We start from the raw sequence: 55,967 nt of genomic DNA, 5'->3' as shown, positions 1-55,967 counted from the left end.
CGGAGGGATCGACCGGCGGCGGGGCCGGATGGTGCGGAATCTGATGATCGACCGGCGGGGGCGGCGGAGGCGGCGGCGCGCTGGGCGCTTGCTGGGCGGTTGCGGCGCCGGCCAGCAGCATCGAGGCGGCCAGGGCGGTCAGTGCGATCTTCATCGGGACATGTCCTTCGGTTGAAACGCTATCCGGAAAAACTTCCGGACGTCATCGTGAATGGCGACGAAGACCAGCGTCGGAGCGCATCGCGGCCGATTTTCGTCCGGCGGGTCTCAAGTCGTTTCAAGCGCTGATTGCTGAAGCTGATCTCGGCTGAACGGCGTTTGTGGCGCAGCTGAGGGCTTCGAATACCTGGCGATCCAATGACGCATGACAAGATGTCGCACCGGAACAAGGTCACGGGAAGGTCACCGTTCGCAATCCTTTAGCGAAGCGGAGCAATAAAAAAGCCCGACGGCGCGGGGCCGTCGGGCGGAAGTGCAAAATCGTCAGGCTGTTACCAGCGCCAGGCGTCACGGATGACGTCGATAATATAGCCGTCGTATTCGTCGATCAGATACAGGGTGTTATCGACCGAGACCCAGCGTGTGCCCTCGGGCGGATAGCCCAGACCGTAGGTGCGCCAGTCGTTCAACTGATAGCGCCAGAAGACGTCCGGCAGATACTGACCGACCGACCACGACCGACCCCAATAGGAGCGCGGCACACTGTAGTAGCCCCAGCCCGGCGCGAAGTAGAAGCCGACGCGAACGCCGTTGTAACCCCTGAAGCGCCGATCATTGCGCCACCAGTCCGAGCGGTGGTTGCGATAGAAATCCCGCCGCCATTGATCGCCGTTGAAGCGCTGGCGGAACTCGCGGTGCTGACGGTCGCGGTCACGACCGTTGTTCCACCCCGAGCCTGGACGGTCGGGACGGTTCCAGCCGTTTCCAGGACGGTCGGGGCGTTGACCGCCAGCATTTGGGCGGTCGGGCCGATCGGGTCGGTTCCAGCCGCCTTCGGGGCGGTCGGGACGATGGTCGCCAGTGTTCGGACGATCGGGTCGGTTCCAGCCGCCTTCGGGCCGGTTTGGACGCTGGCCGCCAGTGTTCGGACGATCAGGTCGGTTCCAACCGCCTTCGGGGCGGTCGGGACGCTGGCCGCCGGTATTCGGACGATCGGGTCGGTTCCAGCCGCCTTCGGGCCGGTCCGGACGCTGGCCGCCGGTGTTCGGGCGATCAGGCCGGTTCCAGCCGCTTTCGGGACGATCCGGACGTTGGCCGCCTGCATTGGGGCGTTCGCCACCCGACGGGCGCTCGGGGCGGGGCGTATCGTTTGCGGGTCGGCTGGGACGTTCGGGGCGAGGCTCGCGCGGTCCGTCTTCACGACCCATCTGCGGACGCTCGGGCCGGTTCATGCCGCGGGCGCGGCCTTCGCGCTGCGACCGTTCCTGCCGAGCCTGGTCCTGTTCCTGGGCGAGGGCTTGCATCGGAACTGCAAGCGGGCCGGCGACGGCGGCGATGGCGGTGAAAGCCATCAGGAGGCGTTTCATGGTCTTTGGTTCCTGCACGCCGGGTCTCCGGCAGCTTGAGGCGATCATCGATCCGTGGCGATGAACCCAGGCTGAACACTGTTCGCAATCAAGGGGCTGTCGAAAAAAGCAGAACCCCGCAGGCAACACCTGCGGGGTTCGATCGTCCGGTTATGACGGGGCTTAATAGACGCCCGAGAGGACGCTGGCGATCAGGCCGCTGGCCACGGCGATCAACAGGATGTCGTTGCCGGCGTGGACGTAGCGATAGCCGCGCGGTGCTTCGCGAAGACCGTAAACATAGGGGTCGCGGACGTAGTAGCTGCGATACTGCGCTGGCAGATAGCCGCCAGTGCGCCAGCGATAGCCGCTGTAGCGCGGCTCGACCCGGTAATAGCCGTAGCTGGGCGCATACCAGTAACCCGAGCGCGGACCGTTGTAGCCCCGGAAGTCCGAACGGCCGCGCCACCAGTTGCTGTTGTTGCGGTCCCAGCGGTCGTTGCGCCAATCGCGACGGTCGTCCCGGCGTTCGTCGCGATAGTCGCGGCGGTCGTCGCGGCGATCACGACGATAGTCTTGGCGGCTGTCATAACGACCGTCGCGCCAGTCGCGGCGATCTTCACGGCGTTCCTGGCGGAAGTCGCGGCGGTCGTCACGGCGATCCTGACGATACTCGCGGCGGTCGCGGTCCTGGGCCTGAACGAGCATCGGCACGGCCGTGGTCGACAGGGCGAGGGCGACGACGGCGGCCTTGGTGAGGCGGTTCATCTTCGTGCTCCATTCTGGGCCGCCGACGGATGTGCCGATCCGACCCGTTAATGATGAGCAAGGTCGGATTTCGCGCCTGAATGCCCGCTGAACGATCCCGTCAGGTTTGGAGAGCGCGCGTGGGCCGCGCCGGTGAGGCGTGAACGAGAGATTTATCAGAGATTTCCTAGGTCTGAATCGCGTCGGAAGTATTCATTTCTGCTTTACTGAAAAGTCCGCGCGAGGCCTTTCGCTGTTAACTTTAACTTCAAACCACCGGTATTTGATGGCGTCTCAGAGGCGGGCCCAGAAGGGCGCCCGTTGAGGAGATACGGTGATGAACGCGCAAGAAATGGCGCACGACCTGCAGGCCAACGACGACGGTCTGCCCCTGCCGACCCCGGACATGTCCGGCGACGACCTGTTCAAACTGGGCATGATGTATTCGGCCGGATCGGGCGGTTGCCCGATGGACCGGGTGTCGGCCCACATGATCTTCAACCTGGCGGCCATGAAGGGTTCGATCGAGGCGCGCGTCTATCGCCGCGAGATGAGCCTGGAGATGGAACGCGAGGAGATCGCCGAGGCCCAGAAGGCCGCGCGTCGCTACATCGACCAAGGCGTCGTTCAGCTGGTCGCCTAAACGACCATCTAGAACTGGGCGTAGCCGTTGCCGTTTGATCCATTAATCGAATAGCTGAAGCCGATGGGCAGGGCGGCGCGCACCTGGGTGAAGAAGGCCGCCAGTTCGCCCAGCGTCGAACGCGGCACGAAGACGATGTCGCCACGCCGCAACGGCACGACCTCGCCGCGACGCGGACGCAGGTCCACCACGCGCATCATGCGCGATCCACCCGGACCGCGACGGATCAGGGCCACGCTGTCCTGACGCGACGTCGGGGCGAACCCGCCGGCCTGGATCACCGCCTGATAGGCGTCCAGATCGCCGATCATTTCGAAGACGCCCGGGTTGCGCACCTCGCCGTCGACCCAGACCCGGATCGGCCCGGCCTGGCGAAGGGTGACCTCGACGACAGGGCGCACCAGTTGGGACGCATAGGCCGCCGAGACGACCTGCTGAAGCTGGGGCAGGGTGCGATCCGCCGCCATGACCGATCCGATCAGGGGCAGGGCGATGCGACCATCGGGACCGACCTTGAGCGTGCGCGTCAGCTCCGAGGCCGTCGGCGTCGCCACCTCGATCTCGTCGCCGGGGTACAGCAGATATTCCGGCTCCTGGTCCGTCCAGGGGGCGAAGGGCAGGCCGGCGAGCTCGTCGTAAGGCGACCGGTCGGCGCGCCGTGGATCGCCAACGCCGCCGGCCGCGCCGCAGGCCGCCAGCGACGCGGCGATGGAGGCTGAACCCAGGGTCAGCAGAAACAGGCGGCGATCGGTCAGCATGGGAATCGGTCGGCCTCGACGAGGGATGTCAGCCAACCTCGCCGGTTATGGGTAATCATCGGTTAACGCCGGTGGGCGAAGGGTGAGGACCACACGCCTTTCAAGGGATTCGGCCCGCCCGATGCGCTCCACCGCCCACGTCACCACAAGGCCGCGCTACGGCGTTCTGGACGTGATCGGCCTGTTGTTCCGCGAACTGCTGCTGATGATCGTCGTCTTCGTGGTGATCCTGGGGCTGGGGTTCGCCGCCGCCATGACCTTGAAGAAGAGCTACACCGCCACCGGCTCAGTGTTCGCAGGCGTGGGGCAGGAATACGTCTATCAGCCGCGCGTCGGCACGGCTGAGCGGGGCCAGGCGCCGCAGGGCGACGAGGTCGCCAACTCCGAAGCCGCCATCCTGGGCTCCAGCGCCGTGCGCCAGAAGGTGGTCGAGGCCCTGGGTCCCGCCGCCATCCTGGGCGAGCAGCCCAAGGGCAGTCCGCAGGCTGCGCGGTCCGCCGCGCTGAAGGCCGTCGGCGGCGGCTTGGGCGTCGCCACGGCGCCGGGCAGCGCGGTCATCCACCTGACCTACAAGGCCGACGATCCCGAACGGGCGGCTCGGGTCCTGAACACGATCATCGAGCAATATCTGATCTATCGCCGCGAAGTCTTCCAGGACAAGACGCCGGCCATCGCCAGCCAGCGTATCGCCTTCGAGGATGAACTCGGCAATGCCGACCGGGCTTATGAGGCCTTCCTCGCGTCCAACGACATCGGCGACTTTACGGCGGCCAAGGCGACGCTGGCGGCGACCTATCAGACGGTCTTCACCGATCGGATGTCGACGCAAAGCCAGCTGAACCAGACCGCCCAGCGCCTGAACACCCTGGTGGCGCAGCAGGCGAGAACACCGGCGGAGGTGGCGCTGCAACAGGATCTGAACATCTCGGCCCAGGACCAGGTGCTGCAACTGCGCACCGAACGCGAGCAGCTGTTGTCGCGCTACCAGCCCGACGCCCAGCCGGTGAAGGACATCGAGGCGCGGATCAATCAACTGCAAGCCTATGTCGCGACCGGCACGGCCGTCGGGGCCAAGGAGGTCCGCACCGGGCCGAACCCTGTCTGGACCGAGCTGGAAACCACGCGGATCAACACTAGGGCCGAGCGCGACTCGCTGGCGGCGCGTCTGGCGGTCCTGGACCGGCAGTTGGCCGATATCCGTTCGCGGCAGGCGCGGCTGACGGCGCTGGAATCCGAGAACACGACTTTGGCCGGCAATCGCGAAGTGCTGAGCGCCTCGATCCGAGAGTTCCAGCAGCGCGAGACGCAGAGCCGCGCCGATAACGCCCTGGTCGCCGCCGGCGCCGACAACGTCACCGTCATCGAACGCGCCCAGCCGCCGGCGACGGGCAAGAGCCTGAAGATCCCGCTGCTGGCGGCGGTCTTCCTGTTCGCGGGTTTCACCGCCCTGTGCGTCGGCCTGTTGCGGGTGTTCACACGGCGCGGCTTCACAACGCCGGCCTCGGTCAGCCGCACCCTGGACATGCCGGTCCTGGCCGTCGCGCCGGCCAAGGCGGCCTAGCGAAACTCGTGCTAGGCTGAGGGCTTAGGGAGCGCCTTGGCGATTCGATGGTCGACCTGACTTCAGAAATGGCGGGCCTTTGGGCGGCGCTGGGACCGGCGCCGGCGCACCGCGCGCGCGTTATCCAGTTCGCTTCCGCTGCGACCGGCGAGGGCGTCTCGACCGTGGCGCGCGAGTTCGCGCGTCTGGCGGCGGTGCGGGCGCGCAAGCCCGTCTGGCTGATCGACGGCGATCTGGCGCAACAGGGACAGTTGGAGACGGTGTCGGCTGAGCCGGATCGTTTCGGTCAGGTCGGCAAGGCCGCGCAAGGCTCGCCCGACGGCTCAAGCTTCTACGCCGTGACGCCGCGCGTGACCGGGCGCGATGGCAAGCCGGTGCCGGATTCGCGACTGCTGACGGCGCGGTCGTGCCTGGGCGGTCGGCTGTGGGTCACGCATTTCCACATGGAGGCGCTGCGGTCCGCGCACCGGGTCGAGGCGGTCGGAGAGCCCCGCTACTGGGAGGCGCTGCGGCCCCACGCCGACACGATCGTGATCGACGCGCCCGCCGCCGATCGCAACGACATGGCGATTATCCTGGCGCCCTTCGTGGACATGACGGTCTTGGTGATCGCGGCCGAAAGCACGGCCGCCCATGCCCCGGTCATCCTGCGCGACGAGATCGAGGCGGTGGGCGGCAAGATCGCCGGCGTGGTCATGAACCGTTCGACCTACAAGGCGCCGGGGTTCCTGCGGCGACTGATGGGCTAACGACGATCCGCTTACTATCTCGCCGCCGCGTGAGAATGACGCTATCGGCGACGTTGGGTCGGAGCGCCCTTTTTTCGATGGAGATCGGCGTTGTCTGACGGCTCAATCATAAATCGCATCGTCATCGTCGGCGGTGGGACTGCTGGGTGGATGGCGGCGGCGGCGCTGGCGCAGGCGTTCGAGGGCGCGGGCAAGACCGTGACCCTGGTCGAATCCGAGGCCATCGGCATAATCGGCGTCGGCGAGGCGACGATCCCTGAAATCCTGAAGTTCAACGCGCGCCTGGGGATCGACGAGGCGGACTTCCTGCGTGAGACCAAGGCCACCTTCAAGTTGGGGATCGAGTTCGATGGCTGGCGACGCGAGGGCGAGGGCTATTTCCATCCCTTCGGCGCCTTTGGGCTGGATATGGAAGGCATCGCCTTTCATCATTTCTGGCTGAAGGCCTGCGCCGAAGGCGGGTCGGAGCCGTTGGAAACCTATTCTATGGCCTGGCAGGCCGCGCGCCGTGGCCGTTTCGTGCATCCGCAGGGCGGGCCGCAGTCGCCGCTGGCCAGCCTAGGCTACGCCTATCATTTCGATGCGGCGCTCTATGCGGGCTTCCTGCGCCGCTTTGCGGAGGGGCTGGGGGTCGTCAGGCGCGAAGGGCGGGTGGTCGAGGTCCAGCAGGGGGCGGATGGCGATATCGCTGGCGTCAGGCTGGACGACGGCCGGATCATGGAAGGCGACTTCTTCATCGATTGCACCGGCTTCATCGGCCTTCTGGTCGAGCAGGCGTTGAAGTCAGGCTACGAGGACTGGAGCAACTGGCTTCCATGTGACAGCGCTGTCGCCGTCCCGTGTGTGCGGGAGGGGGCGTTGTCCCCTTACACACGATCGACGGCGCGCGAAGCCGGATGGCAGTGGCGCATCCCTCTGCAACATCGGGTGGGCAACGGCTACGTCTATTCCTCGGCGCACATCTCGCATCAGGAGGCCGAGGACGCGCTGATGTCGCGGTTGGAGGGCGCGGCGCTGGCCGAGCCGCGTCGCCTGCGGTTCGCCACGGGCAGGCGCAAAGACTGCTGGAAGCGCAACTGCGTGGCGGTCGGACTGTCGAGCGGATTTCTCGAGCCGCTTGAATCGACCAGCATTCACCTGATCCAAAGCGCCATCACCAAGCTGATCACCCTGTTTCCGTCGCACAAAAACAGCGAGGGCCTTCGCCGTGAGTTCAACGCGCTGATGGAGGAGGAATTCGTCACGGTCCGCGACTTCCTGATACTACATTATAAGGTCAATCAGCGAGCGGGACCGTTCTGGAGCCAGGCGCGCGACATGCCGATCCCGGACCGGCTGGCGGCTAAAATCGCCCTGTTCGAGGAGACGGGTCGGATCGTCAGGCGTGACCATGACATCTTTTCCGAATCGAGCTGGCTGGCGGTCGCGGTGGGGCAGGGACTGACGCCGCACGGGCGTCACCCGATTTCCGACGTCATCAATCATGACGCCAATCTGGGCCGGCTGTCGGCGATCCGAGACAGCATCTGGCGCACGGCCGACGCCCTGCCGACGCACGAAGGCATCCTGACGACGACGATGAATCGTAAGGCGTTTTGAGGCCGGGCCTGCCGTCTGCAAGCCGTGTCAGCAGACTGGCGTCCGTCGCAATGGTGCGCGCGCACCGCTTCTGAACCCGCCCATCGAAACGCGGCAAGTTTGGCGAGAGGCGTTGACATCGCTGTCAATCGGTAGTCCAACACGCTCGTGGACGGTCGATCAAGGCTGCCGAAACGATTGCGACGGGCTGAACCGTCCTCGGGGGGATCAGAAGTGAAGTCAGAGATGTTCCAAGCCGGCTATGCGCCCGCCGCTCGCGGGCTGCGCCGTTCCGTGTCCGCCCTGGCGTTGACGGTCGCCGTAGTCGGCGCAACCGCCGCCCACGCCCAATCGACGCCAGCGCCCCAGACCACGACCCCCGCCACGGACGATGCGGCGCAGGTCGACGACGTCGTCGTCACCGGCATCCGCGCGCGGATCGCATCCTCGCAGGCGATCAAGCGCGACTCCGACACCTTCGTCGATGCCGTGACCGCCGACGACATCGGCGCCCTGCCGGACAAGTCGGTCAACGAAGTGCTGCAACGCATCCCCGGCGTGAACATCAACCGCTTCCAGGGCCCGACCGATCCCGACCATTTCTCGGTCGAAGGCTCCAACGTCATCATTCGCGGCCTGAGCTACGTCCGCTCGGAGTTCAACGGCCGCGACGCCTTCAGCGTGAACACGGGTCGCGCCCTGGGCTTCAACGACGTGTCGCCGGAACTGCTGTCGAGCGTGCAGGTGTTCAAGAATGCGACGGCCGACAGGATCGAAGGCGGCATCGCCGGGGTCGTCGATCTGCGCACCCGCAAGGCGTTCGACAGCCGCAAGTTCGTCTTCGGCGCTACGGCCGAAGGGTCGTACGGCGACCTGCGCAAAAAGCCGGGCCTGGGCTTCTCGTCCCTGATCAGCAACGTCTGGGACACCCAGTACGGTTCGTTCGGCGCCCTGCTGAGCTATGGCGAATCCGACCTCTATTCCGAAGCCTACGGCAGCCACCTCACCGACTTCACCTACCGATCCGATCTGTCGAACGGCGAGGATCGCCGATACGTCCCGCGCGGTGGTGCGGTGCGGACCCAGCAGTTCGACCGTTCGCGTTCGACCCTGGATGGTTCGCTGCAGTGGGAATCCACCGACGGCCGCGCCAAGCTGACTGGCGAATACATCCGTGCCGATTCGACCTCGGCCTGGGGCGAGCGCGTGGTCGAGGTCGATCTGGGCAGCGGCGGCAATCCGACTCCCTTGCCGGGCCAGTCGTTCACCTATGATTCCAACGGCGTCTTCACGAGCGGGCTGCTGGTCAGCAATGCGCCGAACCTGCAGGTTCTGCCCAAGCGTCAGCGCGATCTGCAAACCCTGACCGAAGACTTCTCTCTGGCCGCCGAGTTCCATCCGACCGATCGCCTGTCGATCTGGCTGGATGCGCAATACAGCAAGGCCAGCGCCGACGATCTGGACATGAGCGTCTATGGCGCCATCACACCGCTCTACACCTTGATCGGCGAAGGGCGTCACGGCGTACCGGACATCCAGTTCGTGGACGCGTCGGGCCAGCCTTCGGCCAGCACAAACGACCCGTCGAACTTCTACTATCGTTCGGCGATGGACCACATCGAGCAGTCCGACGGCGATCAGACCGCGTTCAAGGCGGACATCAAATACGACTTCGACAACTCGCCGCTGCGCGCCATTCGCATGGGCGCGCGCTATTCGGACCGCGAACAGACGCGTCGCTATACCGCCTATAACTGGGGTGCGATTTCAGAGAGCTGGGCCGGCGGCGTCACGCCGTTCCAGACCACAGGTCCGCTCGCCGTCGAAGCGTATGATTTCCCCAACTTCCAGCGCGGTCACAATCCGACGCCGATGAACGGCTTCTATCCGACAGCCGATCTGATCGCGGCCTATCGGGACGGCACGCTGCAGGCGGCCTTGGCTGCGGCGAGCAGCTCGGGCTCGACCTGGCGTCCGCTTGATCAGCGTCCCGGAGCCATCGCCGGCACGCCCTTCCTGCCGGGCGACATCAACAACTCAGCGGAACAGACCACCTCGGCCTATGTCCGGTTCGACTTCGGTCGGGATGACATCTTCGGCCCGGACACCGCCATCACCGGCAACCTTGGTGTCCGCTACGCCAAGACCGACTTCCAGACGCGCGGCTTCATCTCCAGCCCCAACATCGCGCAGAACTTCGGTGATGCGAACGGCAACGATCCGCGCTTCCCGGGTCAGAACATTCCGGTGACCCAGGCCAATGCGGCGGCGATTGCGCAGTTCCGTTGCTCGACCATCCAGCCGGGGCAGTCGGCGCCGGGCTATTGCCTGCTGTCGAACGACCGTCTGAACCAGTTGGTCGCCTTCAGCGACGGCAGCTTCCAAGAGGTCGAGCGCGGCAACAGCTATGACGACTGGCTGCCCAGCCTGAACGTCAATCTGAAGTACAAGGAATGGGTGTTCCGCGGGGCCGTGTCGCGCGCCATGACGCGGCCGGACTTCGGCGTGACGGCCTTCGCCGCTACCCTGTTCTACACCGACATGAACCAAGTCCGTGACAACGGCGGCGACGTCAACACCGCCCCGTTGCTGACCACCTACACCGGTGGATCGCAGCTGACGGGCGTCCGCGCGTGGAACTACGACCTAGGCGTGGAATGGTATTTCAAGCCGGGAAGCTCGCTGACCCTCAACGCCTTCTACAAGGACCTGTCGGACATCCTGGCCAGCGGCTCTACGGTCCAGCAATTCAGCAACGCGCAGGGCGTCTCGACCGACGTTCAGGTCAACCAGCAGGTCAATATCGGCTCCGGCTGGATCAAGGGCTTCGAGGTCGGCTACCAGCAGACCTACAGCTTCCTGCCAGGCCTGTGGAGCGGGCTGGGTATCGAGGCGAACTACACCTACGTCGAGCCTTCGACCTTCCCCAACGCCGTGACCGAGCCGCGCTATGTGGGTCTGGAACTGCCGTTGCAGCAGCTTTCGAAGCACACCTACAACTTCTCGGTCTTCTACGAGCGGGATCGTCTTTCGGCGCGTCTGGCCTACAACTGGCGCAACGGCTTCCTGCTGACGCCGCGCGACGACGTGAATCCGTTCTCGCCGATCTTCAACGACTCGACGGGTCAGCTTGACGGTTCGATCTTCTACACTCTGAACGACAACTGGAAGATCGGTCTGTATGGCGCCAACCTGCTGGACGAGGTCACCGTCACGCAGCAGCAGACGTCCTATAACCTGAACGGCGCGAACCAGGCAGGCCCGCTAGCCCCGCGGTCCTACTTCCGCAGTGACCGTCGCGTGACGTTCAGCCTGCGCTACACCTTCTAAAACTTCTTCTCTGAGCGAAGACTTGGGGCGTCGATCTGATCGACGCCCCTTTTTTTCTTTCTGGATCAGCCGCCTTCGCGCAGCCGTTCGATGAACTGAGAATGGGCGGGCAGGGCGGCCAAGGTCTGGTCGAAAGCTATGACCATTCGCCCCAATGAAGCCGTTGCGCTCTTGATGTCCAGACGGTCGGCCTGGATGTCGTAACGGCGCGGCGTCAGGCCAAGGCCGGCCATCAGCATGGTCCAGTGCTGTGCGTCGTAGGGATCGCCATCCAGGCCGACACCGGCGTTGCGAGACGTGAACTGAGCGATGCGACGCGCCAGGTCGTCGCCAGCCGAGGCTAGTCGTTGGCCTTGCGATCCGCACAGAAGGATCAAATGGAGTCGGTCCGCGCGGTGCGTGATGTCGCGAACGACGGCATCATTATAAGCCTCGGCGCAGGCTGGAATCTGCGCGGACGCGCCCGGCAGCGATAAGACCAGTTGTGTCAGCTGTCGCTCCAGCGCGGCGCTATCTAGGCCCAAGGCGTCGCCAAAGCGCGCCGCCGCCGGACCAAGAGCAAGACGACGGCCGCTCCAGGGATGCGTATCCAGGCCGGGGGCGAGGGCGACGTCCGACAGGGCGGCGACATCAACGCCGCCCAACCAGGCCGCCAGCGCCGCCTTCGCTACGTCAGCGGTCGCGCGATCTGCGGCGTAGGCCAGACTAGCGAAGCCGCCGCCGGGCAGGGGGCTACGGCTGGCCAGCCCTTCTTCCAGATTGGCCATATCCAGACGCGGCGCGTGATCTCCACCCGCGAAGCGCACGGTCAGACAGCGGTCGTAGCCCAGGCGCGCGGTCCAGTCGCCGTCGCCGCTGAAAACTCCGTTCGCTCGCGTTTCCAAGGTCATGAAAGCCTTGACCTCACCGACGTCGTCAGACGCCTCCCGCACGCCGGCGCGCAGGGCGATGTCCCGCAGTCGCGCCGTCAGAACGCGCGCGTCCAGCATCAGTCTGGGACGAAGAAGAGAGCGGGGCGATTGCCGATCCGGGCTGGGATGGGCGTAACGACCGGCCGCCATCACGCGCGCCTGAAACTGCAGCGGCGCCAGAAGAGTGGCATAGTCGGGGGCGTCAGGAGATTGACGGGCGGCGCGCAGCACCACATCCGCCAACGCGACCCCATCGATCCCAGGCAGCGGCTCCTGCTCGACGACGGCGATGTCTCGCCCGTCGCGCCAGTTTCGCAGCAGCGAGCCGAGGAAGAAACCGCCGTGGCCCCGAGCCAACAGGTCGGCGCCGTCAGACAACTGGACGAGCACACCGTCTGGATCGGCGATCACGACCTCGGGCTCTTCACCAAGCGCGGGAGGAGCGGCGTCTTCGATCAGGACCGAATGACCGGACGGCAGCGTCTTGGCCAACAGGGCGGCCGCCGCCCAGGCCGCCAGTCCGCCGCCTCGAATGACCCAAGCCTTGTCTGACCCGCTCATCGGACGCCCCCAGCGCGCTGGCCCGCCTGGCGGATGAAGGTCATGTGATCGGGCGTTCGATCGACGGTCGATCGGACGTCGTCGCTCAGGCACCCCAGCTTGGCGGATAGGGCTTGCGGTTCCAGCCGATCGACACGCGGATCCCAGGCGTTCGGGACGATGTTCTGCCCCACCAGCACGGCGAGCCAGCTGGGCGGCAGGAAGACGCCGATGTCGTAGTCGGGCAGCAGGCCGCGCGACTTGAAGGCCTCGACCTTGGCCGACAGACTGTCGGGCCAGGCCATGGTTCGCATCTCGCGCCAGAACGGCTCGTCACGCTGGTTGGCGACATAGTGCAGGACGAGGAAGTCACGAATCCGGTCGAACTCCAGCGCCATGATCCGATTGTATTCTTGGGCGTCCGCCGCCATCCCGACCCTGTCGGGAAACAGATCCAGCAAGGTCGTGATGCCCAACTGGATCAGGTAGATGCTGGTGGACTCCAGCGGCTCAAGGAAGCCGCCGGACAGACCGATCGCGACAACGTTTCGGCTCCACAGTTTGTGCCGTCGCCCGGTCTTGAAGCTCAACCGACGCGGCTCGGCCAGCGCCGGACCTTCCAGATTGGACATCAGGGTCTCCACGGCGTCCTCGTCCGAAATGTGAGCCGATGAGAAGACGTGGCCGTTCCCGGCGCGATGTTGCAGCGGAATGCGCCATTGCCACCCCGCCGCACGGGCCGTTGCGCGGGTATAGGGACCAACCGGCGCCGTCGTCTGGCACGGCACGGCGAAGGCGCTGTCGCAGGGCAGCCAATGGCTCCAGTCCTCGAACGTCGTCTCCAGCGCCTGATTGATCAGCCGACCGCGAAAGCCCGAGCAGTCGACGAACAGATCGCCCGTGACGCGTCGCCCGTCCGACAGGACGATGGCGTCGACATCGCCGGTCGCGCCATTCAGGACATGATCGACGACCTTCCCTTCGGTGCGGACCACGCCGCGCCCGCACGACACTTGGCGCAGGAAGGCGGCGTAGAGACTCGCGTCGAACTGAAAGGCGTAACTAAAGGTGGACAGCATGGAGCCGGGGTCGGAAACCGGCCGCTGGAAGCGGTTCGCCTCGGCCGCCCTGACTGGATAGCTGTAGTCGCTGATGTCGGTGGCGTCGCCCATGGCGCGGCGTGCGGCCCAGACATGGTGGAAATCGATCCCCTCGATCGGCTCGCCATAGGCGCCGAAGGGATGGATATAGCTGTCGCCGGGTCGCCCCCAGTCCACGAACTGGATGCCCAGTTTGAAGGTCGCCTGCGTCAGGTCAATCAACGTCTGTTCGTCGATGCCCATGGCCGTGTTGAAGGCGCGGATGTGGGGCAGGGTGGCCTCGCCCACGCCAACGATGCCGATCTCGTCGGACTCGACCAGTGCAATCGACACGGGGCTGCCCGCCAAACGATGAGAGAGGGCGGCGGCCGTCATCCAGCCGGCGGTTCCTCCGCCCAGAATGACGATTTTTCGGATCGGTCCGGCATCGTTTTGGATCATCATGCCGTCTGTCTAGCAGACCATTTTTCGGCATGACAGCGATGGACAAGCCTGACCATAAGCTGTGTCGGCATCGCCTTTTCGAACGGGGATGTTAGAAGCGATCTGAGCGACGTTCAGGGGGACGGATTTTGGCGACGGTGACGATCTATGACGTGGCCGCGAAGGCGGGCGTGTCCATCAAGTCCGTGTCGCGCGTGCTCAACAACGAGCCGAACGTCAGCCCCACGCTGCGAACCAAGGTGGAGGAGGCGGCTGCGTCTCTGGGTTATCGGCGCAGCCTGTCGGCGCGTAGTCTGGCGGGGGCGTCGTCGTCGTTGATCGCGGTCTTGGTGGACGCGGATCTGACCATCGAACACTGGAAGAGCGGGCGCGGCAGCGACTATCTGGGGCGTCTGGAGTTCGGCGCCCTGATGGAGGCGCGCCAGGTCGATTACCATCTGATGATCGAGTTGGTGGATCACAACTCGGCCGATCTTGAACGCGATCTGATGGCGCTCTTGAACTCCATCCGGCCCGAGGGCGTCATTCTGACCCCGCCGAACTCGGACAATACGGCGGTGATGGACGCCCTCGACGCGGCGGGCACGCCCTATGCCCGCATCGGACCGGAAGCGGCGTTTGATCGGGGCTTCTGCATCGAGATGGACGAACGGCGCGCCGCATTGGAGATGACACGTCATCTTATCGACCTAGGGCACACGCGGATCGCCTTCGTCACCGGGCCTGTCGCCTATGGCGCCAGCCGGCGCCGTCTGGCCGGTTACAGTGACGCCATGGCCGAGGCTGGCCTGGATGTGGCGCCAGCTTGGGTGGTGGAGGGCGACTTCACCTTCAACTCCGGGGCGCTGGCGATGGAGAAACTGCACGAGACCTCGCCCGACATCACTGCGATCTTCGCCAGTAACGACGATACGGCCCTTGGCGTCCTGCAATGTGCGGCGAGGCTGGGGCTGTCGGTGCCCGGCGACCTGTCGGTGGCCGGTTTCGACGATTCGCCCGGCGCGGGTTTCAGCACGCCGGACTTAAGCACCATCCGTCAGCCGGTAGCGGAGATGGCTGCCGCCGCCGCGCAACGCCTCATTCCGCCTCTTCGTCGTCTCTTGGACGGCGACGCCGCCGCGCGTGTCATCGTTCCGCATGATCTGATCGCGCGCCAGTCCACGGCTCGCATCGAGCATTGAAAGGGCAAGCTCAGGCAGCTGTTGACAGCGCTGTCAGACGTTTGGCACAGTGGATTTTGTCCGGGGCTGTTTCGGACATCCATATCGGCCTGAAGGCGCGTCTCCGGGGTTGGCTTGGGCGGCGTGGCGGCCGCAACGATCAGGTCTCCCTCCATGCGCATGGCCGCCACCGCCCTGGTGATCACCCTCATGTCGAGCGCCTGCGCCATCGACCCCGGCATGGCTCGGGCCGTTCCCGTTCAGGCCGTGACGCCCCAAGCCTCCATCGTCACTGACGCCACGCGCGCCCATTCGACGCTTTGGCCTCGCGCGGCCTCACCGGCGGCGATGACGGATGCGGCGACGGAAGCCTTCGTCACCGAACTGATGAGCCGGATGACGCTGGAGGAGAAGGTCGGTCAGACGATCCAGGCCGACATCGGCTCGATCAAGCCTGAGGACCTGCTGACCTATCCGCTGGGCTCAATCCTGGCGGGTGGCAACTCCTCGCCGGGCGGCGACGAGCGCGCCGCGGCCGACAAGTGGGTGGAACTGGCCCAGGCCTTCCGCGCAGCGGCGGCCCAGCGGCCAGGCGCCAAGGTGCCGCTGATCTACGGCATTGACGCGGTGCACGGGCACAACAACATCGTCGGCGCCACTATCTTTCCGCACAACATCGGCCTGGGCACCGCGCGCGATCCCGACCTGATCCGCCGCATCGGCGAAGCGACGGCGCTGGAAGTCGCGGTGACCGGCGCCGACTGGACCTTCGGCCCGACCCTGGCCGTGCCCCAGGACGACCGCTGGGGCCGGACGTATGAAGGCTATGCCGAGAACCCCGAGGTCGCCAAAAGCTACGCCGGTCCGATGACGCTCGGCCTGCAAGGCGCGCTGTCGGCCGATCGTCCGTTGGCGGCGGGCCACATCGCCGGCTCTGCGAAACACTTCCTGGCCGACGGCGGCACCACGCGCGGCAAGGACCAAGGCGACTTCGCCGGGTCCGAACAGGAGATGATCCGCACCCATCTGTCCGGCTATCCCCAGGCCATCGACGCCGGCGTGCTGTCGATCATGGCCAGCTTCTCCAGCTGGAACGGCGTCAAACATTCGGGCAACGAGACCATTCTGACCGACGTGCTGCGCGGCCCGCTGGGCTTCCACGGCTTCGTGGTGTCGGATTGGAACGCCCATGGCCAACTGCCGGGCTGTTCGAACGAAAGCTGCGCCCTGGCCTTCAACGCCGGCATCGACATGTTCATGGCGCCCGACAGCTGGAAGCCGCTCTACGCCTCGACCCTGGCCCAAGTGAAGTCGGGCGAAATCCGGATGGCGCGCCTGGACGAGGCGGTGCGCCGCATCTTGCGCGTCAAGGTCAAGACCGGCCTGTTCAACGACAGCCGCCCGGTCGAGGGGCGTCTGAACGAACTGGGCTCGCCCGCTCACCGCGCCCTGGCGCGTGAGGCGGTGCGCAAGTCGCTGGTGCTGCTGAAGAACGAGGGCTCGGTCCTGCCGATCCGCTCGGGCGCGCGGGTGCTGGTCGCCGGTCACGCTGACGACATCGGCCAGGCCTCGGGCGGCTGGACCCTGACATGGCAGGGCACGGGCAATTCGAACGCCGACTTCCCCAACGGTCAGTCGATCTGGAGCGGCATCAAGGAGGCGGTCGCCGCCGGCGGCGGTCAGGCGACTCTCAGCGCCGACGGGTCCTTCACCCAGAAGCCCGACGTGGCCATCGTCGTCTTCGGCGAAACCCCGTACGCCGAGTTCCAGGGCGATGTGGACACGCTGGACTTCGTGCCCACCGGCCCGTTTGAGACGTTGAAGCGGCTGAAGGCGGCGGGCATTCCGACGGTGTCGGTCTTCCTGTCGGGCCGTCCGATGTGGACCAATCCCGAGATCAACCAATCCGACGCCTTCGTCGCCGCCTGGCTGCCGGGTACGGAAGGCGGCGGGATCGCCGATGTGCTGATCGGCGATGCGGCGGGCAAGCCGCGCAACGACTTCACAGGAACCCTGTCCTTCAGCTGGCCCAAGACCGCCAAGGGCGAACCCCTGAACGTCGGCCAGCCCGGCTATGACCCGCAGTTCGCCTATGGCTACGGCCTGACCTATGCGCGCAACGCCCGCGTCGGCCTGCTGTCGGAAGACAGCGGCGTCGCCCACGCGGGCGGCAGCCTGGATCGCTATTTCGTCGACGGTCGCTTCGTCGCCCCGTGGTCGCTGATGCTGCGCGATGCGGGAGGAGACTTCCGCCTCGGCGCTGAAAAGAGCGGCGCCAGCCCGCGCGGCGGCGTGTCGGCACGCGCCACCGACGGCGCAGGCCAGGAGTCGGCCCGCGCCCTGATCTTCTCGCAAGGCGGCGGCCAGGCGATGATCGTGGCGCAGCCAGTCGATCTGACTCGCCAGTCGAACGGCGAGATGGCCATCGCCTTCCGCTACCGCGTGGACGCCCGCGCCAAGGGGCCCGTCTTCCTGACGCTCGGCGCCGGTTCGGTCGATATCTCCAGCCTGATCGCCACAGCGCCCGTCGGCGAATGGCGCACGCTGAAGGTGCGGCTGTCGTGCCTGCGCGACCGCGGCGCCGACATCGCCGCCGTCGATCAACCCTGGGGCCTGCGCACCAACGCCGACTTTGCGGTCACGGTCGAGGATATCCGGTTGGCGTCGAACGAGGGCGACGCCGTCTGTCCGACGCAGTAGGCTGGCGCTCGCCAAGGGAGGGGAACCGGCCGCATGACCAATGCTGAACTGAGCGTGGCCTTCTTCCTGCAGATGGCGATCATCATCGCCGCCTGCCGCATCGTAGGCTGGCTGGCCAAGCGCTACCTCGGCCAGCCGCAGGTGGTGGGCGAGATGATCGCTGGGGTGATCCTGGGCCCATCGCTGTTCGGCCTGTTCGCGCCCGATCTGCAGGCGGCCCTGTTCCCCAAGGAGTCGCGGTCGATCCTGTTCGTCGGCGCCCAGTTGGGCGTCGGCCTCTACATGTTTCTGGTCGGGCTGGGCTTCCGTCGCGATCACTTCAGGGCCAATGCGAAAAGCGCGGCCGCCGTGTCGCTAGCGGGCATGGCGGCGCCCTTCCTGGTCGCCGTCGCCATTGCGCCCTGGCTGGTCGCTGAGGGTTTGTTCGGGCAGGGCATCCAGACCTGGCAGGCCATGCTGTTCATGGGCGCGGCCATCTCGATCACCGCCTTTCCCATGCTGGCGCGCATCATCCATGAGCGGGGGCTCAGCGGCACGCGGCTGGGTTCGCTGTCGCTGGCGGCCGGCGCCATCGACGACGCCGGCGCCTGGTGCGTCCTGGCCATCGTTTTGGCCAGCTTCGGCGCCGGGCCGATGGTGGCGGTGACCGCCATCGCTGGAGGCGGCGCCTTCGCCCTGTTCATGCTGACACTGGGACCGAAGCTGCTGGCGCCGCTGGGCCGGATCGTCGAGCGGGAAGGGCGGCTGAGCCCGACCGTGCTGGGGATCGTGCTGATCCTGTTCATGCTCAGCGCCTGGGCCATGGACGCAGTCGGCATCCATGCCGTCTTCGGCGGCTTCATCCTGGGCGTCGCCATGCCGCGCGGTCTCTTGAGCGACGAGGTCAAGCGTCAGCTGGAGCCGTTCGCCGTGCTGGTGCTGCTGCCGATGTTCTTCACCTTCTCGGGGCTGAACACACAGCTCACCATGGTCAACAGCCTGGGGCTGCTGGCCGTGACCGTCGTCATCCTGCTGGGCTCCATCCTGGCCAAGGGCGGCGCCTGCTGGGCCGCCGCCCGCCTGACGGGGCAAGACAACGCCACGGCCATGGGCATCGGCGCCCTGATGAACGCGCGCGGTCTGATGGAGCTGATCATCATCAACATCGGCCTGCAAAATGGCGTCATCGGCCCGGCCCTGTTCTCCATCCTGGTGCTGATGGCCATCATCACCACCCTAATGGCCTCACCCCTATTCGAGTGGGTTTACGGCAGGAAAGCGAGGGCGCGGGGCGAGCTGGGGCAGGTCAACGAGGCCGATCACGATCTGGCCAAGACGTCCTTTTTGGCGCCCAAGGCCTGAAGACCGCACGCCCGCCACGGAATCGCGGCGGGCGGCTCGGCGCCTCGATCTAGGCCATCGATCCCGTCAGTGATCGTCGATGAAGGCGGCGACCCAGACTAGGGGCGCGTTCCAGTTGATGGCCACTTCGTTCAGGGCATAGGCGTTGATGTCGTCGGCCCAGCAGGTCTGGGCAGCACATTTGCCGACCAGGGTCTTGGCCACGTCGTCGATCATGGCCTGATTGTTCGGCCCGCCCGACAGGGCGCCCGCCGGGGGTAGGGGATAGGCCGGGTCGGCCTGATGCGCCCAAAAGCGATGGTGCGGGTTCTGGACCGGACGATCACCGTAGCCGGTCACATAGGACCGATCCATCGGATTGCGGCCGAGAACATAGTCCAGTGACCAGATCACCGCGTTGCGGAAATTCCAGTCGCCGGTGTAGTCGAACGCAGAGCCTAGGATCACCGCCCGGCTCATCAAGGCGCCGTTCGAACCCCACTCGTATTTCTCGCCCGCGACCGGCAGGCCGTAGCCCTGACCATAGCCGGCGTCGACATAGGCGCGTGCCGCCGCCACGATGTTGGCGCGCACGGTGACCAGATCCTCCGGCGGCAGAACGTCCGGCACAGTCGCCAGCGTCAGCGATCCTAGCGACGCCGTCCAGGAAAAGCCCGGATCGCCAGTCGCGCTTTTGCCCGACAGCGGTCCGCCCAGATAATAGGGCGAAGTCTTCAGCGCGGTCAGATAGGCCGGATTGCGCGTCGTGGCCAAAAGCTCGGCCGTGGCCCAATAGAATTCGTCCGAGAAGTCGTTGTCGCCATAGGCGCCGCCGCCGGCGAAATTCTCTCCGGCCCGAACGTCGCGATTGCGCAGCGCCGCGCGGAAGGCGCGCTGCGACGCCGTCAGACATTGGCGCGCGAAGGCCGGATCGATGTCACGCCAGATCCGCGCGCATTGGGCGCCGACTGCGGCGAGATTGAGCGTCGCGGCTGTGCTGGGTGGATACAGAAGGCGCGGCTGGGTATCGTCCGCCGGGGCCATCGGCAGGCCCGTCCACTGCGCATCATGCACCTTGTGATGGACCATGCCGCCGGCGTCGATCTCGGTCAGGGTCAGCGGCTGACCCGGCGCCTGGGCGCCGACCGGGACCTTCAGCTTCACGCCGTCGGCAATCTGCATCTTCAGCAGGAACTCGATCTCGTAACGCGCCTCGTCCAGCAGATCATTGACGCCGTTTCCGGCCTCGGGAATGTCGACCTTGCCGTCCGCGAAGGCGCTTGCGCCGGGGCCGCTCTTGGTCATGGTGCGTTCATAGGCGTTTAGCAGCATCCAGACCGAGATGCCGCCGTTGACGACGTATTTGCCGTGGTCGCCGGCGTCATACCAACCGCCGGTGACGTCCAGCGTATAGTCGCATCCGGGCCAGACCACGCCGGCCATGTCCGCGCCCGAGAAACAGGCGGCGACCTCGTGCGGGTGCCCGGCCGCACGCGCCAGATCCGGCCGCGCGACATAATCCGCCAGGATCGGCACGCCCGCTCGATTCTGATAAAAATAGGCCAGGGCGTCGTACTTCAGTCGCGCGTGCGGATGCTGCTGGATCGAGAAGGGGCGGCTCTCGTGCGATCCCACGATCAGCCGATAGCCTTCGCCAACGGTCTGCAGAGATTGGAAGTCAACCGTATGCACGGCTTGGCCCGAGGCGGCGTCTTGGCCGAAGACCTTGGACGTGCCCTGGGCGACGACGGCGCCGGAGCGATCGACGATCCGCCAGGGCAGGCGCCGCGCAGCGTGATCTTCAACCGTCGCCGTCTTTGGGCCTTGCGTCTCGAACCCGACCTGGCTCATGCGGACCGCAACGGTCGCAGGCTCCGCGTGGGCGGCGCCGAATGCGGCCGTTAGGGCCAAGACTGCTACGGTCGTCACCAATCTCTTGTTCACCCTAACCTCCCTCACGGCTTCGTTGGTTCTTAGACGGCGCAGTTTGCGAACACGTGCGCTTCGCTCTAGAACAGAAGTATCTGACAGCGTTGTCAAGAATGGCTTTGGACGCTTTCGTCTATCCCTACTCAGGCCGAAGGATTGCGCTGGAACGCACTTCGGTGGTCGTGTCATAGAGGCGGGGGTCGTTCGATGGAGGAGGGCGAAGTTTCAAGTTTTTCCCATCCCCGCCGTACACGACCGATCGTTGCGGCGTACTTGGTGCTGTTTCTGGCCGCCTTCATTGGCTTGGCGCCCCTTTTCCAGATCATCGCCCCGCTTCATGCGGCTGGGCTGGATACGGATTCCAAAACGGAAATCCTGAGCCGTGCGATGTTCTGGGGCGCCGTTACGGCTGCTGGCGCCAACGTCGTCATGGGGACCATCAGCGATCGAACCACATCACGGTTCGGGCGTCGAAGGCCTTGGATCGCGTTGGGCGCGCTCCTGACGGTTCTGAGCTATGTGGGCATATGGCGGTCGTCGACGCCGGTTGAGTTCGTCTGGGCCTTGATCGGCTTTCAGCTGGCTTTCAACGTTCTGGTGGCGCCGCTTTCAGCGGTGTTCGCAGATCGCGTGCCGATCGCCTTGAGAAGCACCGTTTCTGCGATGCTGGGACTGTCTTATCCGCTCGCCGTGGCGTTGGGGTCCAGCCTGATGGCGCTCGGTCCTCAATATGAGCCCGGACGATTAGCGCTCCTTGCCGGCATTCTTCTTGCCGCAGCCCTTATCTTCTTGATCGTTTACGACGAGCCGCGCTCCTTTGAGCGATCAGAGACGGCGCCGTCTTCTGTTCCCAGCGGGACAGGCGCGTTCCTCGCGCCATTCAGATCACGAAACTTCGTCGTGGTCTGGACCGGCCGCCTTTTCATCGCAACAGGTTATGCCCTGGTCAGCATGTATCTGCTGTACTTCCTCACGGATGCGGTCGGATGGCCCGGCCGCTCTCCCGAAAGAGCGCATGCCTTTCTGACGGGGATCGCATTTGTGGGCGTCATGGTCGTCGCCGGGGCCGTTGCCCTGTTCGGGCGGCGCATGATTTGGCGACAGCCCCTTGCGCTGACGGGAGCGCTGTTGCTTTGTGCAGCGACCTCCATTTTGGCGATCGCACCATCCTGGACAACGGCGGTGTTCGCCCTCGCGGTCTATGGCTTGGGCCAGGGCGCCTATGGGGCCGTGGAGATGGGGTTGATGGCGGATGCTCTACCCACCCAGCACAATCGCGGGAGAGACATGGGCTTGAACAATCTGGCTGTCGCCTTGCCTCAGGCGATGGCACCGGTCGCCGCTTTCATTCTCCAGCGTTCGGGCGCCGATGTGCGAGGCCTCTATGTCGCAGCGGCGGCGTGTTTTGCGGTTTCCTTTGTTGTGATGAGCCTATTTCGAACAGGTCGAGCGTCGCAGAGCACAAACTAGCGCTTTGACATCTATTCCAAGGCCGATCTGTCGCGCGGCCTTTTCAAGATGAAGTCAGACGTCCGACCGCGACAGCATCGCCGCACCGTAGAGTTTCGGCTCGAACCTCTTGGTCCAGAAGAGCTTGCCGAGACCTCGGGCGCAGCGGTCGTAGGTCTGGGCGCGGTCGGGGCGGCGCAGGATGGCGGATAGAACAGACGCGGCGCCCCAAACGCCAGTCTGGATCAGGCCGACTAACATCCATTTGACGACGCCGGGCCAGTCGCGGCGGTCGGCGGCCATCTGGGTCGGGCTCTGCCCATAGGCGAAGGCGCGGGTCAGGGCGTAGGTCAGCGTGGCGCGGTGGGGCGGGGCGAACTCATCCACCCAAGCCTCGGCGGCCCAGCCGAAGCGGCCGCCGCGCGCCGACAGGGCGGTGAACAGCCGATCGTCCTCTCCGCCCGTCTCGTTCATGGCGACGTCGAACGGGGCCTCGCCGGGCAGGGCGGTCGCGCGCACCATAAGACTGTTGCCGCAGCCGTGGATGTCGTCGGTCAGACACGTGTCGTGCGGGCCGTCGCGACCAAAGAAGCGCTCCAGATACGCGGTCGTCCAGCCGGTGTTTTCCGGTACCCGCCCGCGAATGGGGCCGAAGACGACATCGGCGCCGGTCTGGACTTGGGCGTTCAGCAGGGCGGCGAGCCAGCCGGGAGAGGCGGCTTCGTCGTCGTCCAAGAAGGCGATCAGGGGCGCGTCGGTGGCGGCAAGGCCCACGTTCCGCGCCGTCGCCACGCCGGGGACGGGGGCGTGGGCATAGGTCAGGGGCACGGGCGCTTCGGTGCGCAGTTGCTCGATCAAGGCGGCGGCGGAGCCTTGCGGGTCATTGTCGGCGACGACGATGGCGGCGACGCGATGCAGCGATCCGGTCTGGGCGAAGACGGAGCGCATAGCTCGCTCCAGACTGTCTGGGCGGCGCAGGGTCGGGATGATGACGGCGACGTCGCGCATGGTCAGACGGCGTCCGCATAGACGGCGGCGCGGTAGAGCCTGAGCGCGAAGGCGCGGGCCTTGACCGGCAGGGCCGCCGTCAGGGCGGCCTGTTTCATCAGGCGACGCGCCAGGGGCAGGGCGGGCAGGCGTTTCAACGCGCGCGCGGCCTTGTAGCTGGGATAGGTCTGGACGATGGAGGGATGCAGGGCGACCACGCGGGCGAAGTTGCCGGCGCCTTGATCGAACTTGCGCGCCAAATCCTCGACCGTGTCCAGGCCCATATGGGTGGCGGGATTGTCGATATGGACGACGGGAAAGCGGCGGGAAACGCGCATGGCCCACTCCACGTCCTCCCAGCCCCAGCCGCTGAAACCGGGATCGAAGGATTCGGCGGCGAATACGTCGCGGCGCACCAGCAGATTGGAGGTGTAGACGTATTTCTCGGGCGTCAGGGCGCGCTGGGACGCGGACAGGCATTCCGAGGCGCCGGACAGGGCGCGGTGAACGGCGAACCGCGCGTCGGTCGGCGCTTGATCCAGCGAGAAGCCGCCGAAGGCTACGGCGGGCGCGTTGTCAGTGGCCAGTCGCAGCCAGTTTTGTAGGAAGGCCGCCGTATCTGGCCGCATGTCGCTGTCGAGGAACAGATAGGCCTCGCCACGGGCGGCGGTGGTCAGGCGGTTACGTCCCCTGGCGCGGCCCTCGTTGGCGGCCAGGGTGATCAGGCGCACGGGCAGGTCGAGGGCGTCGAGGGTCGCCTGAAGCCGGGCCGTCAGATCGGCGTCGCCGGTGCCGTCGTCCAGCAGGATCAGCTCCACCGCGTCGGACAGGGCGGCGGCCTCGGCATCCAATTGGCGCACCAGTTCTTGCGGATCGTCGCGCAGGAAGGGGATCAGGACCGAGATCGTTGGGGTCTCCCGAGACCAGGCGACGTTATCGTGGATATGGGCGCTCATGCCGGCACACTCCGGCGCGCGCGGATCAGGCGCAGCAGCACGTCACGCACCCCTGCGGCGTTCAGCGTCAGGGCCACAACGGCATAGACGAGACCACCCACGCTGGCGTCCAAGATCAGCTCCAAGAAACCGCCCAGCGGCGGCAGCATCCAGACGACCCCCGCCATGACGGCGGAGGCGATCCCGCAACGGATCAGCGCCTCCCACGGCATCGGCAGGGCAATGGCGCGGCGGCTGAGCAGGATGCAGGCGATCAGGCCGATAGCGAAGCTGGCGGCGGTCGAGACGGCCGCGCCCGTCACGCCCATGCGGGGGATCAGCACAAGGTTCAGCGCAACGTTGCAAAGGGCCGGAATCGCCATCGTCACCAGCAACAGTCCGGTCTTCTTTCCAAGGGTGAAGCCGAAGCCGAAGTAATAGGCGATCATTCCAGACAGGAAGGATGAGGCGGCGATCCACGGCGTCACCAGCGCAGCGGCGGCGCGCAGATCCTGGCCGATCATCAACTCCGCCAGCGGTCGCGCGACCAGCGACAGGCCGACGGCGGCGGGCAGGCCGATCAGGATCAGGGTAGAACCCTGCTCGATGGCCGTCTGACGCAGCGCCTCGCGCCCGCCGCGCTCCAGCGCCATCACCATGGCCGGCGCCCCGGCCGCGCCCAGCCAGATGAAGATGACGTCCAGCGTCCGGTTCGCCAGGCTGTAGCTGGCGTGATAGGCACCGACCGCCGCCGCATCCATGAAGGCCGCCAGCAGAAACCGGTCCGTCGACGCCAGCACCAAGGCCAAGGTCAGCGACGCCGCAATGGGATAGCCGTAGAGGGCATAGGCCTTCAGCCGCGTGCGATCCACGGTCCCGCCCGTCGACTGACGCAACTCGCCCGGCAGGATGAAGGGCAGGGCGAACAGGGGCGCGATGGCCAGGCCCAGCAGGGGCGAGGCTGCGCCGGCGCCGGCCAGCGCGAACCCGGCACCGACCAGAAAGCCTAGGATGGCGACGCCGATGTCCACGGCGGCGGATTTCGACACCTCGCCCGCCGCGCGATACCGCTCCTGAGCCAGCTTGGCGAGGTTGCGCATCGGCGCGCCGGCCAGGCCGAAGGCGACGGCTATTTTGAACGCGGGCGTCAGCGGCGCCAGCCACACGATCAGGGCTGCGATCGGGGTGAACACGGCGATGATGGTGAAGGACGTGCGGTACAGACTGGCGAAATGGGTCGCCATTCCCTCGGGTGTGCGCTCGGCCGCCCAGAAGCGCGCCATCGACGCTTCGAGCCAGGTGAAGGTCACGGTGTGGGCCAGGGTCGTCACCGAAAACGCCAGGGCGTAATGGCCGAAGTCGTCGGCGCTGAGCAGGCGCGTAAAGACGAAGATCGTCAGAAATCCGACGACCCCCTGGACGATCTGGGCCGGCAGATAGCCCCAGACGCCGCGCCAGAACATGCGCTTCTCGCTCAACGCACGGCCGCCCGGTCGCCCAGCAGGACGGGGATGGTGACGGCGATGACCCATAGGTCCAGCCAGAAGGACTGGCGCTCGATATATTCGATGTCCAGCTGGACGCGCTCGCGCACCTGGGCCTCGGTGTCCACCGGTCCGCGCGAGCCCTTGATGGCGGCCCAGCCGGTCATGCCGGGCTTGATGCGGTGGCGATGGGCGTATTCGGCGACCAGCAGGGCGGATTCGGTCTCGCCGGTCTTCATGCCGATGGCGTGCGGGCGGGGGCCGACCAAGGACATCTCGCCCGACAGGACGTTGAAGATTTGGGGCAGTTCGTCCAGGCTGGTGGCGCGGATAAAGCGACCGACGCGGGTGACGCGGTCATCGTCGGCGCAGACCTGGCGGCTGGCGGTCGCGTCGGCGGCGGCGTGGCGCATGGAGCGGAACTTCCACACGACAATGGTCTCGTGATTGAAACCATGACGACGCTGGCGGAAGAAGACAGGGCCGGGGCTGTCCAGCTTCACCGCCAGTGCGACCAGGGCCATGATGGGAGCAGCGACGACCAGGGCGACGGCGCCGATCACCAGGTCCTGGATCCGCTTGTTGAAGGCGCGGCGGTCCGGGTTGGCAGGACCATCCAGAGGCGCGAGCGGCGCATTCGCCAGCCTGTTCAGCAGCCCGTCGCGGCCCAACTCCGAATCGACCAGGACCGTCAGCGGATTGGGCAGGGCGTTCAACGTCTGCGTCAGGTCGCGCACGCGCTGGCCGGCCTCGGGATCTATGGCCAGCACGATCCGGTCGACATAGGGCGTCAGCCGGTGGGTCAACAGAGCCTTGGCCGTCCCCAGCACCGGCACGCCGGCGACGCTGTCGGGCGATCGGGCCAGCCGGTCGTCGAACACGCCCAGCACATTCATGTCACGCCGCTCAAGCGCCTGTTCGATCAGACGTCGCGCGTTTCGGGTCGCGCCGACGATGACGATGTTGGGCGACAGCACGCCCAGCCGACGCCACCGCGCAATGACGACCAGCCACAGGCCGTGCAACAGCGTCAGGGCGGCCGTCGTGGTCAGCGCCCAGGGCGCAATGACGTCCAGCGCCGGCCGGTCCAGCGCCCAACCCAGGACGAGCGCAATACCGGCCGAGACGACGCCCACGCCTACAACGCCAGCCATATGCAGAGGCCAGGGCGTGTCGCGTCCGAATCGATAAAGCTGAAGCGCGCGCATCAGCGCGAGCACCAGAACGGCGCCGACGACCACGGGCGCGGCGTCGCCGACCGTGATCGAGGCCAAGCCCGTCGGCTGTATCGCCAGGACCGCGCTGAACGCCAGCCCGCAGACCATCAACACGTCGATCAGCCGAAAATAATGCGCCGACAGCCGCACGGACGATCGCTCGCGCGCATTCAGCCAGATCTCCGGCCGGAACGGCCCGCGCGAAGGCCGGCTCTTCAGCGGCGTATCGGCGGCGAGATTGGCGGGACGGTCGAGCAACAGGCGATCCAGCAGCGATCCGGGGGGCGAATGATGGCCGCGATACTGCCGCTTCGGCCTCTATGTCGCGTTAACGTGGACGCTTTCTCTCGAACCGGATTGCGCGACGCATCAGCCTCCGCTATCGACGCCCTCGCAGGAGACGTGGCCGAGTGGCTGAAGGCAACGGTTTGCTAAATCGTCGTACCCCGTAAGGGGTACCGAGGGTTCGAATCCCTCCGTCTCCGCCATTCCTCTCAGAATATGGGCCGATCAGCAGACGCTCACGGTGCGGCGGGGCAGAGGCTTCGTGCGTTATGTCGCCGTTGAAAACGACCGCTGTGCACGCCTAGCTGAACAAACTCCACCAGGGTTTCCAAGGGGTCAGGTGGTGTTCGTGGTGGCGGCCGAAGTGGAAGCAGGTGAGCAACGACAGGACCGGGCCGAAGGGGCTGGTGCGGGCGTTGTGATGGTCGGGGAAGGCTTCGTCGGTGTGCCTGTGGGGCAGCCAGGTGCCGAAGGTGAACAACTGAAGCGCCGAGAGCAGGGCGGGCGCGGCCCAGAAGACGAGAAGGTTGGGCATCCGGGCGCCCAGGACCAGCACCGCGACAGCCACAAGGATGGTCAGAACGGCCAGTTCTCGCCAGCCGAAATAGGTGCGGAAAAAGTTGTAGAACCAGGGCAGGAAGGCGCGTGGGGCGTCGGCGTGAAAGTCAGGATCGTCCGCCGTGCCGGGCGCCGCGTGATGGGCGTGGTGGGCCGTCTTCAACGGCGCGAACCGAAAACCGGCGTAGAGGGCCAGCGCCAGGCTGCCGATCGCCGTGTTCAGCCGGGGGCGGCCCGGGGCCAGGGAGCCGTGCATGGCGTCGTGGGCGACGATGAACAGGCCGACGGACAGCCAGGTCTGGACGGCGACGATCAGCGGAACGGTCAGGACGCTCCACATCGTCCAGCGATGAAAATAGACGCCATAGATATGCAGGCTCAGCCAGGCCGCCGCGATCAGGCCAGCCAGCGTCAGGCCGATCAGGGCCTGGTTCGGGACGACCCGTGACATTGGCGTGACGGCGGACATGGCGCGACACTTAGCGCATCGCGGCCCGGTAAGCATCCTGTTCGCTTGCCGCATGCGTCGTCGCGTGCCACCTGTCTGGAATGCAGGTCGACGCCTCTGACACTTCCGCGCCAGACCTTTTGCTGGTCGGCGGCGGCCTGGCCAATGGCCTGCTGGCGCTGCGGCTGTCACAAGTCCGTCCTGATCTGGACGTGCGAATCGTCGAGGCGGCGCAGACCCTGGGCGGGATCCACACCTGGTCTTTCTTCGACAGCGACCTGACGCAGGCGCAGCGCGACTGGATCGCGCCCTTGGTGGTGCATCGCTGGCCGGGATACAGCGTCCGTTTTCCCCAGTTCGAACGGGCGCTGTCGACCCCCTATTGCAGCGTCACGGCCGAACGGTTCGCGGCGGTGGTCGAGGCGGCCTTGCCCGGAAAGGTCATGCTGGGCGCTTCGGTCGCCTCGGTGTCGCCGACCGAAGCGGTGCTGGCTGATGGACGGCGTCTGAGCGCCAAGGCGGTGATCGATGGGCGCGGGCCGACCGCGACGCCGGATCTGGCGCTGGGTTTTCAGAAGTTCGTCGGGCTGGAAGTGCGGCTGGCGGCGCCGCACGGCCTGACCACGCCCATCGTCATGGACGCCTGCGTCGATCAGGCCGGGGGCTACCGGTTTCTCTACACCCTGCCGTTCGATGATCGCACGCTGCTGATCGAGGATACGCGCTACACTGACGGGGATGCGCTGGATCGCGCGGCGTTCCGGCAGGGCGTGCTGGATTACGCCCGCGCGCAGGGCTGGGAGATCGAGACGGTGCTGCGCGAAGAGGACGGCGTCCTGCCCGTGGCGCTCGATGGGGACATCGGCGCGCATTTGTCGCGAATGGGGCCGACGGCGCTCAGCGGCCTGCGCGCCGGGCTGTTTCACCCGACCACCGGCTATTCCCTGCCGGACGCGGTGCGCCTGGCCGACCGGTTGGCGCGGGATTTCGAGCCGACGACGGTCGCCGAGGACATCCGCCGCCATGCGCATGACGTATGGGCCGGACGAGGTTTTTATCGGTTGCTGAACCGGATGCTATTCCGTGCGGCGCGACCCGATGAGCGATACAAGGTGCTGGAGCGGTTCTATCGTCTGCCCCAGCCTTTGGTCGAACGCTTCTACGCCGCTGGATCCACCCTCGCCGACAAGGCGCGGATCCTGAGCGGAAAACCCCCGGTGCCGATCGGCGCCGCACTGACCTGTCTGGTCGAAAGAGGACGTGCGTGATGCGGGCTGCAGTAATCGGATCGGGCTTCGGAGGCTTGTCGCTGGCCATACGGCTGCAGTCGGCGGGCATTCAGACCACGGTGTTCGAGGCCCGCGATCTGGAGGGCGGCCGGGCCTATGTGTTCAAGGACAAGGGCTACACCTTCGACGCCGGTCCCACCGTCATCACCGACCCGTCGGCGCTTGAGGAATTGTTCGAGGCCAGCGGCCGCAAGCTGTCGGACTATGTCGAACTGCTGCCGGTCGCGCCCTTCTATCGGCTGTGCTGGGAAGACGGCGACGTCTTCGACTACGTCAACGATCAGGACGAGCTGGACCGCCAGATCGTGGCGCGCAATCCGGCCGACAAGGAAGGCTATCGCAAGTTCCTGGCCTATTCGCAGGACCTGTTGAAGGAAGGCTATCTGAAGCTGGGGGCCGTGCCGTTCCTGGACTTCGCCAGCATGGTAAAGGCGGCGCCGGAGCTGATGCGGCTTCAGGCCTGGCGATCGGTCTATGACAAGGTCGCCAGCTATATTCAGGACGAGCATCTGCGTCAGGCGTTCAGCTTCCACTCCCTGCTGGTCGGCGGCAATCCGTTCGCGACCTCGTCGATCTATGCGCTGATCCATGCGCTGGAGCGGCGCTGGGGCGTGTGGTTCCCGCGCGGCGGCACCGGGGCCCTGATCCAGGCCATGGTGCGTCTGCTCAAGGATCTGGGCGGGGAAGTCCGGCTGAACAGCCCGGTCGAGCGCATCACCATGGCGAACGGTCGCGCAACCGGCGTGGTGGTGAACGGCGAGACGCTGGCCTTCGACATGGTCGCCTCCAACGCCGACGTGGTTCACACCTATCAGCGCCTGCTGGGTCAGGAACCGCGCGGTCAGAAGGAGGGTGCCAAGCTGGCGTCGCGGCGTCACTCCATGTCGCTGTTTGTCATCTATTTCGGCCTGAAACGCGTCCACCCGGAGGTGCGACACCACACGGTGCTGTTCGGGCCGCGCTATCGCGAGCTGATCGCCGAAATCTTCAAGGGGCCGGACCTGCCTGATGACTTCTCGCTGTATCTGCATGCGCCGACGCGGACCGATCCGTCATTGGCCCCGGAAGGCTGCGACGCCTTCTATGTCCTGGCGCCCGTGCCGCACCTGGCCTCGGCTGACATCGACTGGGAGGTCGAGGGGCCACGCTATCGCGACCGGATCCTGGCCTATCTGGAAGAACGCTACATCCCCGGTTTGACGGCGGATCTGGATACCTGCCGCATCTTCACGCCGGTCGATTTCCGCGACCAGCTGAACGCTCACCAGGGTTCGGCCTTCTCGCTGGAGCCGATCCTGACCCAAAGCGCCTGGTTCCGGGTGCATAACCGCGACGACCGGATCCCCAACCTCTATTTCGTGGGCGCCGGCACCCATCCCGGCGCGGGCGTGCCGGGCGTGGTCGGATCGGCCAAGGCCACCGCCGCCCTGATGATCGAGGACGCGAGGCAGCCGGCATGACCGACGCCGTCCTGGATCACAGCCGCCAGTCGATGGAGCAGGGGTCCAAGAGCTTCGCCGCCGCCGCGCGCCTGTTCCCCGCGGCGATCAGGGACGACGCCTGGATGCTGTATTCCTGGTGCCGGCACTGCGACGACGAGATCGACGGCCAGGTGCTGGGCCACGGTGCGGTCGGCATCGATCCGGTTTTGGCCGGCGAGAAGCTGGACGAACTGCGTCTGCGCACCGCCGCCGCCCTGGCCGGAGAGCCGCAGACGGACCCGGTCTTCACCGCCTTCCAGCGCGTGGCCATGCGTCATGGCATTCCTGCTGACGAGGCGATGGACCTGTTGCAGGGGTTCGAGATGGACGTGGTCGGCCGGCGTTACGACACGCTGGAGGACACGCTGGACTATGCCTATCACGTCGCCGGCGTCGTCGGGGTGATGATGGCGCGGATCATGGGGGTGGACGATGCGCCGACCTTGCGACGCGCTCAGGACCTAGGGCTGGCGTTCCAGCTGACGAACATCGCTCGCGACGTGGTCGAGGATGCGAAGGGCGGGCGCGTCTATCTGCCCGGCGCCTGGCTGGATGAGGCGGGCGTGCCGCGCGATCAGGTCGATCAGCCCCAGCACCGCGCCGCCGTGGCCAAGACGGCCCAGCGTCTGGTGGCGGCGGCCGAGCCCTTCTACGCCTCGGCGCGGTGGGGGTTGCGCGATCTGAACCCGCGCTCGGCCTGGGCCATCGCCACGGCGCGCGGCGTCTATCGTTCGATCGGCCGCCATGTGTCGCGCGCGGGGGTGAGCGCCTGGGATGGGCGGACGTCCGTCGACAAGGCGGGCAAGCTGATGCTGCTGGGGCGGGGTGGTCTGATCGCCCTGTGGTGCAAGACGCTGGACGCCTGGCGCGAGCCGCCGCCGCGCCCGGCGTTGTGGACCCACGTCTGACGATCAGCGGGCGGCGCGCCGCCTCTCCAACATCAGGGCGATCGCAAGGCCGCCTGCGCCCAGGCCGGCCATGACCGCCCAGGCGGCGATGACGGTCGACGTGAACTCGCCGCGCCAGATCACGGCCTGATAGGCCTCGATCGCCCAGGCGTGGGGCGTGATCCAGCCGAGGTCACGGAAGGCCTCCGGCATCAAAAAGCGCGGCGCCATCGATCCGCCCAAAGCAGCCAGAAGCAAGACCACGAAGGTCGTGAGCGGCTGGGCCTGTTCGCGCGATCGACACGCCGCCGTCAGGGCCAGGGCCAGCCCTGCGGCGCAGAAACCAACCGCCAAGGCGGTCATCGCAGCCGCCGCCATCTGCCAGAGCTCCAGGGCGGGCAGCTTGACCCAGGCGGCGACGAACACAGCCGCCGACTGCATCACGCCGACCGCCGTCAGCCAGACGGCCCGCCCGCCAAGGATGGGCGCAAGGCCGCCGCGGGCCAGGGCCAGGCGTGATTGGAGGCCGGACCGCCGCTCGTCCAGCCCGCCCATGGCCCCGTGCATGGCGGCGAAGAAGACGAACATGACGCTGACCGCGCCCGCATAATAGGTCGCCTGCACATCACCCTGGGGCCCGATCTGGAGGGTCTGAACGCGCGACGCGGGTCGTGCGACCTGACCCGACAGGGCGGTGGCCATCGGCTCCAGCCGCGCCTGAAGCGCCGACGCCGCCACGTCCCGGCCGGCGGCGGAAACGATCACCAGCTTCGGCGGTCCCTGCGGCGAGGGACGGATCAGTATGCCCGCGTCGGCGCGACCGTCGATGACGGCGCGATCGAAGGCCTCGCGATCATCGATGATGCGAAGACGCGCGCCCATGTCCGTCGACACCGCCTCGCGGATCGCCGCCGTCGCGGGCGTGCGCGACGCGTCGTGCAGCACGACGGTGGTGTCGATGTCGCCGCGCGCGCCCGCGCCGAAGATCGCTGCGAACAGCAGATAGACCAGGGGTGGCAACAGCAGGGTCAGGATCACGCCGGCGCGGTCGCGCCAAAACCCTGTCGCCCAGGCGCCCGCCACCGCCATCATGACGGCGTCTGCGACAGCTGTGCGACCAGATCGTCCAGGCCGGGGCGGCGCACGGCGACCTCGCCATCCTCGCCATCGACGACGGCGGCCAGCATCTGGGCGATGGCTAGCGCGTCATCGCAGAGCCGCCGCCACTCCAGCCCGTCCTCGGACGCGGTCAGCCCCGCCTGGGCGAACCATTGGGCGGCGGGGTCCGACGCGGGTCGGGTCAGGCGAATGCTGAGCAGCCGGGCTGAGCCGAACGCGCGATGAAGCAGGGCGTTCGGGGCGCCTTCCGCCAGAAGTCGCCCTTGGGCCAGGACACCGATCCGGTCAGCCGTATCGGCGACGAAGATGGCGTCATGGCTGATCAGCAGACAGCCGGCGCCCGCCTTTGCGGTTTCGCGCAGGGCGACGGACAGGACGCTTCGGGTCGCCGCATCCACCCCTTCCGTCGGTTCGTCGGCGATCAGCAGGCGCGGTTGTCCGACCAGGGCGGCGCTGAGGTTGGCGCGCCGCTTCCAGCCGCCGGACAAGGTGCGCACCGGCTGGTCCGAGCGCGGGCCGCAGCCGGTCAGATCGAGCGCGCGGTTCACGGCCGCGCCGCGATCACGTTTGGGCACGCCGCACAGCCGCGCCGTTACATCGACGTTCTCGCGCGGCGACAGGGCTGGGAACAGGGCGCTGTCCTGCGGCGCCAGCCCGATGCGCCCGCGTGGTCCGCCGCCTTTGCCCAGGACAACATGCCCGCGGCGAGCGGGCAGCAGGCCCGAGGCGACACGCGCCACCGTGGACTTGCCCGCACCATTCGCCCCGAGCAGGGCATAGACCTCGCCCGCAGCGATGCTGAGGCTGAAGTCACGCAGCACGGGTCGGCCGTCGTAGCCCGCATCGATCCCGCTCAGCGACAAGGCCGGCGTGACCTCAGACCCCAAGTTCGGCCTGCTGGAAAAGGTCCAGGACATAGAGGGCCAGGGGGCTGTCATGGCCGACCGCCTCGACCGCCTTGGCCAACGATTGCCGCACCGCCGCGCGGGTCCGGCATTCACCCCACAGATCGACAAACGTGGTAGTGTCGTCGTCTTGGCCCACATCCTTGCCGACCTCATCTACGGTCGAACAGACATCCAGCAGATCGTCGCAGAGTTGGAAGGCGAAGCCGATCGCTTCGCCGAAGTCCGACAGCCGCGCCAGATCCTGTGCATCGCCGCCGCCGAGCAGACCGCCGCCGCGCACGGTGGCGACGAACAGGGCGCCGGTTTTCAAATCGTTGATCTGGCGCAGGGCGGTTTCGTCGCGATCCCTCGCGTCGTCGCGCAGGTCGCGCATCTGACCCTCGGACAGACCATCGAAGCCGATCGCCTGCGTCAAAAGGTCCAGGGTCGCGAGACGCGTTTCCGCCGGCGCCGAGGTCTGCAGCACCAGACGCGTGGCCTGGTTCAACAGAGCCACGGCCGCCAGAACCGCCGTATCCTCGCCGTGGCGACGGTGCAGCGTCGGCTGGCCCCGACGCAGCGAAGCGTCGTCCATGCACGGCAGATCGTCCAGAACCAGCGACGCGGCATGGACCATTTCCAGCGCGCAGGCGTAGTCCAAGGCATCTTCCGGCTCGCCCCCGACATGCGCCGCCGCCAGCATGGCCAGCACCGGCCGAACGCGTTTCCCCTGGCCCAGCAAGGCCTCGCGGGCCGCTGTGGACAGCAGGCCGCCATGCGCGGGCGCGACCTCGGCCAGGCGCGCCTGAACCTGCAGGCGCAGATCGTCGGGGTCGCAGGATGCGTCCGCCAGGGGCGGTTTGCGCCGGATGCCGACGATCGCCATACAGATCTCCCGTACTCGCCGGCGTCGCGTTGCGACCACGCGCCGAACCTTTATGATGCCATACGGCATCACGACCGCGTCGGATGCAACCCGCTAGGAGCCGTTTGCGATGTCCACCGACGCCGATGCCTTGATCCGGCGCAAGGACGAGCACATCGACCACGTGCGGGCTGGGCGAGGCGTCAGCCAGACGACCTCGGGTCTGGACGCCGTCCGTTTTGTTCACGACGCCCTGCCGGATATCGATCATGACGCCATCGATCTGGCGACGCGCTTTCTGGGGCGACGGGTCGTCTTGCCGTTCCTGATCAGTTCGATGACCGGCGGGCCGTCGCGGGCCGAGGCGATCAATGCACGGCTGGCCGAGGCCGCCCAGGCTTTGGGCGTCGTTCTGGCGGTCGGCTCGCAGCGTGTGGCGCTGGAGACGGAAGGTGGTTTGGGTTTGGGGCTGGATCTGCGACGCCGCGCCCCCGATGCGATGATCCTGGCCAACCTGGGCGCCGTGCAGTTCGCCCTGGGCTATGGCGTCGACGAGGCGCGCCGGGCCATGGAGATGATCGGCGCCGACGCCCTGATCCTGCATCTAAACCCTTTGCAGGAAGGCATTCAGCCCGAGGGTGATCGAGACTGGCGCGGCGTGGCGCACGGTATCGAACGGGTTGCGGCGGCTTTCCCGGGCCGTCTGATCGTCAAGGAGACGGGCGCCGGCCTGTCGGGTGCGGTGGCGCGCCGTTTGGCGGACATGGGCGTCGCCGCGCTGGACGTGGCCGGGGCGGGGGGCACCAACTGGGGCCTGATCGAGGGCGCACGAGCGACGGGCGGTCGGGCGGAAGCGCTGGCCGCGCCCTTCGCCGGCTGGGGCGTACCGACGGCGCGCAGCCTGGTAGACTGCGCCCAGGCCGCGCCGGAACTGGATCTGATCGGGTCGGGCGGCATCCGCGACGGGCTGGATGCGGCGCGCGCGATCCGGCTGGGCGCCTGTCTGGTCGGCCAGGCGGCCGGGGTGCTGGAGGCGGCGCTGACTTCGACCGAGGCGGTGGTCGATCATCTGGATCTGATGGCGGCTCAGCTGAGACTGGCCTGTTTCTGCACCGGGTCGTCGGACCTCGCCGCCCTGGCTCAGGCGCCGTTGCTGGAAGCGCCGCGCTTCTGAGACAGTTCGGCCTTCAGCGCGCGCGCCGACCGCACCCACAAAAAGCCGAACGACACGCAGCCCTCGCGCGTCCGCACGGCGTGATGCAGCCGGTGGGCCTGAATGCGCCGCGTCCAGAACCCTGAGCGGCCAGCGATTCCCGTCGGGAACCGGCGATGCACCAGCCCGTCGTGGAAGAAGAAATAGACCAGTCCATAGGCCGTGACGCCCAGGCCGATCGGCAGCGCCCAAGGCCACAGATGCAGACCCAAGGCGACGAAGACGATGGCCGGGGCGGCGAACACCACGGCGAACAGGTCGTTCTTTTCCAGCACGTGGTCGTGCGGCTCATGGTGGCTGCGGTGCCAGGTCCACAGAAGGCCGTGCATGACATAGCGATGCATCGCCCAGGCGAAGACCTCCATCCCCATGGAGGTGGCGAGGAACAGCAGGATCATCGTCGGCCAGGACATGACCCCATCTTAGGCGCTTTAGGGACCGCGCGTCACGACTTGACCCGGCGCGACGTTTCGCCGTCTGTGCGCCCATGTTGAAGGACCTGTTCGTCACCACCCTCGCGCTCAGCCTGATCATCGGCTTGCGCTATCTGCTGGTCGGCGTTGTGACTCATGGCTTGCTGTGGGGCGGAGCGGGACGGGGGCGTCAACTGAACCACAGGCCGCCGGCGGCGAAACGCATCCGCGCCGAAATCATCGCGTCTCTGATCGCCTGCCCGATCTACGCTCTGCCTGCCGCACTCGTCATCGAGCTCTGGAAGCGCGGCGGGACGGCGATTTACGACGATATCAATGCCTGGCCGCTGTGGTGGCTGCCCGTCAGCTTCATCGTCTACATGCTGGCCCACGACGCCTTCTACTATTGGGTCCACCGCGGGCTGCACCACCCGCGCATCTTCCCCTGGGCCCACGCCGAACACCACCGGTCGCGCGATCCCAGCGCCTTCGCCTCCTTCGCTTTCGATCCGGCCGAAGCCATAGCCACGGCCTGGTTCCTGCCGGCCCTGACCCTCTTCATCCCCATTCATTGGGGCGTGGCGTTGGCGCTGCTGACCCTGATGACCGCAACCGCCGTGTTAAACCACGCCGGCCGAGAGGTCTGGCCCGCGTCTTGGCTGAAACACGCGCCCCTGCGCTGGATGATCACCGCCACCCACCACGACGCGCACCACAAACGCTTCAACGGCAACTACGGCCTGTATTTCCAGATGTGGGACCGATGGGCAGGTAGCGAGCTTTCTTCCGCTCGGAGGAGAAAGGCTTAGACGCCACCGCTTTGAACCAGGATTGTCGGGCGTTCTCAGCGGAAGTCAGCGGGCTTCAGGCCATGCCGCTGCAGCTTGTCGTACAGCGTCTTTCTCGGAACCTGCATTTCGGCCAGCACTGCGGAAATGTCCCCACGATGGGACTGTAGCGCGTCGCGCAGCAGTTCGCCTTCGAATCTGTTGACCCGGTCGGGAAGGCTCAGGCCTTCATCGGGCGGGCGGATCGTGTCGTCGAGTGACAAGGCGACCCGTTCGGCGAAATGCGCCAGTTCGCGGATATTGCCGGGCCAGTCGGCCTCGACCAACAGGCGTCTTACGCTGTCGCTTATAGAGGGGGTGTCGACGCCGTGGCGGTCCGCAGCGCGACGCAGGAAGTGGGCGAACAGCAGGGGAATGTCTTCTCGCCGTTCGCGCAGAGGCGGTACGCGGAGCCGCACGACGTTCAGACGGTAATAGAGGTCTTCGCGAAAGGCGCCCGCGCGCGCGGCTTCGCCCAGATCGATCTTTGACGACGCCAGGACACGCAAATCTAAGGCGCGGGGTTCGTTGGCTCCGATCGGATGGACTTCGCGTTCTTCCAGGACACGCAGAATCTTGACCTGAACGGCCAGAGGCATGCTCTCGACCTCGTCCAGAAACAGTGAGCCGTTGTGCGCCCGTTCGACGTGCCCGACCCGGCGGCGCAAGGCTCCGGCGAAGGCGCCGAGTTCGTGGCCAAACAGTTCGCTCTCGATCAGCCCGTCGGGCAGGGCGCCGCAGTTGACAGCGACGAACGGCGCCAATCGTCGCCGGCCGCCGTTGTGCAGGGCGCGCGCAACAGCCTCCTTTCCCGTCCCAGTTTCGCCTTCGATCAACACGTCCATCCGGGCGTCGGCGATCTGAGCTATGGTGGCGCGAAGTGCGGTGATGGCGCGAGACGATCCCGCCAAAGGCAGTTCCTGTCCGCTTTCGGAGGCCATCGCCAGCAAACGACGGTTTTCCAGCACCAGGCCGCGTTTTTCCAGCGCGCGGTTCAAGCTGTCCTGAAGGCGCTCAAACGGAAAGGGCTTGGCGACGAAGTCGTAGGCACCGTCCTTCATCGCTGCGACGGCGTCGGTGATATCGCCATGGCCAGTGATCATGATGATCGGCAGGGCCGCGTCCAAAGCCTGCAGGCGGCTGAGCAACTGGCGGCCATCAAGGCCGGGCATCCGCAGGTCGGTGATGACAACGCCCGGGAAATCGGCGTCAATCGCTCTCAATGCAGGTTCGGCCCCCGGAAAAGGGCGGACGTCGTAACCTTCCAAGGTCAGGCGCTCGACCAAGGCATGGCGGAAATCGGCGTCGTCCTCGATCAGGGCGACGGCAGTGGGGCGGGCGAATTCCATCACGCGATCCTCAGCGTGGCGACAAAGGTCGCTCCGATTTCCTCGTCGACCAAGTCAAGTTCGCCGCCGAAACCGGCGATCAGATCTCGACAGATGACCAGACCCAAGCCGAGGCCATTTGCGCGTGTGGTGACAAAGGGCGTGAACAGTTGGGCGCGCACAGCGGGAGGGACGCCAGGACCATTGTCGGAAATGCTCAATCGCACACGGTCCTTATCGCGCGAGACTTTCAGCGTTAGTCGCGGCCGATCGCAGCCTTCCAGCGCTTCTGAAGCGTTCTTGACCAGATTGACGATCACCTGTTCCAGACGAAAGCGGTCGGCGCGCACTGTGACGTCTGCGTCGCCTTCGCGGATCAATTCGACGCCGCCCTCGTCCAATCGGCCGCGCGTTAACAGCAGAGCCCCGTGGATTGCGTCCTCCAGATGGACGATGCCGAGTTTGGGGTCTGACTTTCTGGAAAAGACCCTTAGGCCTTCGGTGATGGCGCCGATGCGCTGGGTCAGGTCGCTGATCCGCGCCAACGCGCCACGCGCCTTGGCGGGGTCGTCGCGGTCGAGCAGGACACCGGCGGTCTCTGCCTGGGTCTGGATGGCGGCGACGGGTTGGTTGATCTCATGCGCCACGCTGGCGACGATCTGCCCCAGCGCGGCGAGTTTGCTGGCTTGAACCAACTCGTCACGCAACAGTTCGCGTGCGGTCTCGGCTTGGCGGCGTTCCTCGATCTGGCGATTAAGGGCGGCATTGGCGTCACGAAGCTCGTGGGTGCGTTCGTCAATCAGCCTTTCCAGTTCCAGCCGCGCCTCTTCCTCGGCACGAGCGCGGACAAGGGCCTGATGCCGACGACGCAGGAGCACGACGATGACGCCTGCCAGTAGGGTGACGATCAGGGCCGCAAGCGCCCGCGCGGTTGCGACGGCAGTCCCAATGGATCCGCGATCCGGCGACAGAAGGTGCAGGGTCCAGCCGGGCGTTTCCGTTGGGATCGCCGCATGCATCCAGCGTTGCTCACGTCCATCGACTGGAGCCTGGATCAGACGCGGTCGATCATTGGGGGGCGTTACGAAGGGGAGGGGGCGCAACGCCTCGGGTTGAAGCGTCTGATCGGTCAATGTCAGCCGCCGTCGACGTTCGTCCAGCGCTTCTGTGGTGCGGAAACGCCATGCCGGCACGCTGGTGATCAGCACGACGCCGCCGGGATCGACAACATAGGCCGGCTCACCCGACGCGCGCCATTCGGCCTCCAGAGCGGCGAATTCTACCTTGACCACGACGACGCCCACGGCGGAGCCGCTCGACCCGTCAACGCGCCGCGCCAGATAGAGTCCGGGTCGGCCGGACACGGTGCCCAAGGCGAAGAACTCCGCCTGGCGATGGCGCATGGCATTGATGAAATAAGGCCTGAACCCATAGTCGGCGCCGACGAAACTGGTCGGCAGACGCCAGTTGCTGGCGGCGCGGGTCCGGCCGCTGGCGTCGATGATGTAGATGGCCGCGGCCCGTGTCTGACGCGCCAGAGTCTCAAGTTTAAGGCTGACAGGATCGCCTTTTGCAGTCAGCGGGGCGCTCAGCAGGGCGGCGATGTCGGGATCGCTCGCCAACGCTAGGGGCAGGGAGCGGTGCTTTTCCAGTTCGCTGCGTAGCACGGCCGCGTGCAAGGCGGCGGCCGCCTCTGTCTGTCGAGCCAGTTCGATCTGAGCGTCACGCCGAGCCACCTCGCCCGCCCCGAAAGCCGCCAGGACGGCGATCGTGAACCAAGCTCCCGCCGTTATCAGCCAACGGGAGCGCCAAGGTTTTCGAGCCGAGCCTATGACAGGTGAATGCTGCACATTCCTAGTGTGCGGATAATCGCACGTAAGGGCTAGTCGCCTGGGTGAAAAACCGCACAGATATCTCGATAAACGCTCCGGCTTTCATAGAAAGTGCTTGGTTATCAAAAAGATGGAGACGTTCGATCAATCGCTTTCGCGATGATGGGTCTCGTTGGAAGCTCTATCCAACGGAGCGTGGCGAAGATCGCGCCCATCGAGGAGACTGCGGGATCACCCCCGCACATCAGGAGCCCTTCGTGATCTCAATACCGTCAGAGGCCGCGCCGGTCGTTCGCCGGCCGTTCTATCGCCACCTGTATTTCCAGGTGCTGATCGCTATCGCGCTCGGCGCTCTGATCGGTCACTTCTGGCCGACATTCGGTGAGAGCCTGAAGCCGCTGGGCGACGGATTCATCAAACTGGTGAAGATGGTCATCGCGCCAGTGATCTTCCTGACCATTGTGACCGGCATCGCCGGCATGCGTGATCTTGGAAGTGTCGGTCGCGTCGCCGCCAAGGCCTTCGCATACTTCCTGGTCTTCTCGACTCTGGCTCTGATCGTGGGCCTGATCATCGCCAATCTGGTGCGTCCGGGCCATGGTCTGAACATCGACCCGGCGACGTTGAACGCCGGCGCCGTCGAGCAGTATGCGGCGGCCGCGCACGAGAGCACGATCGTCGGCTTCCTGATGGGCGTCATTCCCGACACGCTGGTCAGCGCCTTCTCGACCGGCAACATCCTGCAGGTTCTGTTCGTGTCGATCCTGTTTGGCCTCGCCCTGGCGTTGGTGGGAGAGCGGGCCCAGCCTGTGGTCGATCTGTTCGAGACGCTCAGCCTTGCCGTGTTCAAGCTGGTCGCCATCGTGATGAAGGCCGCGCCCATCGGCGCCTTCGGAGCCTTCGCCTTTACGATCGGCGCCTATGGAATCGCATCGATCGCCAATCTGGCCGCCTTGATCGTGACTTTCTACGTTACTGCGATCATCTTCGTCGTGGGCGTGCTGGGTCTGGTGGGCGTCGCCAACGGCTTCAACATTCTCAAGCTGATCCGCTACCTCAAGGAAGAGCTTCTGCTGGTGCTGGGCACTTCCAGTTCAGAGGCGGCCTTGCCCAGCCTGATCTCCAAGATGGAACGCGCGGGCGCCGCCAAATCGGTCGTCGGCCTGGTCGTGCCGACCGGCTATTCGTTCAATCTGGACGGCACCAACATCTATATGACAATGGCGGCTCTGTTCATTGCTCAGGCGCTGAACATTGAGCTCACCATCTGGCAGCAGATCACGCTTTTGCTGGTCGCCATGCTTAGCTCAAAAGGCGCGGCGGGCATCACGGGCGCGGGCTTCATCACCCTGGCGGCGACCCTGTCGGTCGTGCCGGATGTGCCAGTCGCAGGCATGGCGCTGATCCTGGGCATCGACCGCTTCATGAGCGAATGCCGGGCCCTGACCAACTTCATCGGCAACGCCGTGGCCACCATCGTCGTGGCCCGCTGGGAAAACGCGCTGGATCGCGACGCCCTGAAGGCCGCGCTGGACGGACATCCCTTGCCGGTGGCGGCGCTGCCCGACCCTGCGGCGGGGCCTGGAGACGATCTGGTTCTCGCCAAGGACTGACGGCGAGAACGACTTTTGAATGACGGGACCGCCGACATAACGACGGCCCGGGAGGAGGAAACATGAAGATGCAATCCAAGTTCGCACTGATGGCGGGCGCGGCCTCGGCTGTCCTGCTGATCTCGGCGGGAGCGGCTCTGGCTCAGGAGGCCACGCCTCAATCCACTCCAGCGCAGGAGGGCGAGGCGGCGCAGGTCGAGGACATCGTCGTCGTCGGCTCTCAAATCCGCGGTGCCTCCACCACGGCGGCTCTGCCGGTGACCGTTGTGACGCAGGAAGAAATCATCGCGACCGGCGCCGTCAGCGGCGATGATCTGCTGCGGTCCATTCCCCAGATGGGCGATGTGCTGTTCTCCAGCGCCAACAATCCTCAAACCTCGAACGCAGCGCGGGGCGACGTCAACTCGGTCAATCTGCGCTCGCTCGGCGTGGGCAACACCCTGGTGCTCTTGAACGGACGTCGGATCGTTCAGCACCCCACCAGCCAGGGTACGTCCGACACCGGCACGGTGCCGGTGCTCAGCTACAACTCCAACGCCATTCCGGTATCGGGGCTCGAGCGATTGGAGGTTCTGCTGGACGGCGCCGCCGCCATCTATGGCGCGGATGCGGTCGCGGGCGTCGTGAACACTGTGCTTCAGCAGGATTTCGACGGCTTGGAGATGAAGGCCCAGTACGGCGGCGCCGAGGGCACGCATCGCCGAGAGTTCACCTTCGGAATGTTCGCCGGAAAGGATTTCGAGCGGGGCAATCTGTCGGGCTTCCTCGACTACACCAACCGCACCGCCCAGCAGGCCAGCGACGAACCCTATACCGCTTCTGACGACCGTCGCAGCCTGTTCGCCAACGTGCCGGGCTATGAGAACTCCACCGACACCGATGGGCGCTCCTCCTATACAGCCTGGGCCAACTTCCAGACGCCGTTCCAGGTCCGTCGGGGCACGACAGCACTGACGACCGGCGCCGGAGCCTTTCACAATCAGCCTTCCAGCTTCGGCTGCACCGCGCCGGTCGGCGGTGATGTGTGCTTGGCCAGCGGCAACATCAGCTACAGCGGCGCCGGCCGCGAGTTGCGCTATGACGGGGCGCGGGGCACCACCCAATCGCCGGATATTGAACGGTTGAACCTGTTCGTGTCGGGTCATTACGATCTCGACAACGGCGTGACGGCCTTTGGCGAACTCGGCTATTACACAGCGTCGACCCAGAACATTCAGCCGCCGACCATTTTGCTGAACCCGCTCTGGATCCCAGCCAGCAACTACTGGAATCCGTTCGGCCCCGTCACTTTTGCCGACGGGACGCGTAATCCCAATCGTCTCGCTGGCCTGACAAACGTCCCCACAGCCGGGACGGCCGTTAAGCTGGTTCGGTATCGCTTCAACGATCTGGGCGCCCAGGTGGTGGATGTCGACAACTGGCAGTCCCGATTCCTGGGCGGCCTTCGGGGGGAATGGCGCGGCTTCGATTGGGAAAGCGCGCTGCTGTATTCGGAAGCCGAGGCCACCGACAGCTCGAACGCCGTCAATCTGACAGCGCTTCAGGCCAATCTCGCCCTGTCGACGCCCGACGCGTACAATCCGTTCAGCGGCGGGTGTGTGAACGACACCAGCTTTGGCGACTGCACGCCCAGTTCTCAGGCCGCAATCGACGCCATCACGACCGACTTGACGCGTGTATCCAAGACCACGCTGGCGCTGTGGGACTTCAAGGTCAGCCGTCCCGATGTCTTCACCCTGCCGGGCGGACCTGTCGGTATGGCCCTGGGCGTCGAGGCGCGCCGTGAGACCCAGCGTGACGACCGCGACGCCGATCTGGACGGCACTAACATCTTCCGCGACAGCGTCTCGGGCGAGATCAGCCAGTCCAACATCGCTGCGGTCAGTTCAAACCCCGATACCTACGGTAAGCGCGAGGTCTATTCGGCCTATGTCGAGTTCGCGGTGCCTGTCGTTTCGCCGGAGATGAACATCCCGCTGGTTCGCAGCCTCGATTTCCAACTGGCCGGTCGATACGAGCACTATTCCGACTTCGGCGATGTGGCCAAGCCCAAGATCGCCATGGCCTGGGACCTGGTCGAAGGCGTGCGCGTCCGAGGCTCGTATTCCGAGGGTTTCCGCGCGCCGAACCTGGAACAGACCAACGCTGCGCAGTATGGGCGTCTGTCGACCAATAACGACTACGTCCGCTGCGAGGCCGATCTGCGCCTGGGTCGGATCACCAACTTCAACCAATGCTCGCAACCCGCCAGCGCCTCGCTGCTGGTGTCGGGCAATCCCGAGCTTCAGCCCGAGGAAAGCACCAACCAGTCCATCGGCCTGGTGTTGCAGCCCTGGTTCATTCCCGAGCAGTTCGGCCGCTTCACCTTCACGCTCGACCGCTGGAAGATCGAGCAGGAGAAGATCGTCGGTCTGCTGGGCGCCCAGTCGAACGTCGTGCTGGACTATCTGAACATCCTGAACGGCACGCGGAACGACAACGTCAACCGTGCGGCGGTGACGGCCGACGACATCGCCTTCTTCCAGGGCAGCGGAATCACACCTGTCGGACAGATCGTCTCGGTCGAAGATCAGTTCATCAATCTGCTGCCGCAGACGGTGGAGGGGCTCGACATCGGTCTTCAATGGCGGCTGCGCGGCACGCCCTGGGGCAACTTCCGCGCCAGCGTGAATGCCGCGCATTTGATGAAGTTCGATCGTTCACCCGGCCCCTTGGTCGAGTCGCTGTTCGCGGCGCGTGAAGCCGGTCAGATCAATGCGAATACGCCGCTGCCGATCTCTCAGACCTTGCTGGCTCGCAACGGCCGGCCGGAATGGCGGGTGACGGGCTCGTTCACCTGGTCGCAAGGGCCATGGCAGGTGGGCGCATTCACCCAATACAACAGCGCCGTTACGGAAACCGGCTTCCTCAGCGCCCAGGGCGATCCCTGGCAGGTCGATAGCCAGATCACCGGCAATCTGTATGGTCAGTATGAGTTCGGCGACAACGCCGGGTTCGCGTCCGGCACAACGGTTCGCCTGGGTGCGCGCAACATCACTGACGAGCAGCCGCCGTTGACTTCGTCGGGATATCTGGGTGCGCTCTACAATCCCTACGGCCGCTACTGGTACGCCAACATCTCCAAGACGTTTTAAGAGGGGAGGGCGCGATGACCGACCGTCTTGTTGGATCTCTGGGGGCGCTGGTCGCCGCCTGGGCCGGCATCGCGCCGATGACGCAGGCGCAGGAAACGGAGACTGCCGTGCAGGCGGCTGTCGATCCTGCGCCCGCGCCAGCCGATTGCCCGGACTTCGTGCCGCAGCAGACCCGGTGCTGGTCGGGGAGGGCGGTTAAAGGCGGCTATTATTGGATCGCCGTGCCTCAGGACTGGAATGGCGCCCTGATCGTTCACGCGCATGGCGGACCTCGCACCAGCGCACCAGAACCGAACGATCCGCTGGAGGACATGGAGCGGTTCTCGATGACGGTGAAGGAAGGTTTCGCCTGGGCGGGCTCGACCTATCGCCGTGGCGGCTATGGCGTACGGATGGCGGCGGAAGATTCGGACGATCTGCGCCAGATTTTCTGGAATGCCTTCGGCAAGCCACGTCGAACTCTGTTGCATGGCCAGTCCTGGGGCGGAAATGTCGCGGCCAAGACGGCTGAGCTCTACGCCCGCGATGCCGAGGGGCAGGTCATGTGGGACGGCGTCGTCCTGACCAACGGCGTAATCGGCGGCGGGACCCTCACCTACCGCTTTCGCGCCGATCTGAGAGCGGTGTATCAGTTCTACTGCAACAACCATCCGCTTCCGAACGAGCCCCGGTATCCGCTTTGGCAGGGGCTGCCGCTAGACAGCGATCTGAACCGGGCGCAGTTGGCGGAGCGGGTCAAAATCTGCACGGGCGTGGGCCTGCCGCTTGCTGAAAGGTCGGCAGAGCAGAAGCGCAATCTGGCGGATATCCTGGCCGTGACGGGCGTGAACGAGGAACAGTTGGTTCCGCATCTGGCTTGGGCGACCTTCCTGTTCCGCGACATGGTTTTGCGCCGTCTTGACGGGCTGAACCCCTTCGACAACAGCCGTACGGTCTATCAGGGTTCGCACGACGACGAGGCGTTGAACGCTGGCGTTCAGCGGTTCGCGGCTGATCCGATGGGTGTGGCGCGCTTGGCCTACGACGCGGATCTCAGCGGTCTGATCGTGGCGCCGACGCTGACAATTCACGCCAAGAATGATGCTACGGCCTTTGTCTCCAACGACGCGCTTTACAGGGAAACTGTCGCCGCGGCGGGACGATCGGACCTATTGGTCCAGACGTTCACAGACGAGTCCGAACATAGCCGCCTATCGCCGCCAGAGTACGTCGGTCTTTTCCAGGCGATGATGCGCTGGCTGGACGAGGGCGTGAAGCCGACGCCCGCTGACGTTGCCACGCTGTGTCAGGTGGCGGCTTCACGCTACGAGGACGGCTGTCATTTCGACACCACCTTCAAGCCGTCGACGGACAGCCGCGCCAATTGAAGCTGCAGCTGCGCTTCACAACGATCTGCTCCAAACGCAACACGGCCCGCAGGCGACTGCGGGCCGTGTCTGTTTGTGCGTGAGCTGAAAGATCAAACCGTCTTGGCGCGGTCCTTGTCGGAGGAACTGCGGGCCAGTTCGCGGTTCAGCCACAGGGCCACGAGGGTGCAGATGGCGCCCGACAGCAGGTAGGCGCCGGCGGCGATCAGGCCGAACTGGCTGGAGATCCACAGGGCCGCGAGGGGCGCAAAGCCCGCGCCGAACAGCCAGGCCAGGTCCGAGGTCAGGGCCGAGGAGGTGTAGCGGTTGGTCAGGCTGAAGCTGGAGGCCACGGGGCCAGAGGCTTGCCCGAACGACAGGCCCAGCAGGATGAAGCCGGAGATCATGAAGGTCAGCTCGCCGACCGGGCCGCCGTTCAGCAGTTGCGGCGCAAAGCCCGAGAAGGCGGCGATGCCGGCGGCGGTGATCGCCAGCAAGGTGCGGCGGCCGTAGCGGTCGGCCAGTATGCCCGAGGCCAGGATGGCCAGCAGGCCGAAGACGGCGCCCACCATCTCGATCAGCAGGAAGCGGACCGGCGTTTCCTTGGTGAACAGGAACACCCACGACAGCGGGAAGACGGTCACCATGTGGAACATGGCGAAGCTGGCCAGCGGAGCGAAAGCGCCGATGGCGATCTTGGGGCCTTCGTCGCGCAGGGCCTGGCTGATCGGCGTGGGCTGAAGCTCACGCGTTTCGAACAGCTTCTGGAAGGCCGGCGTCACTACGATGCGCAGGCGCGCGAACAGGGCCACCACGTTGATGGCGAAGGCGACGAAGAACGGATAGCGCCAGCCCCAATCCAGGAAGTCAGGGGCCGACAGCGTGTTCAGGAAGAAGGCGAACAGGGCCGAGGCCACCAGCAGGCCGATGGGCGCGCCGAGTTGCGGGATCATGGCGTACCAGCCGCGCTTCTTCTCTGGCGCGTTCAGCGCGAGCAGCGAGGCCAGACCGTCCCAGGTGCCGCCCAGGGCGACGCCCTGGCCGATACGGGTGAGGGCCAGCAGCACCGGCGCCCACATGCCGATGCTCTCATATCCGGGGATGAAGGCGACCGACACGGTCGAGGTGCCGAGCAGCAGCAGGGCGGTCGTCAGCTTGGCGCCACGCCCGAACTTGCGGTCGATGGCGATGAACAGGACGGTCCCCAGCGGCCGAGCCAGGAAAGCCAGGGCGAAGACGGCGAAGGAGAGCAGGGTGCCGCCTACCGCGCCCGCATAGGGGAAGATCAACTGCGGGAAAACGACCACCGAAGCGATGGCGTAAACAAAGAAGTCGAAAAACTCGGAAGTTCGGCCGATAATGACGCCGATGGCGATCTCGCCGGCGTCAACCTTGCCATGGCCCGTGTGAAGGGCGGCGGCGTCGCGTTCCAGCGACTCTGACGAAGGGGTCGTCGAGGCGGACATGGGCTTGGTCGCTCCGTGTGAGACTGAATTATCGGCCGTACGGCAGGTCGCCGCATTATGACCGGGCGCCCTTTGCGATGAAAGCGGCCTCGTGAGGATAGGACATATTGCCCAATGTCGTTCCTGATTGAAGCTGAGTATCCCGCCGCCTACGAACGCCAACCGTCGCGGCGCCTCCCCCTCGCCCGACGCTTTTCGATTGGATCCGCCTTGCGCCGTCTGCGCCTTCTTTTGCTCGCGCCCATCGTGGCCCTGCTGTCGGCCTGCAACCTGGTCGTCCTCAACCCTGCCGGCGACGTCGCGTCCCAGCAGGGTGATCTGCTGATGATCTCGACCCTGCTGATGCTGATCATCATCGTGCCCGTGATGGGTCTGATCGTCTTCTTCGCCTGGAAGTATCGAGCGTCGAACAAGGAGGCCGAGGCCGACTACCGTCCCGATTGGGACCACTCCACGTCGTTGGAGCTGGTCATCTGGGCCGCGCCGCTGATGATCATCATCTGCCTGGGCGCCCTGACCTGGGCTGGCACGCACCTGCTGGACCCCTATCGTCCGATCGACCGGATCAAGCCGGGCCAAGCCGTTGAGGAAAGCGTCGAGCCGTTGCAGGTCAATGTCGTCGCGCTCGACTGGAAGTGGATGTTTATCTACCCGCAGTACGGCGTCGCCACGGTTAATGAACTGGCCGCGCCGGTTGACCGTCCTATCCGTTTCCACATCACCTCGTCCTCGGTGATGAATAGCTTCTACATTCCCGCCCTGGCCGGTCAGATCTACGCCATGCCGGGCATGGAGACGAAGCTGCACGCCGTCATCAACCGTCCGGGCGAATACGAAGGCTTCTCGGCCAACTATTCCGGCGACGGCTTCTCGCACATGCGCTTCGCCTTCCACGGTCTGGATCAGTCCGGGTTCGACCAATGGATCGCCGGCGTGCGCCAGGGCGGCCAGACGCTGGACCGCGATCGCTATCTGGAGCTGGAAAAGCCCAGCGAGAAGGTGCCGGTCATGCGCTTCGGCGCCGTGGACGGCGCGCTGTGGGACGCGATCCTCAACATGTGCGTCGAGCCGGGCAAGATGTGTATGGGCGAGATGATGGCCATCGACAAACAGGGCGGCCTGTCCATGGCGTCGGTGCGCAACACCATGCCGCTGGTCTATGACAAATACGCCGGTCGCGGAAAATCGCCCGCCTATTTTGGCTCCAACGACAGCTACGTCATGACGATCTGCACCCCGCTGCAGGCCGAGGCGGCGGCCGCCGACCGCATGCGCCGCGCCGAACTGGATACGGTCGCCGGACCGACCAGCCTGGAGCGCCTGACCGGGCAGGGGTTGTCGCCCGGTCAGACACCGATGGCCGCGCTGACGACGCTGGCCCGCAATCCCTTCGCCACGGGGCCGGTTCCGACCGACGTCCGTTCCGCCCCCAACGCCTGAGCGAACACAGTCGATGAACGCTGATCAACTCATTCCGCTAATCTTCGGGCGCCTCACGCTTGAGGCTCTGCCGTTGCACGAGCCGATCCTGGTCGTGACCATGTCGGTCGTGCTGCTGGGCGGTCTCGCCCTGTTTGGCGCCCTGACCTATTTCAAGCTGTGGGGCTATCTCTGGAAGGAATGGTTCACCACCGTGGACCACAAGAAGATCGGGATCATGTACATGATCCTGGGTCTGATCATGTTCGTGCGCGGCTTCGCCGACGCCATCATGATGCGCCTGCAACAGGCGATGGCCTTCGGCGGGTCCGAGGGTTACCTGAACGCGCACCACTATGACCAGATCTTCACCGCCCACGGCGTGATCATGATCTTCTTCGTGGCCATGCCGCTGGTGACGGGCATCATGAACTACGTCGTGCCGCTGCAGATCGGCGCGCGCGACGTGTCCTTCCCGTTCCTGAACAACTTCAGCTTCTGGATGACCACGGCCGGCGCCATCATCGTCATGGCCTCGCTGTTCGTGGGCGAGTTCGCGCGCACCGGCTGGCTGGCCTATCCGCCGCTGTCGGGCATCGGTTACAGTCCCGGCGTCGGCGTCGACTACTACATATGGGCGTTGCAGATCGCGGGGGTGGGGACCACGCTGTCCGGCATCAACCTGATCGCGACGATCGTGAAGATGCGCGCGCCCGGCATGGGCATGATGAAGATGCCGGTCTTCACCTGGACCTCGCTGTGCACCAACGTGCTGATCGTGGCGTCCTTCCCGGTCCTGACCGCCATCCTGGCCCTGCTGACGCTGGACCGTTACGTCGGCACCAACTTCTTCACGAACGACTTCGGCGGCAACCCGATGATGTACGTGAACCTGATCTGGATCTGGGGTCACCCCGAGGTTTACATCCTGATCCTGCCGCTGTTCGGCGTCTTCTCGGAGATCGCCTCGACCTTCTCGGGCAAGAAGCTGTTCGGCTATACCTCCATGGTCTACGCCACGGTCGTCATCACGATCCTGTCCTACCTGGTCTGGCTGCACCACTTCTTCACCATGGGCTCGGGCGCCTCGGTGAACAGCTTCTTCGGCATCACGACGATGATCATCTCGATCCCGACGGGCGCGAAGATCTTCAACTGGCTGTTCACGATGTACCGTGGGCGCATCCGGTTCGAGCTGCCGATGATGTGGCTGGTCGCCTTCATGCTGACCTTCGTGATCGGCGGGATGACGGGCGTGCTGCTGGCGGTGCCGCCGGCCGACTTCGTGCTGCACAACTCTCTGTTCCTGGTGGCCCACTTCCACAACGTCATCATCGGCGGCGTGCTGTTCGGCCTGTTCGCGGCGATCAACTTCTGGTGGCCCAAGGCCTTCGGCTTCAAGCTGGACAAGAAGTGGGGCCTGATCAGCTTCTGGTGCTGGGTGCCCGGCTTCTGGCTGGCCTTCCTGCCGCTGTATGTGCTGGGCCTGATGGGCGTGACGCGCCGGATGCGGGTGTTCGACGATCCCTCGCTGCAAATCTGGTTCGTCATCGCCGCCATCGGCGCCGGCGTCATCGCCCTGGGTATTGCGGCCATGTTCATCCAGTTCGCCGTGTCGATCATCAACCGCGACAAGCTGCGCGACACCACGGGCGACCCGTGGGGCGGCCGCACGCTGGAGTGGGCGACCTCGTCGCCGCCGCCGGCCTACAACTTCGCCGCCACGCCCTACGTCCATGACGCCGACGCCTGGTGGGATATGAAGAAGCAGGGCTATCAGCGTCCGCTGAACGGCTACAAGGCGATCCACATGCCCTCGAACACCGGAGCGGGGATCATCATCTCGGGCCTGTGCCTGGTGATGGGTCTGGCCTTGATCTGGTACATCTGGTGGCTGGCCGCCATCAGCTTCATCGGGGTGCTGGCCGTCTCGATCGGCCATACCTTCAACTACAAGCGCGACTATTACATCCCCGAGGATGAGGTCCGCGCGACAGAAGAGGCGCGCACCCGCGCCCTGGCCGGAACGGAGGCCTGATCATGAGCGCGACTGCGACCGAGATCGACCGGACCGTCTTCCACCTGGAAGAGGAGCCGCACCACGAGGAAGGCTCCAGCACCATGCTGGGCTTCTGGCTCTATCTGATGAGCGACTGCCTCATCTTTGCGATGCTGTTCGCCGTGTTCGGCGTGCTGGGCGGCAACTACGCCGCCGGGCCGGGGCCCAAGGAGCTGTTCGACCTGGAGCTGGTGGCGATCAACACCGCCATGCTGCTGTTCTCGTCGATCACCTATGGCTTCGCCATGCTGGCGATGGATCGAAACAACCAGCGTCAGACGTTGGTCTGGCTGGCCATCACCGGCCTGTTCGGCCTGGCCTTCCTGGGGATCGAACTTTACGAATTCGCCCACCTGATCCATGAGGGCGCGACGCCGCAACGCAGCGCCTTCCTGTCGGCCTTCTTCACCCTGGTGGGCACCCACGGCCTGCACGTCACCTTCGGCATCATCTGGCTGGTGACGCTGATGGTTCAGGTCAGCATGAAGGGCCTGATCCCCGCCAACAAACGCCGCCTGATGTGCCTGTCGATGTTTTGGCACTTCCTGGACGTCATCTGGATCGGCGTCTTCACCTTCGTCTATCTGCTGGGCATGCTGCGATGAGCGCCGACAAGAACGACCACAGCCCTGAGTCTCACGAGACCGACCACCTGGGTCACGAGGGGCACAATCACGGCTCCTTCAAGAGCTATATGATCGGCTTCGTGCTGTCGGTGATCCTGACGGCCATCCCGTTCGCCCTGGTCATGACCGGCGTCCTTCCGACCCAGGCGACGGCCCTGATCGTCATGGGCTTCGCCGTGGTGCAGATCGTGGTGCACATGATCTACTTCCTGCATATGAATTCGAAGTCCGAGGGCGGCTGGATCATGCTGGCGCTGATCTTCACAATCATCGTCGTGGTCATCGCCCTGTCGGGTTCGCTGTGGGTCATGTACCACCTGAACACCAACATGATGCCCATGACGCACGACATGGCGCAGATGGGCGGCTGAGGTCGAGATCACGGACTCGTCCTCAGCCCCGGCCGGCGGCAAGGCCAGACGTTCGCGATCCTTCCGCATAGCGGTCGTGGTCGCGGGCCTGGCGTTGTTCGTCGGCTTTCTGGCGCTGGGCGGGTGGCAGGTTCAGCGACTGGCCTGGAAGACCAATCTGATCGCCCAGGTGGATGCGCGCGTTCACGCGGCCGTCGTTCCAGCGCCTGGTCTGACCCAATGGGCCGGCGTGACGCGCGACAAGGATCAGTACCGCCGCGTCATGGTTCGCGGTCGATTCCTGCACGACAAGGAAACCCTGGTTCAGGCGGTGACCGACGTCGGTGGCGGCTTCTGGGTCATGACGCCTCTGGTCGACGACCGGGGCTTCACCGTCCTGATCAATCGAGGCTTTGTTCCCGCAGGCCGACGCGATCCGGCCGTCCGCGCCGATGGTCAGGTCGAGGGGCCGCAGACGGTGACCGGACTGCTCCGGATCACCGAGCCCAAGGGCGGCTTCCTGCGCGCCAATGATCCCGCCGGTGATCGCTGGCGGTCTCGCGACGTCGCGGCGATCGCTGCGCGGCGCGGCCTGACGACCGTCGCGCCCTATTTCATTGATGCGGACGCCAGTCCGAACCCAGGCGGATGGCCGCGCGGAGGACTGACGGTGATCCGCTTCGCCAACAGCCATCTGGTCTATGCCCTGACCTGGTTCGGCATGGCGCTGCTGACCCTGGTCGGTCTTTGGCTCTTCCTGCGCGACGGCAGGCGCAACAGGTCGTGACGACGACAACTGTACAAAGGCTGCTGGGCCTGGGACTCAGAGGTGGTGTCGCGACCCACGGCGGGGCCAACCGCCGCAACATGCTGCTGCTGATCCAGTTGCGCTGGCTGGCGGTCGCCGGGCAGGTGGCGACGATCCTGCTGGTCCAGTACGTGATGCGGATCCCGCTGCCGGTGCTGTGGCTGTTAGCGGCGCCGGCGGGTCTGGTGCTGGTCAATCTGGTCAGCGCGCCTTTGACCGTGCGCACGCAGGAGGTCGAGGATCAGGCGCTGATGATCGCCCTGTTGGCGGATGTGGCAGCCCTGACCTGGCTGCTGTTCCTGACCGGGGGCGCGGCCAATCCGTTCGTGGCGTTGTATCTTCTACAAGTGGTTTTGGGGGCGGTGCTGCTGGCGCCGGTCTATGCCTGGGCGCTGATCGCCATCACCAGCCTGTGTTTCGCAGGGCTGGGCCTGCATTCCCGCCCGCTGAACCTGCCGCCGGCGCGCGAGGATTCGCTGCTCAGCCTTTATCTTCAGGGCAGTCTGATCTGTTTCGTGCTGATGGCCGTGCTGCTGGTGCTGTTCGTCACCCGGATCAGCCAGAACCTGCGCGAGCGCGACGCCTCCATGGCCGCCCTGCGCCAGCAGACAGCCGAGCATGATCATATCGTCCGCATGGGCCTGCTGGCGTCGGGCGCAGCGCATGAGCTGGGAACGCCGCTGGCTTCGCTGTCGGTGATCCTCAGTGACTGGAAGCGGATGCCGGCCCTGACCCAGGACGCCGACCTGGCTCAGGACATGACGGTGATGCGGGCCGAGGTCGAACGCTGCAAGGCCATCGTCACCGGTATCCTTATGTCGGCCGGCGAGGCGAGGGGACAGGCGCCTGAGCGCACTACCTTGCGCGCCTTCGTCGCCGATGTGGTGGCCAGCTGGAGCGGCGACGGTGTGGCGGTGCAGATCCGCGACGAGCTGGCCCAGAACCCGTCAATCATCGCCGACCCGGCCCTGCGTCAGGTGCTGGGCGTGCTGTTCGACAATGCGGTCGAGGCCGGAGCGAGCCGCATCACCGTGACCACGACACGGACGGACGAAGATTTCGGCATCGCGATCCGCGACGACGGACCAGGCTTTCCGCCGGCGATCCTTCAGGCCTGGGGCAAGCCCTACAACTCAACCAAGCCCAGGCCCGGCGCGGGTCTCGGCCTCTTTCTGCTCATGAATGTGATCCGGTCGCTTGGCGGTCGGGTAGAAGCCTCCAATCCCCCGGCGGGCGGCGCAGAAGTGCGTCTGACCCTACCGCTTTCGGCCTTGGCTCCGACGGACGAGATCGCGCATGACCGATGACGCCAGATTGCTGCTGATCGTCGAGGACGACGAGTCGTTCTCGACCACCCTGCGACGCTCGTTCGAACGGCGTGGCTATACGGTCGTCAGCGCCGCCAGTCCCGACCAGATGACCGAGGTGCTGAAGACGCATCGCCCCGGCTATGCGGTCGTCGATTTGAAGCTGGGCGGCCATTCCGGCCTGACCTGCGTCGAGGCTCTTCACGCCTTCGACCCCGAGATGAACATCGTCGTCCTGACCGGCTTCGCCAGCATCGCTACGGCGGTCGAGGCGATCAAGCTGGGCGCCCGGCACTATCTGGCCAAGCCCGCCAGCACCGATGACATCGAAACCGCGTTCGGCCGGGCGGACGGCGACGCCGAGACGCCGCTGGGCACGCGCCCCACTTCGATCAAGACGTTGGAGTGGGAGCGGATCCACGAGACGCTGGTGGAGACCGACTTCAACATCTCAGAGGCGGCGCGCCGGCTGGGCATGCACCGCCGCACCCTGGCGCGAAAGCTGGAAAAGCGCCGCGTCACCTAGTCCAGTTCGGCCGCGATCCGGTCGGCCAGCGCTTGCAACGTCGCCGTATCCGCCATCGGCGCATGGCCGTGACCCTTCATCTCGCGATCGGCCCAGCGCGGCACGATGTGGAAATGCAGATGGAAGACCGTCTGGCCGCCCGCCTCGCCATTGAACTGCAGGATCGACAGGCCTTCGGGCTTCAGCGCTTTCTCGACCGCCTTGGCCGTGCGTTGCAGGGCGGCGGTCATGCGGGCTAGCACCTCGGGCTCGATCTCCAGCAGATTACGCGCCTGGGACTGTTTGGCGATGATCAGGACGTGGCCTTCCGATTGGGGAAACACGTCCATGAAGGCCAGGACGTGGTCGTCCTCCCACACCTTCACCGACGGAATGTCGCCGCGCAGGATCTTGGCGAAGATGTTGTTGGTGTCATAGGCGCCGTGCAGGCTCATGGGCGGTCTCCGTGCGGTTCGAACCTTCGATAGCAGCGCCGTCCGCGAAGGGGGAGCCTTCGTCCACCTCGTGCATTATGGTCACGCTTAAACGTCACGAGGGCCGTCATGATCCGTTTCATCATCCAGGCGCTGGTAACCATGGCGGGCCTTTGGCTGTCCGCCCAGATCGTGCCAGGCGTCGATTTCACCAGCACCGGATCGCTGGTCGCGGCCGCCATCATTCTGGGCCTGGTCAACGCCTTTGTGCGGCCGATCCTGGTCGTGCTGACCTTCCCGATTACCGTCGTGACCCTTGGACTGTTCCTGCTGGTCGTGAACGCCGCCATGATCGGGCTGACGTCGGTCTTCCTAGACGGCTTCCGGGTCGACGGCCTGTGGGCCGGCATCGGCGCCGCCA

44 protein-coding genes and 1 tRNA gene (1 of these 45 only partly in view) are annotated in these 55,967 nt (G+C 65.8%); 26 read left to right on the top strand and 19 right to left on the bottom strand.

Annotated features, from left to right (window positions below; translation table 11 throughout):
- Positions 1 to 491: 491 nt before the first annotated feature.
- Together GGC30_RS16460 and GGC30_RS03925 are read right to left on the bottom strand one after the other, a co-directional pair.
- Complete coding sequence (locus GGC30_RS16460; RefSeq protein WP_228763567.1) at positions 492 to 1,526, bottom strand: RcnB family protein; 1,035 nt, start codon at positions 1,524 to 1,526, stop codon at positions 492 to 494.
- 162 nt (positions 1,527 to 1,688) lie between these two features.
- Positions 1,689 to 2,273: an RcnB family protein gene (locus GGC30_RS03925; protein ID WP_055753440.1), complete on the bottom strand. Its 585-nt coding sequence runs from the start codon at positions 2,271 to 2,273 to the stop codon at positions 1,689 to 1,691.
- Positions 2,274 to 2,589: 316 nt separating this feature from the next.
- Here GGC30_RS03925 and GGC30_RS03920 point away from each other — a divergent pair, with 316 nt between their 5' ends.
- Complete coding sequence (locus GGC30_RS03920; RefSeq protein WP_153922793.1) at positions 2,590 to 2,895, top strand: sel1 repeat family protein; 306 nt, start codon at positions 2,590 to 2,592, stop codon at positions 2,893 to 2,895.
- Positions 2,896 to 2,903: 8 nt separating this feature from the next.
- Here the strand turns inward: GGC30_RS03920 and GGC30_RS03915 are convergent, their stop codons facing one another.
- Positions 2,904 to 3,653: a polysaccharide biosynthesis/export family protein gene (locus GGC30_RS03915; protein WP_153922792.1), complete on the bottom strand. Its 750-nt coding sequence runs from the start codon at positions 3,651 to 3,653 to the stop codon at positions 2,904 to 2,906.
- A gap of 121 nt (positions 3,654 to 3,774) precedes the next feature.
- Between GGC30_RS03915 and GGC30_RS03910 the strand changes: the two genes are divergently transcribed.
- The 4 genes from GGC30_RS03910 to GGC30_RS03895 all read left to right on the top strand — a co-directional run bounded on the left by GGC30_RS03910 (position 3,775) and on the right by GGC30_RS03895 (position 10,871).
- Positions 3,775 to 5,214, top strand: a complete 1,440-nt coding sequence (locus tag GGC30_RS03910) for a chain-length determining protein (protein ID WP_153922791.1) — start codon at positions 3,775 to 3,777, stop codon at positions 5,212 to 5,214.
- 47 nt (positions 5,215 to 5,261) lie between these two features.
- The gene (locus tag GGC30_RS03905; RefSeq protein WP_153922790.1) at positions 5,262 to 5,963 is read left to right on the top strand and encodes a hfsB; all 702 of its coding nucleotides are present in this window, start codon (positions 5,262 to 5,264) and stop codon (positions 5,961 to 5,963) included.
- A 90-nt stretch (positions 5,964 to 6,053) separates the two neighbouring features.
- Positions 6,054 to 7,562, top strand: a complete 1,509-nt coding sequence (locus tag GGC30_RS03900; RefSeq protein ID WP_153922789.1) for a tryptophan halogenase family protein — start codon at positions 6,054 to 6,056, stop codon at positions 7,560 to 7,562.
- Between the two features lie 225 nt (positions 7,563 to 7,787).
- The gene (locus tag GGC30_RS03895) at positions 7,788 to 10,871 is read left to right on the top strand and encodes a TonB-dependent receptor (protein WP_153922788.1); all 3,084 of its coding nucleotides are present in this window, start codon (positions 7,788 to 7,790) and stop codon (positions 10,869 to 10,871) included.
- Positions 10,872 to 10,936: 65 nt separating this feature from the next.
- On the opposite strand, the gene GGC30_RS03890 is transcribed toward GGC30_RS03895, so the two are convergent.
- Positions 10,937 to 12,343, bottom strand: coding sequence for a tryptophan 7-halogenase (locus GGC30_RS03890; RefSeq protein WP_153922787.1), 1,407 nt, complete (start codon positions 12,341 to 12,343; stop codon positions 10,937 to 10,939).
- Positions 12,340 to 13,866, bottom strand: a complete 1,527-nt coding sequence (locus GGC30_RS03885) for a tryptophan halogenase family protein (RefSeq protein WP_153922786.1) — start codon at positions 13,864 to 13,866, stop codon at positions 12,340 to 12,342. Before GGC30_RS03885 ends, GGC30_RS03890 begins: the two co-directional genes overlap by 4 nt.
- Before the next feature lie 137 nt (positions 13,867 to 14,003).
- Here GGC30_RS03885 and GGC30_RS03880 point away from each other — a divergent pair, with 137 nt between their 5' ends.
- The 3 genes from GGC30_RS03880 to GGC30_RS03870 all read left to right on the top strand — a co-directional run bounded on the left by GGC30_RS03880 (position 14,004) and on the right by GGC30_RS03870 (position 19,067).
- Positions 14,004 to 15,047, top strand: coding sequence for a LacI family DNA-binding transcriptional regulator (locus tag GGC30_RS03880; RefSeq protein ID WP_370451864.1), 1,044 nt, complete (start codon positions 14,004 to 14,006; stop codon positions 15,045 to 15,047).
- Positions 15,048 to 15,200: 153 nt separating this feature from the next.
- Positions 15,201 to 17,726 (top strand): glycoside hydrolase family 3 N-terminal domain-containing protein, encoded by a 2,526-nt coding sequence (locus tag GGC30_RS03875; RefSeq protein ID WP_153922784.1) that lies wholly within the window; start codon positions 15,201 to 15,203, stop codon positions 17,724 to 17,726.
- A gap of 33 nt (positions 17,727 to 17,759) precedes the next feature.
- The gene (locus tag GGC30_RS03870) at positions 17,760 to 19,067 is read left to right on the top strand and encodes a cation:proton antiporter (RefSeq protein WP_153922783.1); all 1,308 of its coding nucleotides are present in this window, start codon (positions 17,760 to 17,762) and stop codon (positions 19,065 to 19,067) included.
- A gap of 66 nt (positions 19,068 to 19,133) precedes the next feature.
- Here GGC30_RS03870 and GGC30_RS03865 read toward each other — a convergent pair whose 3' ends face one another.
- Positions 19,134 to 20,990, bottom strand: coding sequence for a glycoside hydrolase family 9 protein (locus GGC30_RS03865; RefSeq protein ID WP_370451863.1), 1,857 nt, complete (start codon positions 20,988 to 20,990; stop codon positions 19,134 to 19,136).
- A gap of 261 nt (positions 20,991 to 21,251) precedes the next feature.
- Between GGC30_RS03865 and GGC30_RS03860 the strand changes: the two genes are divergently transcribed.
- Positions 21,252 to 22,445, top strand: a complete 1,194-nt coding sequence (locus GGC30_RS03860) for an MFS transporter (RefSeq protein ID WP_194943517.1) — start codon at positions 21,252 to 21,254, stop codon at positions 22,443 to 22,445.
- Positions 22,446 to 22,499: 54 nt separating this feature from the next.
- Here GGC30_RS03860 and GGC30_RS03855 read toward each other — a convergent pair whose 3' ends face one another.
- The 4 genes from GGC30_RS03855 to GGC30_RS03840 are packed head-to-tail and all read right to left on the bottom strand — an operon-like array spanning position 22,500 to position 27,305.
- The gene (locus tag GGC30_RS03855; protein WP_153922781.1) at positions 22,500 to 23,432 is read right to left on the bottom strand and encodes a glycosyltransferase family 2 protein; all 933 of its coding nucleotides are present in this window, start codon (positions 23,430 to 23,432) and stop codon (positions 22,500 to 22,502) included.
- Between the two features lie 2 nt (positions 23,433 to 23,434).
- Positions 23,435 to 24,367: a glycosyltransferase family A protein gene (locus GGC30_RS03850; RefSeq protein ID WP_153922780.1), complete on the bottom strand. Its 933-nt coding sequence runs from the start codon at positions 24,365 to 24,367 to the stop codon at positions 23,435 to 23,437.
- Positions 24,364 to 25,824: a polysaccharide biosynthesis C-terminal domain-containing protein gene (locus tag GGC30_RS03845; RefSeq protein ID WP_370451862.1), complete on the bottom strand. Its 1,461-nt coding sequence runs from the start codon at positions 25,822 to 25,824 to the stop codon at positions 24,364 to 24,366. Before GGC30_RS03845 ends, GGC30_RS03850 begins: the two co-directional genes overlap by 4 nt.
- Complete coding sequence (locus GGC30_RS03840) at positions 25,821 to 27,305, bottom strand: exopolysaccharide biosynthesis polyprenyl glycosylphosphotransferase (RefSeq protein ID WP_153922779.1); 1,485 nt, start codon at positions 27,303 to 27,305, stop codon at positions 25,821 to 25,823. The genes GGC30_RS03845 and GGC30_RS03840 overlap by 4 nt, the downstream gene beginning before the upstream one ends.
- Before the next feature lie 138 nt (positions 27,306 to 27,443).
- On the opposite strand from GGC30_RS03840, the gene GGC30_RS03835 reads away from it, so the two are divergent.
- Positions 27,444 to 27,535: transfer RNA gene (locus GGC30_RS03835), tRNA-Ser, on the top strand.
- Between the two features lie 98 nt (positions 27,536 to 27,633).
- On the opposite strand, the gene GGC30_RS03830 is transcribed toward GGC30_RS03835, so the two are convergent.
- Entirely contained in the window at positions 27,634 to 28,359 is a 726-nt protein-coding gene (locus GGC30_RS03830; RefSeq protein WP_228763566.1) for a fatty acid desaturase, read from the bottom strand.
- Positions 28,360 to 28,439: 80 nt separating this feature from the next.
- Between GGC30_RS03830 and crtY the strand changes: the two genes are divergently transcribed.
- Genes crtY through GGC30_RS03815 form a run of 3 tightly spaced genes read left to right on the top strand, consistent with a single transcriptional unit; the run spans position 28,440 to position 32,016 of the window.
- On the top strand, positions 28,440 to 29,606 hold the full coding sequence (gene crtY, locus GGC30_RS03825) for a lycopene beta-cyclase CrtY (protein ID WP_153922778.1): 1,167 nt from the start codon (positions 28,440 to 28,442) through the stop codon (positions 29,604 to 29,606).
- Positions 29,606 to 31,087 carry a phytoene desaturase gene (locus GGC30_RS03820; RefSeq protein WP_153922777.1) on the top strand — a complete coding sequence of 494 codons (1,482 nt, stop codon included), beginning with the start codon at positions 29,606 to 29,608 and terminating at the stop codon, positions 31,085 to 31,087. The genes crtY and GGC30_RS03820 overlap by 1 nt, the downstream gene beginning before the upstream one ends.
- The gene (locus GGC30_RS03815; RefSeq protein ID WP_153922776.1) at positions 31,084 to 32,016 is read left to right on the top strand and encodes a phytoene/squalene synthase family protein; all 933 of its coding nucleotides are present in this window, start codon (positions 31,084 to 31,086) and stop codon (positions 32,014 to 32,016) included. Before GGC30_RS03820 ends, GGC30_RS03815 begins: the two co-directional genes overlap by 4 nt.
- A 3-nt stretch (positions 32,017 to 32,019) precedes the next feature.
- Here the strand turns inward: GGC30_RS03815 and GGC30_RS03810 are convergent, their stop codons facing one another.
- Genes GGC30_RS03810 through GGC30_RS03800 form a run of 3 tightly spaced genes read right to left on the bottom strand, consistent with a single transcriptional unit; the run spans position 32,020 to position 34,887 of the window.
- Complete coding sequence (locus GGC30_RS03810) at positions 32,020 to 33,087, bottom strand: ABC transporter permease (RefSeq protein WP_153922775.1); 1,068 nt, start codon at positions 33,085 to 33,087, stop codon at positions 32,020 to 32,022.
- Complete coding sequence (locus GGC30_RS03805) at positions 33,084 to 34,001, bottom strand: ABC transporter ATP-binding protein (RefSeq protein WP_194943516.1); 918 nt, start codon at positions 33,999 to 34,001, stop codon at positions 33,084 to 33,086. The genes GGC30_RS03810 and GGC30_RS03805 overlap by 4 nt, the downstream gene beginning before the upstream one ends.
- Positions 33,991 to 34,887, bottom strand: coding sequence for a polyprenyl synthetase family protein (locus tag GGC30_RS03800; RefSeq protein WP_194943515.1), 897 nt, complete (start codon positions 34,885 to 34,887; stop codon positions 33,991 to 33,993). The genes GGC30_RS03805 and GGC30_RS03800 overlap by 11 nt, the downstream gene beginning before the upstream one ends.
- Before the next feature lie 109 nt (positions 34,888 to 34,996).
- Here GGC30_RS03800 and fni point away from each other — a divergent pair, with 109 nt between their 5' ends.
- Positions 34,997 to 36,040 (top strand): type 2 isopentenyl-diphosphate Delta-isomerase, encoded by a 1,044-nt coding sequence (gene fni, locus GGC30_RS03795; protein ID WP_153922772.1) that lies wholly within the window; start codon positions 34,997 to 34,999, stop codon positions 36,038 to 36,040.
- On the opposite strand, the gene GGC30_RS03790 is transcribed toward fni, so the two are convergent.
- A complete protein-coding gene (locus GGC30_RS03790; protein WP_153922771.1) occupies positions 36,007 to 36,492 on the bottom strand; it encodes a sterol desaturase family protein in 486 nt (161 codons plus the stop codon). The two genes, fni and GGC30_RS03790, sit on opposite strands and share 34 nt — an antisense overlap.
- Positions 36,493 to 36,566: 74 nt before the next feature.
- On the opposite strand from GGC30_RS03790, the gene GGC30_RS03785 reads away from it, so the two are divergent.
- The gene (locus GGC30_RS03785; protein ID WP_153922770.1) at positions 36,567 to 37,301 is read left to right on the top strand and encodes a sterol desaturase family protein; all 735 of its coding nucleotides are present in this window, start codon (positions 36,567 to 36,569) and stop codon (positions 37,299 to 37,301) included.
- Between the two features lie 35 nt (positions 37,302 to 37,336).
- On the opposite strand, the gene GGC30_RS03780 is transcribed toward GGC30_RS03785, so the two are convergent.
- Together GGC30_RS03780 and GGC30_RS03775 are read right to left on the bottom strand one after the other, a co-directional pair.
- Positions 37,337 to 38,668 carry a sigma-54 dependent transcriptional regulator gene (locus GGC30_RS03780; protein WP_153922769.1) on the bottom strand — a complete coding sequence of 444 codons (1,332 nt, stop codon included), beginning with the start codon at positions 38,666 to 38,668 and terminating at the stop codon, positions 37,337 to 37,339.
- Positions 38,668 to 40,383 carry an ATP-binding protein gene (locus tag GGC30_RS03775; RefSeq protein ID WP_370451861.1) on the bottom strand — a complete coding sequence of 572 codons (1,716 nt, stop codon included), beginning with the start codon at positions 40,381 to 40,383 and terminating at the stop codon, positions 38,668 to 38,670. The genes GGC30_RS03780 and GGC30_RS03775 overlap by 1 nt, the downstream gene beginning before the upstream one ends.
- A gap of 356 nt (positions 40,384 to 40,739) precedes the next feature.
- Between GGC30_RS03775 and GGC30_RS03770 the strand changes: the two genes are divergently transcribed.
- The 3 genes from GGC30_RS03770 to GGC30_RS03760 all read left to right on the top strand — a co-directional run bounded on the left by GGC30_RS03770 (position 40,740) and on the right by GGC30_RS03760 (position 46,593).
- Entirely contained in the window at positions 40,740 to 42,092 is a 1,353-nt protein-coding gene (locus GGC30_RS03770) for a dicarboxylate/amino acid:cation symporter (RefSeq protein ID WP_370451865.1), read from the top strand.
- Between the two features lie 62 nt (positions 42,093 to 42,154).
- Positions 42,155 to 45,226 carry a TonB-dependent receptor domain-containing protein gene (locus tag GGC30_RS03765; RefSeq protein ID WP_153922768.1) on the top strand — a complete coding sequence of 1,024 codons (3,072 nt, stop codon included), beginning with the start codon at positions 42,155 to 42,157 and terminating at the stop codon, positions 45,224 to 45,226.
- A 14-nt stretch (positions 45,227 to 45,240) separates the two neighbouring features.
- Entirely contained in the window at positions 45,241 to 46,593 is a 1,353-nt protein-coding gene (locus tag GGC30_RS03760; RefSeq protein WP_153922767.1) for a hypothetical protein, read from the top strand.
- A 92-nt stretch (positions 46,594 to 46,685) separates the two neighbouring features.
- On the opposite strand, the gene GGC30_RS03755 is transcribed toward GGC30_RS03760, so the two are convergent.
- A complete protein-coding gene (locus GGC30_RS03755) occupies positions 46,686 to 48,038 on the bottom strand; it encodes an MFS transporter (protein WP_153922766.1) in 1,353 nt (450 codons plus the stop codon).
- 210 nt (positions 48,039 to 48,248) lie between these two features.
- Here GGC30_RS03755 and cyoA point away from each other — a divergent pair, with 210 nt between their 5' ends.
- The 7 genes from cyoA to GGC30_RS03720 all read left to right on the top strand — a co-directional run bounded on the left by cyoA (position 48,249) and on the right by GGC30_RS03720 (position 55,133).
- Positions 48,249 to 49,478 carry a ubiquinol oxidase subunit II gene (gene cyoA, locus GGC30_RS03750; RefSeq protein ID WP_153922765.1) on the top strand — a complete coding sequence of 410 codons (1,230 nt, stop codon included), beginning with the start codon at positions 48,249 to 48,251 and terminating at the stop codon, positions 49,476 to 49,478.
- 13 nt (positions 49,479 to 49,491) lie between these two features.
- Positions 49,492 to 51,495, top strand: a complete 2,004-nt coding sequence (gene cyoB, locus GGC30_RS03745; protein WP_153922764.1) for a cytochrome o ubiquinol oxidase subunit I — start codon at positions 49,492 to 49,494, stop codon at positions 51,493 to 51,495.
- Between the two features lie 2 nt (positions 51,496 to 51,497).
- Positions 51,498 to 52,121, top strand: coding sequence for a cytochrome o ubiquinol oxidase subunit III (gene cyoC, locus GGC30_RS03740; protein ID WP_039248366.1), 624 nt, complete (start codon positions 51,498 to 51,500; stop codon positions 52,119 to 52,121).
- Positions 52,118 to 52,513: a cytochrome o ubiquinol oxidase subunit IV gene (cyoD, locus tag GGC30_RS03735; RefSeq protein WP_039248364.1), complete on the top strand. Its 396-nt coding sequence runs from the start codon at positions 52,118 to 52,120 to the stop codon at positions 52,511 to 52,513. The genes cyoC and cyoD overlap by 4 nt, the downstream gene beginning before the upstream one ends.
- Before the next feature lie 76 nt (positions 52,514 to 52,589).
- Positions 52,590 to 53,279, top strand: a complete 690-nt coding sequence (locus GGC30_RS03730) for an SURF1 family protein (protein ID WP_370451860.1) — start codon at positions 52,590 to 52,592, stop codon at positions 53,277 to 53,279.
- Positions 53,276 to 54,607 (top strand): ATP-binding protein, encoded by a 1,332-nt coding sequence (locus tag GGC30_RS03725; RefSeq protein ID WP_370451859.1) that lies wholly within the window; start codon positions 53,276 to 53,278, stop codon positions 54,605 to 54,607. The genes GGC30_RS03730 and GGC30_RS03725 overlap by 4 nt, the downstream gene beginning before the upstream one ends.
- Entirely contained in the window at positions 54,597 to 55,133 is a 537-nt protein-coding gene (locus GGC30_RS03720; RefSeq protein ID WP_066626535.1) for a response regulator transcription factor, read from the top strand. The genes GGC30_RS03725 and GGC30_RS03720 overlap by 11 nt, the downstream gene beginning before the upstream one ends.
- On the opposite strand, the gene GGC30_RS03715 is transcribed toward GGC30_RS03720, so the two are convergent.
- Complete coding sequence (locus GGC30_RS03715) at positions 55,130 to 55,567, bottom strand: HIT family protein (protein ID WP_055804856.1); 438 nt, start codon at positions 55,565 to 55,567, stop codon at positions 55,130 to 55,132. The genes GGC30_RS03720 and GGC30_RS03715 overlap by 4 nt on opposite strands.
- 108 nt (positions 55,568 to 55,675) lie before the next feature.
- Here GGC30_RS03715 and GGC30_RS03710 point away from each other — a divergent pair, with 108 nt between their 5' ends.
- Positions 55,676 to 55,967, top strand: partial view of a phage holin family protein gene (locus GGC30_RS03710; RefSeq protein WP_153922762.1) — the 5' portion only. The gene runs 68 nt beyond the window's last position; only the first 292 of its 360 coding nucleotides appear in the window; its start codon is at positions 55,676 to 55,678; the stop codon falls past the right edge of the window.

The organism is Brevundimonas sp. SPF441, assembly GCF_009661015.1.
Taxonomy (GTDB): domain Bacteria; phylum Pseudomonadota; class Alphaproteobacteria; order Caulobacterales; family Caulobacteraceae; genus Brevundimonas; species Brevundimonas vesicularis.
This window is presented reverse-complemented; position numbering and strand designations above follow the sequence as displayed.

What these genes read in the sequence shown, in the direction of transcription:
- GGC30_RS16460 (WP_228763567.1), bottom strand. Translation starts at nt 1,526, where the DNA reads ATGAAACGCCTCCTGATGGCTTTCACCGCCATCGCCGCCGTCGCCGGC.
- GGC30_RS03925 (WP_055753440.1), bottom strand. Translation starts at nt 2,273, where the DNA reads ATGAACCGCCTCACCAAGGCCGCCGTCGTCGCCCTCGCCCTGTCGACC.
- GGC30_RS03920 (WP_153922793.1), top strand. Translation starts at nt 2,590, where the DNA reads ATGAACGCGCAAGAAATGGCGCACGACCTGCAGGCCAACGACGACGGT.
- GGC30_RS03915 (WP_153922792.1), bottom strand. Translation starts at nt 3,653, where the DNA reads ATGCTGACCGATCGCCGCCTGTTTCTGCTGACCCTGGGTTCAGCCTCC.
- GGC30_RS03910 (WP_153922791.1), top strand. Translation starts at nt 3,775, where the DNA reads ATGCGCTCCACCGCCCACGTCACCACAAGGCCGCGCTACGGCGTTCTG.
- GGC30_RS03905 (WP_153922790.1), top strand. Translation starts at nt 5,262, where the DNA reads ATGGTCGACCTGACTTCAGAAATGGCGGGCCTTTGGGCGGCGCTGGGA.
- GGC30_RS03895 (WP_153922788.1), top strand. Translation starts at nt 7,788, where the DNA reads ATGTTCCAAGCCGGCTATGCGCCCGCCGCTCGCGGGCTGCGCCGTTCC.
- GGC30_RS03890 (WP_153922787.1), bottom strand. Translation starts at nt 12,343, where the DNA reads ATGAGCGGGTCAGACAAGGCTTGGGTCATTCGAGGCGGCGGACTGGCG.
- GGC30_RS03885 (WP_153922786.1), bottom strand. Translation starts at nt 13,866, where the DNA reads ATGATGATCCAAAACGATGCCGGACCGATCCGAAAAATCGTCATTCTG.
- GGC30_RS03875 (WP_153922784.1), top strand. Translation starts at nt 15,201, where the DNA reads ATGCGCATGGCCGCCACCGCCCTGGTGATCACCCTCATGTCGAGCGCC.
- GGC30_RS03870 (WP_153922783.1), top strand. Translation starts at nt 17,760, where the DNA reads ATGACCAATGCTGAACTGAGCGTGGCCTTCTTCCTGCAGATGGCGATC.
- GGC30_RS03855 (WP_153922781.1), bottom strand. Translation starts at nt 23,432, where the DNA reads ATGCGCGACGTCGCCGTCATCATCCCGACCCTGCGCCGCCCAGACAGT.
- GGC30_RS03850 (WP_153922780.1), bottom strand. Translation starts at nt 24,367, where the DNA reads ATGAGCGCCCATATCCACGATAACGTCGCCTGGTCTCGGGAGACCCCA.
- GGC30_RS03830 (WP_228763566.1), bottom strand. Translation starts at nt 28,359, where the DNA reads ATGTCCGCCGTCACGCCAATGTCACGGGTCGTCCCGAACCAGGCCCTG.
- crtY (WP_153922778.1), top strand. Translation starts at nt 28,440, where the DNA reads ATGCAGGTCGACGCCTCTGACACTTCCGCGCCAGACCTTTTGCTGGTC.
- GGC30_RS03820 (WP_153922777.1), top strand. Translation starts at nt 29,606, where the DNA reads ATGCGGGCTGCAGTAATCGGATCGGGCTTCGGAGGCTTGTCGCTGGCC.
- GGC30_RS03815 (WP_153922776.1), top strand. Translation starts at nt 31,084, where the DNA reads ATGACCGACGCCGTCCTGGATCACAGCCGCCAGTCGATGGAGCAGGGG.
- GGC30_RS03810 (WP_153922775.1), bottom strand. Translation starts at nt 33,087, where the DNA reads ATGATGGCGGTGGCGGGCGCCTGGGCGACAGGGTTTTGGCGCGACCGC.
- GGC30_RS03800 (WP_194943515.1), bottom strand. Translation starts at nt 34,887, where the DNA reads ATGGCGATCGTCGGCATCCGGCGCAAACCGCCCCTGGCGGACGCATCC.
- fni (WP_153922772.1), top strand. Translation starts at nt 34,997, where the DNA reads ATGTCCACCGACGCCGATGCCTTGATCCGGCGCAAGGACGAGCACATC.
- GGC30_RS03790 (WP_153922771.1), bottom strand. Translation starts at nt 36,492, where the DNA reads ATGTCCTGGCCGACGATGATCCTGCTGTTCCTCGCCACCTCCATGGGG.
- GGC30_RS03785 (WP_153922770.1), top strand. Translation starts at nt 36,567, where the DNA reads ATGTTGAAGGACCTGTTCGTCACCACCCTCGCGCTCAGCCTGATCATC.
- GGC30_RS03780 (WP_153922769.1), bottom strand. Translation starts at nt 38,668, where the DNA reads ATGGAATTCGCCCGCCCCACTGCCGTCGCCCTGATCGAGGACGACGCC.
- GGC30_RS03765 (WP_153922768.1), top strand. Translation starts at nt 42,155, where the DNA reads ATGAAGATGCAATCCAAGTTCGCACTGATGGCGGGCGCGGCCTCGGCT.
- GGC30_RS03760 (WP_153922767.1), top strand. Translation starts at nt 45,241, where the DNA reads ATGACCGACCGTCTTGTTGGATCTCTGGGGGCGCTGGTCGCCGCCTGG.
- GGC30_RS03755 (WP_153922766.1), bottom strand. Translation starts at nt 48,038, where the DNA reads ATGTCCGCCTCGACGACCCCTTCGTCAGAGTCGCTGGAACGCGACGCC.
- cyoB (WP_153922764.1), top strand. Translation starts at nt 49,492, where the DNA reads ATGAACGCTGATCAACTCATTCCGCTAATCTTCGGGCGCCTCACGCTT.
- cyoC (WP_039248366.1), top strand. Translation starts at nt 51,498, where the DNA reads ATGAGCGCGACTGCGACCGAGATCGACCGGACCGTCTTCCACCTGGAA.
- cyoD (WP_039248364.1), top strand. Translation starts at nt 52,118, where the DNA reads ATGAGCGCCGACAAGAACGACCACAGCCCTGAGTCTCACGAGACCGAC.
- GGC30_RS03720 (WP_066626535.1), top strand. Translation starts at nt 54,597, where the DNA reads ATGACCGATGACGCCAGATTGCTGCTGATCGTCGAGGACGACGAGTCG.
- GGC30_RS03715 (WP_055804856.1), bottom strand. Translation starts at nt 55,567, where the DNA reads ATGAGCCTGCACGGCGCCTATGACACCAACAACATCTTCGCCAAGATC.